This is a genomic window from Burkholderiaceae bacterium DAT-1, from assembly GCA_019084025.1.
Taxonomy (GTDB): Bacteria; Pseudomonadota; Gammaproteobacteria; order Burkholderiales; family Chitinimonadaceae; genus DAT-1.
Window position 1 is genome coordinate 115,344 of record JAHRBI010000005.1, and the last position, 57,671, is coordinate 173,014.

Sequence of the window (57,671 nt, forward strand, 5' to 3'; positions counted from 1 at the left end):
TCACCGCCACCGCCGATACCATCACCCGAGAGGAAATCATTTCCCGACTGGGGCTGAGCGAAGCAGCGCAATTCATCTCCAGCTTCGACCGCCCCAATATTCGCTACGCCATCGTCGAAAAGAACAATGCCCGCCAGCAATTGCTGGACTTTATCGAACGCGAGCACGAAGACGAAGCCGGCGTCATTTATTGCCTATCACGCAAACGTGTCGAAGAAACAGCCGCCTGGCTGAACGATCAAGGCATCCGCGCACTGCCATACCACGCGGGGCTAGACGCAGGCGTCCGCGCACGCAATCAAACCCGTTTCCTTCGAGAAGACGGGATTGTGATGGTCGCCACCATTGCGTTCGGGATGGGTATCGACAAGCCCGACGTGCGTTTTGTGGCGCATTTGGATCTACCCAAGAGCCTGGAGGGCTACTATCAGGAGACCGGGCGTGCAGGTCGTGACGGTCTCCCAGCCAATGCATGGCTGGCCTATGGGCTGAATGATGTCATGCAGATCAAGGAGATGATCGAAAGTTCGTCAGCACCAGAATCGCAAAAGCATATCGAACGTAGCAAACTGTCGGCGATGCTGGGGCTGGCTGAAAGCACCGCTTGCCGACGCCAGATTATTCTTGGTTACTTTGGTGAGCAGAGTGACCCCTGCGGCAACTGCGACAACTGCCTGACGCCGCCACAGACGTGGGATGCGACCGATGCTGCGCGCAAGGCGCTTTCCTGTGTGTACCGTACAGGGCAGCGATTTGGTGCCGGTCATGTCATTGACGTATTGCTGGGGAAGGACAACGAACGCATTCGCCAGCTCTTCCACAATCGACTGAGTACATGGGGTATCGGCAAGGAACTGTCCGACACCGCTTGGCGCGCATTATTCAGGCAACTGCTAGCAGGCGGCTTCCTGCAGATCATTCCTGACGGACATGGTGCGCTGGGTCTGACAGACCATGCGCGGCCGCTCCTGAAAGGCGAAATGTCGCTCACCCTGCGCCAGCACGCAGGTCGAATCAAGCCCGCAGCGTCCGGCGCAGCCAGTCGTCACGCCTCTCTGGATATTGCACCCGATCAGATGCCGATCTGGAACCGTCTGCGCACGCTTCGCAAACGACTGGCCGACGAGCAGAATGTGCCTGCTTACATTATTTTTACCGATGCCACACTCAAAGCTATGCTGGATAAGCATCCGTCAAATATGAAAGAAATGGCAGGCGTCCCCGGCGTGGGTCAGCAAAAGCTGGATCGATATGGCGCTGCATTTCTGGACGCGCTGCGGGGTGAAGGGGCTGCGCATTCATTCGAATAAGGCATTTTCAGCCTTCTGCAAGGGAAATTTACAACCTTGACAGAATATTGGAAGTCATTCGGGAATATTCCCGCATATACTCTGTCCCAGCCACATGTATGCGTTATATCATGCGTTTGAATGCCCGCAGCATGTCAACCAATGCAGGACGTAGCCCGTTAATTCGCCTATCCCGCCCATGGAACTGTGTTCATGAATACCGCTGTCACGCCGAAAAAGATTGTCCTGATTGATGATGACCCCCGCCTGCGCGAACTCGTGCAGCGCTATCTGACTGAGCAGGGTTTCAGCGTGGATGCCTACGACGAACCCTCTCGCCTCGATGCGCGCCTGCAACGCAATCGTCCGAATCTGGTGCTGCTAGACCTGATGCTGCCGGGTGAAGATGGGCTGTCGGTGTGCCGACGTCTGCGGGCGCAGGGGGACAATATCCCCATCATCATGCTGACTGCGCGCGGAGAAGACATCGACCGTATTATCGGTCTGGAGATGGGCGCGGATGATTACCTCCCCAAACCCTTTAATCCCCGCGAGTTGCTTGCACGTATCAATGCCGTACTACGCCGCCATAAAGAGTCCAATGCACTCGAAGCCCCACTGACAGAAGGCGAAAGTTATACCTTTGGCGATTATCACCTCGACATCGGCAATCGCCGCCTCAGCAAAGCGGGCGAGCCGGTCACGCTGACCAATGCCGAATTTGCCCTGCTTCGCGTATTCGTCAATCATCCACGCCATCCGCTCTCGCGCGAGCGCCTGATGGAGCTGGCTCGCGGACGCGAACACGAGGCGTTTGACCGCAGTATCGACGTTCAGGTATCCCGTCTGCGCAAACTGATCGAAGAAGACTCGGCCGAACCACGCTACATCCAAACCGTCTGGGGGTTTGGCTACGTGTTTGTGCCGGATGGCGGTCAGCGCTAGGCAGGTCTGGGCGCACATCCCCATGACGAAGTGGCTCCGGCGCATATTGCCCTCCGACACCATTCTGTGGCGTTTAGCGGGCTTGATGGCCGTCACGCTGGCGATTAGCTTCACCAGCGTGGTACTTCTTTTCGGCCATACCCGGCAGCAACTGGTTGCCTCACAACTTGCGGATAATGCTGCTGATCAGCTCTCCGATATGGAGGACATGCTTGATGGGCTGCCCGTGGGCAAGCAGCGTCAATGGATCACCCTGCAAGGACGACCTTATGTCCCGCATCTTGCCCTGCAAAACGACCCGACCCTACCATTAGCAGGCACGCCTTTATCACCCATTTCACGCGCCATCATCAAGCAACTCAAAGCCCGATTGGTCGGCGTTGGCGAGGCGCGCGAGGCTGCAAATAATAAGCAGCAGCTGTGGGTTCATGTAGAAATGCTTGGCGAGCCGTATTGGCTGGTCATTCCGCTTGGCAAGTCGCGCGAATTTCCAACGTGGGAATTTGCCGTCAGTATTGCCATCTTTCTACTCTCCACGCTGGCCGGTGCCGCATTATTTGCACTCTGGATAAACAAGCCGCTACGCCGCCTGGGAGAAGCCGCCGGACGACTGGGGCGCGGCGAGCATCTTCCTCCGCTCGAAGAAAGCGGCCCGCTGGAAGTGCGCCAGCTGTCAGCCAGCTTCAATCATATGCGTGAAGACTTACGCAGCAGCGAATCCGAGCGTGATGTGATGCTGGCCGGTATTTCCCACGACTTGCGCACCCCGCTGGCTCGGATGAAGCTGGGCGTCGAACTGATGCATGACGATTCTCTGCGTGACGGGATGCGCGAAGATGTCGAAGACATCGAACACATTCTGACTCAGTTCATCAATTTTGCTCGCGGCGATACCGGGGAAGAAGCACATCTCTGTGATATCAAGGAATTGCTGCTAGGCCTGATCAAGCGTTACGAACGTAGCGGCCAGTTCATCAGCCTGCACTGCGCACCCGATATCCCGCTGATCTACCTGAAACCCCTTGCCATCCAGCGTGCCCTCAGCAATTTGATGGATAACGCATTCAAGTATGGTGGAAATCGTGTAGAAGTCATCGCAGCCCTGGATGACGGGCAGTTGACACTCACTATCCGCGACCATGGTCCCGGCATTCCTCACGATCAGATTGGGGATGCCAGCAAGCCATTTCACCGGCTGGATGTCAGTCGCAGAGCAGATGGGGGCTCAGGATTGGGATTGGCCATTGTTGAGCGGATTGCACGCATTCATGGCGGCACACTGACGTTGTCCAACCATGCCGAAGGCGGCCTGATTGTGCGTATCCAGATGCCTGCCAGGGAAAATGCAGACTGACCACTCACCCATTTGTGCTTGCTTTATAGGGGATGCATTCAGATAACTGAACATCGCAACGCCCACCCTTCACCCAGGAACAGATATGCCCCACCACCGACTCCTTCGACCGGTCCTGGCCGTATCCGCAGTTGCCATCACCTCACTCTTTCTAATTTCACTGACGCTATCCGATCACTATACCGTCACTCGCTCGATTACCATTCAGACCTCGCCCGAGCGCATTTTTGACTTACTGGAGACCCCTCGTGAATGGCGAAAATGGGGAGCGTGGAACCAGCGTGATCCGCAAATGACCGTGCAATACGCAGGACCGGAACGCGGGAGAGATGCGGCCTGGTCCTGGCAAGGCGGCCGCTCAGGGAATGGCAATGCCATCATTACGCGCACAGCGAAGCCAAATGAGCTGCATTACATCATCCGCTTGCAGTCTACCGGCACCGATGCAGAAGGCACGTTCAGACTTGAGCGCGGCAACCAATCTACCCGCGTGACATGGAGCATGGAAGGTCACTTGGGTGACAATCCGTTGTACCGCTATTTTGGCTTGTTTGCAGATCGATTGATGGGACCAGATCTAGAATTGAGCCTCACTAATCTCAAGACATTTACTGAAAAGGGCAAATAAGGTTGCCGATTGATTCAGTTTTCATTAAGGTGCGCCCTTTTATGATGAAGGCATGCAATATATCCGATATATCCGGACTGTATGCGCAGATTCAGAACACAACGAGGACACCATATTATGAACAAGATCATCGCTACCCTGCTCTTCTCCGCTGCCCTGATCACCCCCGCAGCAGCAAGCAGCCTGTACGTTGGTGGCGACGGCGGTCAAAGTAGCATGGATGCCGATGCAGGCGACGGCTACACCCTGACCAAAAAAGATACCAGCTGGTCGGCATTTACCGGCTATCGCTTTGATTCAAATGTCGCAGTCGAATTCGGATATCGCGACTACGGCAAGATCAGCGGCAATGGCGTGTCTGTTAGCGCGGACGCGTGGCAAGCCAGCGTAGTGGGTCTGGTTCCCCTGAATCGTCAAGTTTCGCTGACTGGCCGCATTGGTGGTACAAGCGTCACAGCCAAATCAAATGGCCGTGGTTTTCATGACTCCGAAACTCGCAACCGTGGTTTTGTAGGGTTTGGCGTGCAATATGCGGTCAATCCGAAGGTTGACCTGCGTGCCGAATACACCCGTACAGGTGATATCGAGGGCGTTACCCTGTCGACCCTGACCGTAGGCGCGGCTTACCACTTCTAATCACCCGTTTTTTCGGGCAAGGTGTTTGAGATACCTGTTCGAGATACAATGAGAGCCTGATTTCATCAGGCTCTTTTCACGTACACGCTTTTGGTGCGCATGGTTTCCATTCAAGCTGAAGGCGGCAACGTGGTCATGGAGCCGCACCTGGTTCTCGGCGGCGCATGCATCTTCACTGCATTCGATCCGCACGGCGCACCGTTTGCGCTGATGGGCGAAAATAAATGTGATACGGTCACTGCATTCTGTCCGACTGTGTCACTGATTCAGGCATCTACCCAATAAAAACACGTTAAACTGCCGGGTTGAAACACATTTTGGCGATGTGCGTGCGCCATCGGTCAACTTTTCGGCCGCTGATGTACAGCTTTCCGCCCCCTTCTGGAGTCTCCCCACATGGAAATCAAGGTCAACTTTCTCGATAAGCTGCGGCTGGAGGCCAAGTTTGACGACTTCACCGTGATCGCCGATCAGCCCATCCGCTATAAGGGCGATGGCTCGGCACCGGGACCGTTTGACTACTTTCTGGCGTCGTCCGCCCTGTGCGCGGCCTACTTTGTGAAGCTGTACTGCAATACCCGCAATATCCCGACCGAAAACATTCGCCTCTCGCAGAACAATATTGTCGATCCGGAAAATCGCTATCAGCAGATTTTCAAGATTCAGGTCGAACTGCCGCCGGACATATCTGAAAAAGACCGCGAAGGCATTCTTCGCTCCATCGACCGCTGCACCGTGAAAAAAGTGGTGCAAACGGGGCCTGAATTCATCATCGAAGAGGTGGAAAACCTCGATGCCGATGCGCAAGCCCTGCTGACCGTGAATGCCGATGCCGGTGCGGCGACCTACATTCCCGGCAAGGATCTACCGCTGGAGCAGACCATCGCCAATATGTCGGGTCTGCTGGCTGACCTCGGCATCAAGATCGAAATCGCATCGTGGCGCAATATCGTGCCCAATGTGTGGTCGCTGCATATTCGCGATGCCCATTCGCCGATGTGCTTTACCAATGGCAAGGGTGCCACCAAGGAAAGCGCGCTGGCGTCGGCCTTAGGGGAATACATCGAGCGGATCAGCAACAATCACTTTTACGCCGGATCGTACTGGGGTGAAGAGATCGCCAACGCGCCGTTTGTGCATTACCCGACCGAACGCTGGTTCAAACCGGGCAAGGATGATGCGGTGCCCGCAGGCGTGCTGGATGAGCATTGTCTCGACATCTACAGCCTCGATGGCGAGCTGCGCGCGACACATCTGTTTGATACTAACTCCGGCAATATCGCCCGTGGTATCTGTTCGCTGCCGTTTACACGCCGTTCGGATGGCGAAACCATCTACTTCCCGGTCAGTCTGGTCGAAAACCTGTACGGTAGTAACGGCATGAGCGCGGGCAATACGCTGGTTGAAGCACAGGTGCAGTGTCTCTCCGAGATTTTTGAGCGTGCGGTCAAGCGCGAAATTCTCGAAGGCGAACTGGCCCTGCCGGATGTACCGGACGAGGTGCTGGCCAAGTATCCCGGCATTGTGGCTGGCATCAAGGGGCTGGAAGAGCAAGGCTTTCCGGTGCTGGTGAAGGATGCCTCGCTGGGTGGTCTGTATCCGGTAATGTGTGTGACACTGATGAATCCGCGCACCGGTGGCGTGTTTGCCTCCTTTGGCGCACATCCGAGCTTTGAAGTGGCGCTGGAGCGCAGCCTCACCGAACTGCTGCAGGGTCGCAGCTTTGAAGGTCTGAATGATCTGCCCCGCCCCACCTTTGCCAGCGAAGCCGTGACAGAGCCGAACAACTTCGTGGAACACTTTATCGACTCTAGCGGCGTGGTGTCGTGGCGCTTTTTCAGTGCCCGCTCGGATTATGAGTTTGTGGAGTGGGACTTCACCAACGGCGGCCAGCACAGCAATGCCGAAGAAGCCGAGATGCTGTTCGGCATCCTCGACGAACTGGGCCACGAGACCTACACCGCCGTATACGATCAGTTGGGCGCCACCGCCTGCCGCATTCTGGTGCCGGGCTATTCCGAAGTCTTCCCGCTGGAAGATCTGGTCTGGGACAACACCAATAAAGCATTGCTGTTCCGCGAAGACATCTTGAACCTGCATCGCCTGGATGACGAGGCGCTGGAAAACTTGCTGGATCGCCTGGAAAACAACGAGCTGGACGAATACGGAGATATCGCCACCCTGATCGGCATCGAGTTTGATGAGAATACCGAATGGGGCCAGCTGACTGTACTGGAGTTGAAGCTGCTGATTCATCTCGCCTTAGGCAACTTCGAAGAAGCGCAGGATCTGGTCGGTGCCTTCCTGCAGTACAACGACAATACCGTCGAACGCGGCCTGTTCTATCAGACGCTGGATGTGGTGCTGGAAGTCACGCTGGATGACGAGCTGGAGATGGCCGATTTCGAGCCTAACTTCCGTCGCATGTTCGGCAATGCCCGCATGGACGCTGCGCTGGGTTCAGTCGATGGCAGTGTGCGCTTCCATGGCCTCACCCCCACCAGCATGAAACTGGAAGGGCTGGATCGCCATCAGCGTCTGCTGGATAGTTTAAAGAAGCTGCATGTGGCGCGAGGAAAAGCTGCACAGTAAGTATCGACGTGACAGGGTGGCCTCGGCCACCCTTTTTCATGCTGATGCTACACCTCGCATACTGGCAAATGTCGGGCTTGCCTCCTATAGTCTGGTCATCCCTTCAATGCTTGGCGAACATCGCGCCCAAGTCCGCAGGCACCAGACAGACCATGCGTCCTTTACGCCTTTTACTCCTCCCGCTTCTAAGCCTTGCATGCTACGGAGATGGGCTGACCTTCTACCTACCCCGGTTCCCCGGTGTGGTTGAAATAAAGGATGGCCAGAAGCCGGAAGGAACAGGCGTCGATGTTATCGACAAAATTTCGCAGCAATCCGGCATTCCGATCCAGATAGAAGTCGTTCCACTAGCACGTGCGTTCGCCAATATTGAAAGCCAGCCACGCGGTTGCGGTATTGGCACCACACGTACCCCCACAAACGAGCCTCAGTTCAAATGGGCAGGCCCGATCGTCCGGCAAACCGCCCGTTTGTATGCCCGCCCGGATAGCAGCATTCAGCTGACCTCGCTTGATCAGGCAAAGCCCTATACGATCGGGGTGCTCCGCGGGTCAGTGTTGTCCCGCCAGCTGGCCGAGCGTGGCTTGAAAATCGAGGAAGGGAATGATTCTGCAAGCAGCATGAAAAAGCTGCTGGCGGGAAGAATCGACCTCTGGGCGGAAAACAGTCTGGCCGCACAGTTCAATCTCGAAGCTGCGGGCAACCCCGCCTTGAAAACCGCCCTGATCATTGCACCCATCGATGGATTCATTGCCTGCAATCGTGCCGTCGGCGACAAGGACATCTCCCGGCTGGATGCCACTGTGCGCAATCTGCGGAACAATGGGGCACTGCATGGCTTCGGCTTTTAGGAACGCCTAGCTGCGCCGCCTCGCCAGCACCCGATCCAGCTGATTGGCAAACGCCTGCCGGTCCGCCGCGGAATGCGCGCTGGGGCCACCCGTTTCCACGCCGCTATTACGCAGCTCCTGCATGAAATTACGCACGCTCAGGCGTTCGTCGATATTGCGTTTGTCGATGATTTCGCCACGCGGGTCGATGACGATGGCGCCATTGGCAATCACCAGCGCTGCCAGCGGAATATCCGCCGTGATCACCACATCACCCGCTACCGCTTCCTGTGCAATGCGCTGATCCGCCACATCGAAGCCGGATGGCACCTGTACTGCCTTGATCCAGGGCGACGGCGGCACCCGCAGCAACTGGTTGGCGATCAGCGTCACCGGGACTTTGGCGCGGTCTGCCGCACGAAACAAGATTTCCTTGATGGCTACGGGACAGGCGTCCGCGTCTACCCAGATATTCATGCACATACTTTCAATCGATTCTGCCGCCCACCCATCCGGACAGCCACTGCACACATGATATCGGAGTTCACGTTAGGCGGGCGAGCCTGCACTGTGCTTGCCCTCCATCTATAAATATTGAACACATATCGCCAAAACAGGTGTCGAAACGGGGCCAGCGTGGGCATTCTGCATTTCATGACATCCGGCAAAACCGTGACCGAACTGCGCGACAAGCAGGAAATCCGCTTGCGCAGGGCCGCGCTCGGCTTGCTGGCGTACATGATTCCGCTCGGGTGCACGCTGATCAGTGCACTGCTGGGCATGACGCCCTGGCTATCCGTCATCATCATGTCCACGGGCATGCTGCTGGCGTGCGGCTCTGTCATTTACATGGTGAAGCACGGCTGGAACCTGAAGTTCTCCGACCCTAGCCTGACCAAATTCCAGCTGATTATTTCAGGCTTCGTGATCATGCCCTCCGTGCATTTCATGGGTAGCGAGCGCGAGATCATTATGCTATCGATGGCCGTGGCACTGAGTTTCGGTGCATTCCGGCTAAGCGGATACGAGCTGGGTAGCCTGTGTGCGGCGCTGATTGGCTGGTATACGCTAGATGTCTGGTGGGTGCTGACCTATCTGCCCGGTGTACTGGATCTAAAGCGCCAGATTCTGATGATCGCCACCATGATCGTGGTGGGGGGATGGCTCTCCTTTTTCTCGGGCATGATGTACCGCTTCCGCAAGCAGATGCGCCAGATTAATGGCGCTTTGCAAGAGGCCAACGAGCATGTCCATCTCAGTAAAGCCCATCTTAAAAGCTTATTAGATCATTCTGGTGAGGGATTTCTGTCTGTCGCACCGGATAAAACCATTGGAACGGAATTCAGTCAGGCTTGCCTTTCAATGCTCGGGACCGACCCTGCGGGTAAAGGCGCGGGACAGCTGATTTTTGCGGAAGATATGGCTGCACAGGAGCTATTTGATGAGTGCATGGCACGCGTGTTCAATAGTACGGATGCAGCCAAGCAGGGACTCATGCTTTCGCTGCTCCCACCTGAAACCAGCCTGAATGACCGCACACTAGCCATTCGCTATCGTCTTATTGAAAACGGTCATTTGATGGTGGTTTTAGATGATGTGACTGAGGCTCGTACGTTAGAGCGCGAAGTTAAACTGCAGCATGCCAGGATGGAGATGATGCTGGCGGCGGCCAGCGATCCGGCGACATTCCAGCAAACGGTGCATACCCTGTCTGCCTTTTTCGATCATGTTCTCAATAATGTGCATCTTTCTGCGCCACTTGCTGCCAGTGAATTGCGCGAGCTCTATCGCGTTGTGCACACCTTTAAAGGCAATGCGGCGCAGTTTTCCATGCATCACACCGTAGAAGCCCTGCACCGGCTGGAAAGTGATCTAAGCGACTTGAGCGACGGGATGGGGAAGCTGCAGCCGCGCCACATCCAGACCGTTGTTGCGCGTGCCAGTTGCAAGGACGCACTGCAGATGGATCTGCAATGCATCCGGGATGTACTGGGCGATGGCTTCATCGACGGTTTCCGGGACGAGGCGAGCGAACTCAAACAACTGGCTGGACGCGCACGTGAGTGGTTGCGGCGCAATGGCAGCCCGGATCTTTCACCAGTGTTAGAGACGTTGTTGCGCGATTTGGTCACAGCCGTCCAGCCCCCCCTGTCTGACACACTGGCAAGCTATGCACGGACAGTGCTGCAAACCGCAGCCGGAACCGGTAAGCATGTGGCACCACTGCAATTGGAGGGCGACATTCAGGTGCGGCTGGATCCCGATGACTATCCCGATGTGTTTCCCTCGCTGGTTCACATTTTCCGCAATGGCGTGGTGCATGGAATCGAAGCGCCAGCTGATCGCTTGGCACTGGGCAAGCCGTCCATTGGTACAATCCGCTGCCGGGTCAACCTGCTGGCCGGATCGATTGAACTCTGCATCGAAGACGATGGCAGCGGCATCCCGGAACACACGCTGCTCGCCAAATATAGCCAGCGTACAGGTGGCGTGGTGCAAGCGGATATACCTTCCTTGCTCGATCTGATCTGTATGGATGGGTTATCCAGTCGTGAAACGGCTGACCATTATTCGGGTAGAGGCATTGGAATGGGTGCCGTGCGTCTTGCTATCGAACGCTGTGGAGGGCAGTTGCACGTCAGCACCGCAGCCGGTGCCGGGACGCAGTTCCGGATTCAACTGCCCTACCCCGCCCATCCTGCCGCCACCCATCCATCGCGCCCTGCATGATGTGTGCGGCTGACTATACTGAATCCAGAATGATCTACTCACCTTCCACAACATGAGTCGCGCGATCAGATTAGTCTCCGGCAGCATGGATGCCACACTCAAACGGACACGAGATCTCCTGTCCGACGAGTTTGGCATGGATGTCATGCGCGTCGTGCGGACATCCAAGCATGTTGATTTGCTGGTACTCCGCGATGTCACCGCAATTGTTGGCGTAGGTGGAGCAATTAATCTGCTGATGGCGTTCAGCTTTGAATACAGCATGCTGGATGAACTCACCCGGCGGATGGTGCCGGACGAGGCGCGGGCTCGCTTGAAATGGGATACCTACCGTCGGGAGGCCGCGCTGGAGATCGTCAATATTGTCGCAGGACATTGCACGGAAGACTGGCAGAGCGATGCCGACATCATTCCCCTGTCGCCGCCCGTCGTCATCGAGCAGGCACGCAGTATCCATCGCCCGCATGCAGCCCGCTTTGCCTGCATTGCACTAGAGACAGCCCACGGACACTTTGACATCAACTTTATCGGCCCCGCCGATCTGTTTGATGACGATCTGAATTACATCGAACAAACAGATTGAGCGAGCTTGGGAGAACAGCATGACAACCCTGCGTATCCTTGTGGTTGATGATTCCAGCCTCACCACCGAACGAATCAGTACCATTATCGAAACAATGGGGCACGAAGTTGTCCGGGTCTGCCATACAGGGCGGGAAGCCATTGATGCTTACCGCGAGCTGCAACCTGATATGGTGACCATGGATATCACCATGCCGGATATGGATGGGGTGCAGGCGACTCGTTTGATTATCGAGTCATTTCCCGACGCCAAAATCATCATGGTGACGTCACATGGCCAGCAAAAAATGGTGCTTGCCGCCATTGATGCCGGTGCCAAGGGCTATATTCTCAAACCTGTTAAGCCTGACAAACTCATGTCTACAATTGCGGGCTTAGGCGGATAGGCAGGCGCACAACAAAGCGTGTGCCCTTACCCGCCTGGGTATCCACAGACAGGTGTCCCCCCGATTGTTCGATGGCCTGCCGTGTTGCAGCGAGACCGACGCCTCTCCCGGAAAATGTGTCCGCTGCTTCGGTGGTTGATACGCCGTCGGTACACAACATCTCCAGCACATCTATCTCACTGGAAGGTGCTGATCCGGCTTCCGTGCCCAATAACCGGGTATGCTCCAGATAACGTAAACGCAAGCGATCCACATCAATCCCGGCACCATCATCCTCTAATTCGAGCGTAAGCCAGTCTTGATCATGACTCACCTTACAGCTGACACGACCGACAACAGGTTTACCTGCTGCTGCACGTACCGCAGGCGACTCAATCCCATGCACCACTGCATTCCGCAATACATGCACCAATGAGGCAAAGACACCCGGATACTGGTCAGGATCAAGTTTAAGCTCCGTCTCACCGATCATCTCCAGTGGATGAACCAGCTTCCCGATTGCCGCTGCAGTTTGACTCACGCTACGGGCAGATTGCTGCAGTAGACTGGCTATGTCCGGCAGCATGGCCTCACGCATTTCCGCTGTCAGTGCAGCCAGCCCCGCCCTCACTCTGTCCGGATCGGTTTCCGTGGACAGTGCCGCCGCCTGCGCCGCCAGTTTCACCACATCATACGAGGGAGCGGGTGAATCGGACGCCTCGAAATAGTCTTCACCCAACAGCGATCTCACACTATCCAAGTCCGCATTCAGCGCCTTGCTACACCCGGCCCGATCCACCACCACCCGGATATGTCTGGCAGACAGCCTCCCACTGCCTTCTGACAGATCACTTAGCGCAGTCTCGAGTGCATGCAGCGCATTCACCGTGTGACGCATCGAGAATTGGCCAGCATTTCCCTTGAATGTATGCACCATGCGGTACACATCGCGCAGCATGTCGGCCGGGGGGGCATCGTGGGAAATTGCAGCATCCAGCCCCTGATCACAGAATGCCCGCAGCGCGCCTGCTATCTGCCGGAAATGAGCCGGTTCGCTGACTGCCGCCACAATCATTTCCATGCGCGCCTGCTGTTCAGCTACTGCCTCTGCAAGTTCCCGCGCCTCGGTCACATCGTCCAGCACAATCATCACATGCCCGATTTCAATCCAGCGATAGCGTATCGACAGGATGCGTGATCGCAGGCAAACCTCCTCCGGCAACAGTGACAGCATCAAATCGCGTTTGAATGCATCCGCAGTGGCAAATACCTTGGTGAGGCAGTCATTGAACAAATCCATGGCCACCAGATCTTCGGCAAACAGCAGTGGTGCGGCCAGTTTGCCTGCCGGATTGCACCCCAGCATGGTCTCACAGGCCAGACTGCATTCCGGATCAACCACCCCGCGCGCATCAATCGACAGAAAGCCCTCGCCCGAGTTATCGAGCAGACTCGTGACATGGACTTTGCTCGCTGCCAGATGCGCAAAGGCTTCATTATTTGCCAGCGCAATGGCGACATAGCCACATATCGCCCGCATGATGGCCTGTTCGCGTTCGCCATAGGCGAAGCGGCGCAGCGATTGAACCGACATAACACCAATCAGGCGCTCTCCAAACAGCAGCGGGGCAAACATCGCTGAGAGCTGATTCTGTGTGCCGGGAACATGGGTGGGATCGTCTTCTGCCGGATCGAAATCCACCACCAGTTCTCTGCGTTCTCGCGCAGCGCGCGGCGAGTTTCTGAGCGGATCATCCAATGCATGATGACGAACCGGAAGCCGGCGGCCATCCTCCGCACTGTATACCCCCCGCAGATAGGCGTGTTCGTCGTCGACAACGTAGACTTCAAGCACATTACTGGCTAGCAGCTGATTGACATGCCGGTAAATGGCATCAAAGATTGCCTCTGCATCCAGCGAAGACATGATGTCACGACCAATTTCGCCAAGCAGATGCAGCGTCTGGGCTGACTGCGCCAGCTCTTCATTGGAATGCTGCAATTCTTCATTGGATTGCCTGAGCGCATCCGTTCGCTCGGCCACGGTGCGTTCAATGCTTTGATACATGGTTGCATTGGCAATCGCAATAGCGGCATATGCACATAGCGCGCGGAAAATGGATTGTTCACGCTCGCCATAGGCGTGGCGCTTTGCAGTCTGGATAGACATCACCCCAATCAGCCGGTCACCCAGTTTGATCGGGGTAAACAGCGCAGTAGCAATCGCGATCGTGCCGGGAATGCGGGAGGGGCTATCTTCGCCGGGTTCAAAATCGACCAGAATTTCACGTCCCTCGCGGACGGCACGTGCCGAGTTCGCGGCCGGGTGGTCAATGGCAAACTCGTCATCCGGCAGACGTTCGCCATTTTCCACGCCGAAACAACTGCGCAAAACCGTGCCGGATTCGTCCAGTAACACCACGCGCAGCGTATTGACATCGAGCATGGCAATCACGTGTTTGTAGATGGCCGAAAAAACAGCTTCCAGATCCAGCGTGGCCGTAATGTCCTTCCCCACCTCACCCAGGCTGCGCAGCAAGTCCGCCGACACAGCCAATGCGTCTTTCGAGTCCTGCAGTTCACGGGTACGATCTGCCACCTGTCGCTCGATGTCGCCGTACACATTCGCATTGGCAATCGCGATAGCGATATAGCTGCTCAACGCCTGACAGATTGACTGCTCCCGTTCACCGTAAGCGTGTTCTGACGTGGTCTGGATGGTCATCACACCGATCAGCCGCTGTCCGATCATCAGCGGTGAAAACAGCGCGGTCAGCGTATGAATGGTGCCCGGTTCATGACGCTCGAAATCATTGCGCGGATATTCCACCAGCAATAGCCGCTGCTCCCGCGCTGCGCGCGATACATTCAGCGCAGGATCATGGATATCGTAGCGAATCTCCGGCAACGCCTTCCCCGACTCCATGCCAAAGGCGCGATACAGCGTCTCACTACCCGACTCGACCAGGTAGATGCTGAGCGTAGTGGTGTCAAGCATGGCAGGAATCCGCGCTGCCATCATGGTGTAGACGCTTCTCTCATCCAGCGAAGCCGTAATGGCCTGACCGATTTCACCGATCTGTCTGAGGGTATCGGCTGCGCCAACCATGGTTTGGTGAGAGCCCAGAAGCGCCTCGTAGGCCTCGCGCAACTCCTCGGTTTTAGCATCGATCTGAGCTTGCAGTTCTACCTGTTGCCGCCTGAGCCTGCGCGTGCGGACTCTGATCAATGCCACGACACCCAGCACCAGCACCAGTGTCATCGCCAGTTTGAACAGGGGGGTCTGATACCAGGCGGGCAAGACCTCGACATGCAATTCGGCGCCAGCCTGACTCCACGCGCCCGCGCGATTCGTTCCCCTTACCTTCAGTATGTAATGCCCAGGGGAAAGATTTGTATAGCTAGCCGAGCGATGCAGCCAGTCTGTCTCAATCCATTCGGCGTCAAAACCAACCAGCTGGTAGGCATAACGATTGAGTTCGGGTTCGGAATAATCCAGCGAAGCAAACTCAACAGTCAGGCTGTTGGCATCCGGCGCGACGCGCAGATTGGCAGGCCGCCCTCCCATGGCGTCAGGGACTGCCACGTCATGTCCGCCCAGAGTCACGCGCGTAAATACAACAGGGGGGCGAAAAACCCAGGGTCTGATCTGCTCTGGGTTAACTATCGTCAAGCCTCCCTGTCCACCAAAGATGAGCTTTCCAGCAGGCGTGACTACCCCCGCATTGGCCCAGTAACTATGAATGGCTACACCATCTGCCTCTCCCAGCGCCTCAACCGTGCCACGCTCGGGGTCAATGCGCGCCAGACCATTGTCCGTACTGACCCAAACCAGCCCCGCAGCATCAATGAGAATGGCATTGACGTTTTCGTTGGGCAACCCCTGCTGCACACCAAACGTGCGGAAGCGATAACGTCCCCCCGAGCCCTTTGGTAGCCGGACCTGTACGCCACTCCCGAACGTACCGACCCACAGATTGCCCTGATGATCTGTCCTCAGCGAGGACACAAACCCGCTTCCCAGCCCTTCCGGATCGGAGGGATTTGCCTGAATCGGCTCTACAAGGTGCTTTGCCGGATCGACAAGCAACAGTCCATTGCGCGTTCCGAGCCAGAGCTGACCATCTACCCCCGATTCAATCGCCCGAATCTGGCTCCGATCCAGACGCTCGCTGTCGACATGTTCCAGCTTGCCAGTTCGATCCAGCGCCAATCGCCATAGGCCGTGATTCAGGGTACCAATCCACAGTACATTGTCCTTCACGTGCAAGGAGGCAATACGCACATCCTCTGCATGTTCGGGAAAACGGATCTGATCGCCGGAACCGGGTCGTCTACCGGGCTTTTTCAGTCGAAACAAACCCTGTGTTGTGCCGAGGAAAACGTCGCCACCGGGCATTTCTGCTATTGCCAGGGTCATGGCCGACTGGGGGAACCACCCGCCTTCGGACGGCCAAATTTCGGACACACGGTTTCCCCCCAGATCGAGTATTTCGACACCGTTGTCCGGGCTGCCCGCCCACAGGTACTGATCCGAAGTGAACAATAAGGAGGACACATCTCGACTGGTCAGCACCTGAGACCGGGAGGTTTCGCCAAACAGGGTGTAAATGCCATGCTGACCCGAATGAAACAAGGCCAGTCCGCGATTCGTCCCCACCCATACAAGTCCGGAGCGATCACGGTACAGCGCGGTCACACTGTTATCAGGCAGACTACTCGCACGGGCAGCCTCATGACGCAACATGCGCAGCTTGTTGCCATCGATATCCAACCTTGCGATACCGCGACTGCTTGTGGCCAACCAGATTTCGCCCGGCGCTGGCTCTGCGACATCCTGAATGCCCTCGTTCACAAGATGCCACCGACCTTGAAGTGGCTCCGCTTTCGCAATATCCGCGCCGGAACAGACAAACACGCCACGGCCACGCGTACCCATCCAAATCTGCCCGGTACTATCCTGAAACAGGCGCACAACATCTTTTAAATCGCGTTTTCCCTTTGTCTCCAGACGGCTAAATTGCTGCTGCCCCGGTAAACGCCGCCACACGCCGTCACGCATGGCCGTTAGAAGCGTCCCATTGTCCAGCATCCATACATCCGCCACCGCCATCCGGGCAGCAGACGCATCATGCTCACCGCTGATCTGCACATGCGTAATCTGGCCAGTAGACATTGCAAGGTGATCTAAACCACCATCTGTTGCAATCCAGAGTCCGTCCCGGCCGTCAGCCGCCAGGGCATATACAGAGGGGCTACTTAAGCCATCTTTGCCCGAACCAAAGGTTTTAAAGCGATCAGACTGGTGATCGTACAGTGCCAACCCCCCATTATTGGTTCCGATCCACAAACGACCGCTCGCATCGGTATGCAGCACAGAAATAAAGGAGGCAGGCAGGCTGCCCTGCTGCATGGGATCCGGGCGATACACTTTGAAGCGATATCCATCCCAACGTGCCAAGCCATCCTGTGTACCCACCCACATATAGCCGCGGCCATCCTGCGCAAGCGTCTGCACAACCGGACTCGGCAGCCCCCGTTCGGGGCCCATATTGTGAAATAACGCATCACCGGCGAGTTCCCATTGTTCATGGGCAGGCACAGCATGAGCTCTGCATTGAAGCAGCAGCATGAGACACATCAGACGGAAAATCAGGGTCAGTAGACAGCGCATTGTCGACCGCTAAGAGAAAAATTACAGCCATACGCTCTATCGAACGTACTGGCGTCACTCTAGATTCATAGCTGATGAACAGATGAGATGCCCCGGAAATGGGCAGGATACAGCCGTCTAACTGACATACGTCAGTTTATCCGGCCGCTTATCTTGTCGATCGGTATGCACTTGCATCCTGAGCTATGCCAATCATATGCAGGCTTGCTGCGCACCTGCTTGCGGTGAAAGGATGTCAGGCATGAAGCGGATACAAAGCTGTTTGATCTTACTGATGGTCTGGCTATTGCACAGCGTACTGAGTGCCGCATCCATCCCGATTATTATGGGGCAGGAGACAGGGGCAAACGGCGAAGCCCTGCCAATTTCACCCCTGCGTATCGAAATGGTTAAGCTACTAGCCAAGGAGACCGGACTGGATCTCGTCATCACGCCCTATCCGTGGCGGCGCGCGCAATTGATGAGCAGCGAAGGACGCGGGATTATCTGGGGTCAGCTGCGAACACCAGAAACCGATGCTCAATACGTCTTTTCTCCCCCGATCTACACGCTGTATTTCTGGCTAGTGACGCGGGCAGATCAGACCTTTCATTACGCAAAGCTCGAAGACCTCAAGGGCAAAACCCTGTCGATCCCCTCGGATTCGCATTACGAAGAAGCGTTTGAAGCCGTCCGTGGTGACTGGTTTCAGATCGAAGACGGTGCGAAATCACTTGAAAAGCGCTTACTGATGCTCGATATCGGACGGGCGAATGTATTGGTGCTGACAACCGCCCAAACTGACCGGACCAAGCTTGAGCAAAGGCTGAATTGTGACTTCGGCCACATTAATCAGTGGCGAGTACTCGCAAAACCGATGAGTAAGCAAGATACCTTGCTGGCCGCGGCAAAGCACTCTCGTTTTCTTGTTCCGCTGGCAACCCTGAGCAAAGCGATTGAGCGCTTGCATGCCAGTGGTGCAATTGAGCAACTATTAAACGAACGGAATGCACAGTCAGTAAAGCAATGCGGAACTTTTCCGCCTGCCGCAACGCGTTAATGCAGGTATGTTGCTTTCAGGACGCAGCCTCCTCACTGAGGGTGGCGCCAATCACGATTGAGACAATCAATCAGTTAAAAACCTGACTACATCGTTTACTATCCTCTCCCGTTCCATCCCGGAGAGATAGTATGTTAGGCAGTCATGTGATCGAGTGGGTAATGGGCATGGTCGCCTGCTTTGCATCGGTCAGTCTATTCACCAGTTCTATCTACGAAGCGCTGGCATCTATGCTGGGTTTACGATCGCGGCAATTATTGTACGGCATTCGCGCACTCTTAAACTGTGACGCTCGCTCCGTCTCGCCTGCCCATCCAACCGCGCTGACATCCGAAGCGCTATTGCTCTGGCTATACAATCACCCGCTGGTGCACCCGCGAGGTGATGGTCAGGCAAGCCACTGCGATCAGATCAGGCACGCGCCCTCATACATTGCCGCGCCCCAGTTTGCGCAAGCATTGCTGGAGCGCCTACATGCGCTTCCGGGTGATTCCCTTCCTATCAAAATCGAGCAAGGCATTGCCGATCCGCAATTGCGCCGGCTACTGACCGGCATCGTCCAGCGATCGGCTGACGATGTAGCACACATGGAATCCGCCCTTGCCACCTGGTTTGATCAGGGAATGGCTCGCGTGTCTGGCGCCTACAAGCGCCAGGTGCAAGCCTGGTCTTTCCTGATCGCACTGATGCTGGCGGTCGGGTGCAATATCGACTGTATCCATTTATTCAAAACACTTTGGATTCAGCAACTTACCCCCGATCAACTAGCCATCTTCAGTGCAACCCCAGAAGAGGGTCAAGCATTGAGAATGCTCAATAGTCTACCCATCGGTTGGCAGAGATCGCCCTGGCAAGATGACGGTCTAACTTGGCTGGTACATGCCGTGGGCTGGCTTTTCACCGCATCCTCGGCTCTCTTTGGTGCGCCATTCTGGTTTGATTTGCTCAGCAAAGTGACGCGTCTGCGAGGGAGTGGCAACGCGGTGAGCCCACGCAGTGCGACTTGATCTGCTCCTTGCGCGCAGCTACCGGCAATAGGCTGTTGCGCGCATCCCTCAAATATCGGCCTTGTGTGTCTTTTTCCCCAAAGATCATGCAATTCGATGGAATAACTTTCCCCCCTCATTTCCAATAGCACGTCATTACAGTTTCCGATGCCATTCACGCAGCTCGGACGCCAATACCCAAGCCCTTCCCCCTGCAATTTCCAGCAAGCAATTGCTCGATCAAAAGCCGGTACGATGTCGACCGCAACGCCGTAAACACCTGATCTGGTAAATATTTTTGCAATTTTTTCCTGCTTACAATAGGCACTGCCATTGCGGAGGGGGCACTGGCTAGTTGGGGTTGCCCCGCTGGTATATGCAAGGCAGTGCACAGGGTTCGCACCCTGCGCCATTTACATAACGATAGAGGACGACAATGAAAACAATCATCAAATTCGCCGCTGCCGCTGTACTGAGCTGCGCCATGCTGCCCGCACACGCCTTCAAGCAGGAAACCCATCGCCGCATCGCTATTGATGCCGTGAACTACATGAAGGCCAACCCGGACAAGACCAACTACGCCAAGCTGGCTGCAGGTCTTGCCCGCGCTGGCTACACGGTGGATCAGTTCGCGACTGCCATGGGCCAGGGTGCCTATGACGTGGACGACTTTGCCGATACCTACATCTGTGGCGCCATTACCGGCGATTGCCAGATGGCTCCGATCTGGGGTCTGGCCGAGAGCATTGTGAAGTACACGAGCTACTGGCACTTCCAGAATCACACATCCGGAGCTGACGCACACGGCAATGCCTTTGGCGGCTACAACTACGCCAAGCTGACTGTTGCCGGGGATGTCGACAAGCTGGCCGCATCCTGGCTGAAAGGCGACTATCTGGACGATGGCGCGGGCGGCATGAAGGGCTGGTTTGGTGATAGCAGCAAGTACAATTCTTACGGCGTGACCGAAGCACACTATCGCCTGGGCGGCTACTCCACTCCGTCGCAATATGCGGATTTCGAAGCCATTCCGTTCCAGCCCATCGACAATCTGGCGCAATACTGGTTCCAGCAATATCTCAACAGCCCAAGCCTGCAAAGCCTCGGCTTCGTAATGCACTCGACTGATCTGTTACAGCCGCATCACACCTGGACCACCTCGGCCAATAATCACTCGGGCTGGGAACAATGGGTCGATGATTACTACTTCAGCGCCAAACTGAACGATCCGGCACTGGTCACGGCTGCGCTCAAGGATTTCACCCCGATTCCAGCCACCTCGAACGATATCCGTCCGCTGCTGACACAAGGCGGTACTTACTCCTACAAAAATGGCGGCATTGTGTTGTCCTCAACCGATCAGAATGATCGCTTGAATGTCGGCAAGAAAGTCGTGCCGCACGCCATCGCCATGATTGTGCATGTGCTGAACCGCGCAGCTGAACGTCTGTAATTCCGGCCTGCGAGGATAAGTACTATGAAGCGGACAGCACCAGCTTTCCTGTCACTCCATTGCATGAGTCAATGGCTCATGCACACCGTGCTGGCCGCTTCTTTTGCAGCCATGGCGGCAGCCGCCACCCCGCCGGCACAGCAGTCCGACGCGCCACCCGTGATCGCCACCATCAATAGCGAACCGATCTACCGTCTGACGCTCAATGTGCATAGCGCCATGGCGCGACTGAATGGTGATTCATCCAGCCGCCAGAGCATCCTCGACACGCTGATTACCCAGCGTCTGCTTGCATCGGTTGCCGAGTCCCGCTTTGGTCAACTCGGCCTGCATCCGGAAAACCGAGTAGCATTCGATCCGGATGTTGCACTCGACGACCGCATGGCAGGCCAGTTACGCACCGTCTACGCGAACGAGCTTGCTACCAGCATCAATCAATTGCCCAATGGCGTGCTGGACAGCCTGATCACCGAACTGCGCCAGCCCGATGCCACAGAACTGGATCGGGTCTTTGGCAAACGCAGCCGCCTCATCCTCGACTACACCCTGAATGATGCGCAGCTCAAAGAGGCCGGCAAAGTGCTTGTCCTTCGGACCACCCTTGCCGCTGCTCCCGCTATCACCCTACAGGACATCTATCGCCGCCAGAATGTTCAGGGACGCGTTTCGCTCTTTAACCGCGATCAGCGTTTTATCCGCCAGCAAGCGCAACTCTATCTGGCCAACCTATACGTACATCAATGGGCGCGTCAGCAATTCGGAGAAGCACAGGTTGCTGATCTGCGCCGCTCGCTGGCCGAACAGGACACCCTGCAGCAGGTTCGCAGCCTGCACGGCCTATCGATGGATACGGACAGCGTCAGCGCACTGCTCAATCAGCTAGCCGAAACGGTCAGCCAGAAAGAGATTCTGGCTTACTACCAGGCGCATCGTAGTGATTTCCACCGGATCGAATCTGTCACAGCCCGCCATATCCGGGTAGACAGCGAAGCGCTGGCCCAACGACTCTTCAAGGCTGCCAGTTCGGGAGAGGATTTCTCGGCGCTTGCCCGCCTGCACTCTACCGCCCCGGATGCCAGCACCGGTGGTCACCTAGGCGTGATTCCCCATCGTGCCACACTCACCTGGCTGGAAGAGCTGGCCTTTATGCAGACACCTGGCAAGGTTTCAACGCCGATCCGCTCACCCGCCGGACCACAGGAAAAGGCCTATTGGGAAATCGTTCTCGTCGATGCACGCCGTGATGGCTATCAGAACCCTGCTTCGGAGTCCGTCCGTTATCAAGCCAGCCGCGCCATCGCCCAGCAAAAAGCTGCACGCCAGCTCGCCGAGTTGCAGGCAAAATTGCGACGCGATGCCAGCATTCGTATCCTGAGTACAGCTGATATTCAGGCCGATGCCCGCCCGGTCACGCATGCGGGGCCGCGCTCATGAAAAAATGGATTGCATTATCCGTGATCGCTGTAACCGGTCTGACAGTCTGGCAGCTGTGGCCTACGCCAGATGCTGCCCTCGCGGATGCCCCCCAGACGAATGTGTCCCGGCAAGCTGCTGCACCCAAGTCGGCTCAGTGGCCTCTGCCCGCAACGAGCGAGCACACCATGCCCGCCAAACCTGCCCGCCCCATCTCTGCCACCGAAAGCCTGATCGCCACCCGCGAAGGTGATCCGCGCAGCCCCCCGATCGTACACACCCCGGTCGACCATATTGCCCCCACTGCAGCCGAACTGGCCGATCCTGCTGCCTACCAGCGTTACGAGGCGAGCCAGAACCAGCGTCTCTATCAGGCCTATGTGCAGGCTGCCAACGATGCCATCCCGCAAATCCGGTCGGACATTGTGAAGGCACGCAATATGGGGATACCTGAAGCGCGTATTGCAGTAGGCGAAGAGAAGTTGCGCCGGATCGAGGCCATGCGCGCCGAATTACTGAAAGATCATCCGCAATTGCATCCCTGAGGCCATGAGGACGGAGAAGCACGCAAGATACAGATCCCCTATGCGCGCTAAATCCAACACTTCCATGCACAATCATGCAAAGTGCGTCGGTGCGCACGCACGACTTCGGTAATATCAGCCCTCTGTGATATGCACTTACCGGAGTCCCCATGCTCAGTCGCGCCCTGTCTCTCAGCCTGATTGCATCCCTGATCGCCCCCTGTTTTGCCGACACCGTGGTCGTCACCGCCGACCGCATGGTAGATGTACTCAGCGGCAAGCTGGTCGATCAGCCGCAAATCACCATCGTGGACGGACGCATCAGCAAGGTGGGTAAACAAGGGGATGCAGTTGCCAGCGGCGCAAAAGTGGTGAACCTGCCCGGCCTGACCCTGCTACCCGGCCTGATCGACATGCATGTGCATCTCTCCTACGATCCACACTACAGCGGCTACAAGGGGCTAGAGTTCACGGATAGTTTCTGGACCGTCATTGGCGTGGACAGCGCCAGAAAGACGCTCGAAGCCGGATTTACCACCGTGCGCAATGTCGGTTCGGGTGGCTACGATGATGTCGGCCTCAAACAGGCCATCCAGCGCAACATCGTACCCGGCCCGCGCATTGTGCCCGCCACCTATGCCATTGGTGCAACTGGCGGCCACTGCGATGCCACCGAATTTCCGCCCTCCATCAACGTGGAATCCCCCGGCGTCGCCGATGGCCCGGATGCGATTCGTGCCACCGTGCGCAAACTGCGCAAATACGGTGCCGAAGTGATCAAGTTCTGCGGCACAGGCGGCGTACTGTCGAAGACAGACTCAGTAGGCGCCCAGCAATACCGTCTGGATGAAATGAAAGCGCTCGTAGAGGAAGCACATATGCTCGGCCTCAAAGTCGCCGTCCACGCACATGGCACCTCCGGCATCAAAGACGCGATCCGTGCCGGCGCAGATACCATCGAGCATGCCAGTCTGGCCGATGACGAGGCCTTCGCGCTGGCCAAGCAGCACGGTACGTGGTTCTCCATGGATGTCTACAACGACGACTACATCCTCGCCGAAGGCGAAAAGAACGGCATCTTCAAGGAATCGCTGGAAAAGGAGCGCGCCATCGGCCTGAAGCAGCGCCAGACCTTTCAGGCAGCCTTCAAATCCGGCGTGAAAATGGTGTACGGCACCGACGCTGGCGTCTATCCGCATGGCGACAACGCCAAGCAACTCTCGACCATGGTGCAGTGGGGCATGAAACCGATCGATGCCATCCAGTCTGCCACCGCCAATGCAGCGAATGCGCTCGGCAAAAGCGCAGATGTCGGCGCAATCGAAGCGGGCCGCTACGGCGACCTGATCGCCGTGCGCGGCAATCCGCTGGACAACGTGGCACTGCTTCAGCAGATTGTGTTTGTAATGAAGGGTGGCGAAGTGGTGGTGGCGCCCAAATAAACGTGACGGAAGGCTGGCTCACAGTAAGTCGTGCTGGCAGCCTTCCCCTCACTTTCTCAAGATACTGTCGAGTGCTTTTCCCTTGGCCAGCTCGTCTATCAATTTGTCCAGATAACGCACGTGCCGAGTAAGCGGGTCCGCTATTTCTTCTACTCGCACCCCGCACACAACTCCCTTGATCAATATGCAATTCGGATGCATAGCCGGTGCTTGCGCGAAAAACGACTCAAAATCGATCTCGTGAGAGATATGATGAGCGAGCTGTTCGGATGAAAATCCCGTGAGCCAGCAAATGACCGTATCGACTTCCGCTTGTGTGCGCTGCTTGCGAACCACCTTTTGAACGTAGAGCGGATAGACCTTGGTAAACGATATCTTGCCAATTTCACGCGAAGCCAACGCCTTTACCTCCCCGCCCGATACTTCCCCAGCACCGCCCGTAGCCACGGCCCGCTCTCCACTTCTGCCGCTCCAGCACACTTCACATGATAAGGCTTCCCGCTCATGCTGCTTTCGGAGGCTGCTTTCGTGATGAAATCTTCCGTTGTCGCCAGCATGCCTTTTTTCAGCAGGTAATCGTATTTCTGATTCAGATGATCCACGGCTTCTGCAGCGGCATACCAGGTGCCATTACGATTGAACTGGCAACCTGATTGCTTCAGGTAGTTCAATAGATAGGGTATTTCTGATTTGGTTTGCGGAGAGATATCCTGTGCTACCGTGAACAAAGGCAGCATGCATAACAGGATCGGCAATCGTTTCATGTTTTTGATTTCGCCTGACTATTAACCCGCCAGATTCTGCTGCGTGTCACGCCTAAGCGCAACAACGCCAAAAGCGAATCCAACCCCGGCAGCAAACCATACCACCGCTGCGATCACTTCGAAGCGATTCAGTAGCTCCGGATGCGATACGGCCATCACCGGCAGCAGGATTCCACGGACAATACATACACATGCCATGGCGGCCAGTCCCAGGCGATGCAACGGCGGACGACGAACCCATCCTAGCACTGCAGCCGCGTACCATGCGCACATCCCCATCAGCACCGCAATGATCAAACTGCCAACAGGGGCAATCCAGGTCCCTTGCTCGGCCGAGTGCACCACAAAGGGCGGTGCGCCAAAGAACTTGAACCATGCGGCCCCACCCGGGATAGCCAGGACATGAATACATACCCCCACCATTGCAATCAGGGCGGCGCATTGAACCATTGCACGACTCAAACGGAACATCAATGCAGACTCTCCATACGGCTGATGCTTTACACTGAACAGCGACTGGCTACATCCTATTTACAAGCCTGATGAGAGGGGGACACCCCCTCTGCAGCGGCCCGAGCACGGCTGAGCTGCGCTTTTGCCTGCTCGTTATCAGGCTCGAGCTCATTCCAGAAGCGAAGAATTTCAAGTGCATCACAATGCCGGCCTGCATCAATCAAGCGTTCCCACCAAGTCGACCAGACCATTCCGTTCAGCGTGAACTTTGGATCCTGCTTTTGCATGCTGCGATATACCTCGCCCGCCCGTGCGAATCCGTGCAGGGCAAGTTGCGCGGCATAGGTTTCCCGCGACACCGGCTGGGTATCTGACAAATTGCGCTCAAGACGGGCGGCATGCGCAGGTGCGCCATTTTCATGTGGCATCCGCTTCAGAAACGCTTGCCCCTCAGCATCACGACGCAAATAGGCATCCAGGAAATGGCGGACATAGCGCGCCATCAAGGCATAGGCATCAACAATCTCGCTTCGAGCATACTCGCTATAGCTGGCCGCACTCGACTCATGCAGGCGTCGCGAAACAAAATCGACATGCTGCATCGGGTATTGAATCAGCTGGTATACATGCGCGAATTTCGCTTCATTGAGCAAGCTAAAGGTCGTATCAATTTCCGCACGATTAATCTGCGGAATGGTATCGGGTGAGCGCGAGATGTACAGCCAGGGCGCGGTGAGGTGTGTCACATCAATCTGGCGAGTCAGTGCTGGCTCCCGCGTGCCATCCAGACTAACCAGCGCCCCGATCCGCCGATCTTGTGCCGCAGCAAACACATTCACCATCCCGCCCCAACTCCACCCCATCACTGCAATCTGCTTGGGATCGGCCTGCGGCAGGCTTTGCGCATATCCAATCAGAAATCCGACATCTCTCAGCTGAGGCAACACGCCCGCCATCGACTCGTCAATTTCCTTATCTGCGTTACCCAGGCTGGTACTGGACAGAACGATATAGCCATAGCTGGCAAGATATTCAAAGAGGTCTGCATTCTCATCTGCCACACCCCCTACACCCGGCACATAAATGACGACCGGAAACTGCCCTTTGATCGCAGGTGCATCTCGTCTGGCGAGCCGTTCTGCCTGCACCAGGCGATCAGCGCCCTCGCCTAGACGCCGCCTGAGTCTGTCCATTTGTGCGCTAGATGCTCCAGACAATTGATCTTTTCCCAAATCAAATTCGATCTCGGTCAATCGAGTTGCCAGATAATCGCCGTAGCGAACACGTTTGCCTTGCTCGGTTGCGGGATACCACATCAGCGTTTGCAGAGGACGAGCAGACGGCTTTTCATTGCGAGCGCCGGTAACCGGGTCGTACTGAAAACCAAAAGCACGTGAATGGTCATATTGCTGAATAACTCGAAACCCCACGTCGTACCGACCAGAGTGACGACTCAGCAAAGTCTCCGCAACCGGGTGGACATGCAGGCAAGCAAGTACGAAAAAAACAAAGCACAACCGAAACATGAACATTCCATCATTCGACGACATTTTTATAAGAACGCAATCAGGTAGCAGATCAATTCGCTGCATGCCGTGAGCAAGGCTGCGTCGCCAGCCATATGATCACCCTTCAGGTTTTACTTTCCTGTACCCAGCGTTTGTTCTGTCTGACTGCAATCAGCCCAGTATTCTGACATGAGCTCGGTCGCCCAGTCCGGTTGGTGGGTGGACCCTCTTGGCAAAAATTCATGCATCACCGGCTTGATATCGATGACGGGCGTGCCATCAATTGCATCCAGTTCGGCCACACGCAAGACCCGTCCTTCTACGGATAAGATGCGGCAGATGGTCGAGCCAATCCGGTTGGGACGATTCTTGCCGCGTTGGGCGAAGATGCCTACCTCGGGCCATGCCTCATTATTCCGTGGGTGACGCGCCCCAGTGACAATTTTGTCCTCTGGCACACCATGAAACACAAACAGGATTTCAGCATGGGAAAACGCGTCCAGTCCGGCCAGTGCCGAACTGTCGATCGAGTCTGCCAATACGATCTCCGCAATTTCACCGCCCCAGTAATCATCACGTGCAACTTGCCGTGTGGCCGATACCCGAGCAACAGGTTCAATCAAAAATGTCATACAGACTCCCTGTGGATGAACCAAAGCATTGCAATCAGATTCTCAATCGCTGTATCCATCCAGAATCGGGTGCCTGTACATCGCCCATCCCACCAGTGCAACCCAGAAAAAGTAACAGGCAAACGAAATACGCTGCCCCAGCCCGGGAGTCGGACCAGGCGTCACCAAAAATGTATTCAGCACCATCGCTATCGCGATTCCGAGCAAGGGCCAATATATGCCCTTCCACGAATCAACCTGCCTGAAACGACCGGGTAACCAGAAGGCAGCCACCATAAAACAGAGCCCCGACCCAAATGATCCAACGGAGTGCAGAATCATCGACGGGGAAGTCCGGTTTTCAAAATCGCCGGGAAACACGCCCGATATCGCCATGAAAGCGCCAGATAACACCAATGCAGTAAATGGGATTGCAGTCCGACCGCGCACCTGAAACTGGCGACGAAGCGCCAGCCCCAGACTCAGGATCAGCAAGCCTGGCAACAGATACCCCAGCGCGTTCCAAACCCACATATTGGGCGCGCCCCACGCCCCCAGCTCGCTGACAGCCTGATTAAAATGGCGAAAATCCGGGCGTTGCATCGCTACCCATGCATACACACCCACAAACCAGACGGGCACAGCCATATTCGCCAGCCCGATTGCGCGTACTCGATTCACCATTCCTCCACAAACGATTCATGTTCTTTTCCCGACATTATCACGCGAACACAGGAATCCACCCTGAAACATCTGACATTCATGGCGTTGATTCAGCAAGAATGAAACACCGCCTCACGCCCGACTTTGATGCAAAAGCCGTCATCCCTAAACTATTGAACATTCGAAAAAAACATCCGAGGAGACAGATTCAAATGGCATGCCTTACGAGACGCATCCTCCCGCTGGCCACGATTACAATAGCAACGGTTTTCTCCATGGCTGCTTACGCTTTCGGCTTTTCGTCCTACACCGACGACCGCGACTGGAAGCAGCAGCTCAAGCATGATGGCAAGGAACTCTACGATGCCATCGTACGTATCCATCCGGGCATCTACGACGAGCGCAATCCCGATTTCCGCCCCCACATGGATGCAGCCTTTGCCCACCTGAACGAACGTGCCGAAGGTGCCACCAGTTTCTGGCACTACAACTGGGCAATGAACGAGTTTGTCGCCTCCTTCGACGATGGCCACCTCAGCTATACCTACGACGACAAGCTTCCCAAAGCCACCACCCGTCGCTGGCCGGGATTTTTGACCGAAGAACGTTTAGGCAAACAAGTGGTGCTGAACCGGCTGGATGATCCAGCCCTGCCTGAAATAGGTGATGTACTGCAATCCTGTGATGAAGTTGATGCAGACCGCCTGCTGGCGGATCAGGTCGGTCGCTTCGTGGGACGCTGGTCGCTGCGCTCACAGCATTACCGCTATAGCTATCGTCTGTTTTACTACGCCACCAACCCCTATTTCACCCCTATGCAATCTTGTGTTTTCCAGGGGAAATCCGGCCTCAAAACGATCCCGCTGAACTGGCGTGAAATCGCAGAAGAAGATGCCACCACGCGTCTGGCAGCCTTGTCGCCGACCTACAAGGCGCAATTTGATTACGCCCTCACCGACAAAACCCTCACCCTCTCCTTGAAGAATTTTGATCCCACGCCGGGCAAGGAAACAGCCAAAACAATCGATGCATATATCGGCAAGATCGAAGCCGATCAGCAGCGCATTCAGTCGCTCGATTACATCGTGCTCGACCTGCGCGGCAACGGCGGCGGCTCATCGCATTACAGCCGGATGATCGCGCGAGCCATCTGGGGAGAGGCTGCACTGAATGCCGTTCCGCGAAAGCCGTTTTATGTGGAATGGCGTCCGTCAGACGAAAAGATCAACATAATGGACAAATACATGTGGCTGGCGGGCCTGATGGGTCACGATAAAGAGACAGTTGAGTACTGGAAAGCGATCCTGAAAGGCCTGAAAGAAGCGCGTGCAGCGGGCCTGCCGCTCTGGCGCGAAACCGTGACAACCACGTCCGATTCATCCGGCCCATCCAGCTACGCCACGCCCAATCCATTCAAAGGCAGCGTGTATATCCTGACCGATCATACCTGCGCATCAGCCTGCCTGGATGCTGTCGATCTCTGGAAAAACCTCGGCGGTATTCAGGTTGGCCGCGAAACCTCGGGCGATACGGTGTATATGGATCTGGCTGAAGTCAAAATGTCCGACTTCGCCGCCAAAGCTTATCTGCCCAGCAAGGTATTCCGCGACCGGCCACGCGGCAATAACGAGTCCCACTCGCCCAAGTATGTATTCGAAGGTGATTTAACAAACACCCCGGCAGTGATGGAATGGATTAAGGGCTTGCCGCGTTAACGAACGCAGCTGCATCCGAGACCCTCGGCTGTTTGGTCGTGTGTCGGTTATGGCTGCGGGGACTAGGAGGTTCTTGCAGCGGGGTTAGGCATATTCAGCACTCTGACCTACGAATAGGAATGTGGTTTTTGATTGCTTCTTCAACGACTAATTGATGGAGGATGTTATCTTCAATAACCAACAAGGCGCCGCCTAGCTCATTTACAAAGGTAAAGCGAGTAATGTGATAAGGGTCTTCCTCTGGGACTAGGCCGTGATTTACAAGAGCGAAAGCTACCTTTTTTGACGCTCTAGATTCGAAATCGCCAAGCTCAAGCGAATTTATGCCTTTTAAGCTTGCGAATAGTTTTACAGCTGGTTGTTCCTTGAACGAACTAATTACTGAGCGAAGTGCCTTGATGTTTTCTAGCGTCGGGCCGCCTGCAGAAAAGGTAAGGGTTAGCTTTACTCGATCTTCGTCGTGTCGCCATAGAACCCAGCCTTGCTCAGTTCCATCCCACAAGCGCTGATAGTTGGCTAAGTGTGTCATATGCCTAAAAAATAAAAAAATCTTCCCCGTTCCGAGGTTCGGCGGACGCCACGTCGGCATCTATGTGCCAACCTAAGGTTTGATCCCTGCTCCCTATGGAAAAAGATCACCCAAGGCGATTATCCCAATCGGTGTTGATCTCGCCAAGGGTAGCCATTCTATTCAATGTTTGCTGACACAGCGGGCGCTATCATGGCGCTGATTGGGTGCAGATATCATGCTGATTAGAGAAATCCCGACGTCCATACATCACCTGTCAAACCCTAGGCTCTTGCTGTGTGGTGCAGTGAATGCCTCCCCCGCCCGCAGCAATGCCGTCGATGTTGATCTGGACAACTTCACGATCGGGAAAGGCTCGTTGCAGCGCACGTTTGGCGGCGGTGTCGGCACGCGGATCGCCAAATTCCGGGGCAATCACCGCCCCATTGCAGATATAGAAATTGATGTAGCCCGCTGCGAAGTCATCATTCGCATAAGCCTCTCGCACTTTTGAAGGCGCCTCCAGTACAACCACTTCCAGCTTTCGGCCCTCGGCATCTGTCGCCGAACGCAGAATTTCCAAGTGCCGCTTTGTCACTGCATGGTCAAAGGACTTGGGATCAGGGTCATATCCGGCGACAACCACGCCGGGGCGTACGAATCGCGCGTAAAAATCGGTATGTCCATCAGTGATGTCTTTTCCCTTGATGCCGGGCAACCAGATGATCTGTGTCAGTCCAAGTAGTTGTTTAAGCTCGCGTTCACATTGCGCTTTGCTTACGCCAGGATTTCGGTTGTCGTTGAGTACGCAACTTTCGGTAATGATCGCCGTGCCGTGGCCGTCAACCTCGATCCCGCCGCCTTCCAGTACCAGATCGGATTGCATATGGCGTACACCGGCGCCTTGAGCAACAAACGAGGCGACTTTGGCATCGTATTCATAGCGCTGCTTCTCACCCCAGCCGTTGAAATTGAAGTCAACACTCGCTTTGTCACCTTGCTCGGTCACGACAAAAACCGGTCCGGTGTCACGCATCCATATATCGTCGAGCGGGCAGACAATTAGCTCAACCTTGTCTCCCATCATTCTCTGGGCTAACGGCAAATCAGCTTGACGCACCAGCATCGAAACGGGCTCATACCTGGAGATCGTAAGGGCGATTGTCGCCAAATTGCGCTGCACTTCTGGCAAGTACTTCTTGCCCCATACAGCCAGACTTGCGCCAAAAGCCATCCAAGTTCGCTGGTGTCGATCACCCTCATCCGGCATGAACCATGTATTAGGTCCATTGGCCATCGCAAAGCCTCCCCTCACGCCGCCCAGCAAAGTTGCTGCAGCGAGAAGACCAGATGTTCGAATAAAAGTGCGTCGAGTGGTCATAAAGTGCCGCTCTAAGCATGGCTGCTGGTCGATTATGGTTGGGGGACTGAGGCATACCCGTAACGGCAATCACGATGGGTGTCACGCTGGCATGGCAAACTACGCCACTCCTGAATGCTGAAGCACAGAAACCGTTACGCTGAAGCGCTCATTTCCGGGCATGACGCCGTGTTCCTGACCTACCACCTCGAATCCAGCCTTTCGGTAGAGCGCGATCGCGGCGTCATTGCCCGCAAGCACTTCCGCGCTCATAGGGCCGCTTACTTCCGATAACGCAGCAAGAACAAGCGACAAGCCTACCCCTTTACCATAGCAGTCGGGGTCGACATAAAGCCAAGCCAGCTCATCCGGTGTAAATGCTACAAAACCCAGGACTTGCCCATCCACTTCAGCCACCCGGATTTCATACTCGTGAAACCCCTCGCTTTCAGCCGTCTGTTCGAGGGTTAGATATGCCGCTTCCAAACCGGCAGCCCGCAGCTCATCATGGCGTGCGGCATCATGGATTGCGCAAATGCGCTTCCAGTCTTCGGAAATGTAGTGTCGAATATTCATATGGTACCTATCAAATTGTATTAGCCCGCGGTCATTTTCATATTTTCAGTCTCAACCCTGATGCGAGGCGGAAAAACCGAGTTGGACTCAAGCACCAGCATGACCGGCAATATTCGGAGATTGTAAATGAGGCCTGCTGGCTCGAGTGCAGTCTGAATCCCCCGCTTCATCACGCCCGCACCGAAATCGCCATTTCATCTGCTCTGGGTGTGATTGGACGCACAAACCATGTGCTACTGAATTTTTTGGGGTCGGGTCGGCAAAATTATGCCCTCAGCAATCGATTTCTTTTTAATTCCCGCTTTATTAAAAGGGGGCTGAAGCCTCTCAATTAGATATGCCTCAATTGCCAATATTTCGAACCAGCATTCTCTCGGCACAGGCAAAAAAGCAACCGCCCCAGCATTTATCTTAGTGAGACCACCTTGAGAAAAGTGTGCGCCAAATCTTTTTCCAAGAATTTTCGATTGCCCAATATAGAGAAGCTGCCCTTTATGATCGAAGAATACATACACACATAGCGCTTCAGCGTATTGCCGAAGCAAACCACCATCACACTAGTAAGATTCCCACTTTCCCTCTTCGAACGTCAACGTCTGAAGTATCGTAGTCAAACGAGCCATAGAAGGACGCTGATATTTATTGTCAAACTCGTTCAATACATGGCGAAGTGATTCGATCCCACCACTCATAAATACTCCACAAATAATCAGAAAATAATTCGCACATTCAAACTAATTAATCATTTTAATTGATTTCCCCCATACAACCCAAACTCTCTTACAATAAATTAACTCAACTCTCTTCCTCGCGAGTCATTCATTGCTATGCAAATAATCGGATTGTATTAATCTCGGCACTTTCACTTTTGCGTCATATCTACTTGCACGCGACCGCGCTACTCGGAGGCACAGCCCGGAGCTTCGGTGTTCAGTGTGAGATGAGACCGCACTGACTCCATTTTTCACCTGCGCACTGCTCAGTACGGTCCTGGGAGCAGCCGCTGAGACTGCCACCAGATGTTTCCATGCTTGTCCTTCACGCCACCCTGGCGGTCCCCGTAGGGCATGTCTGTGACAGACATAATCAGGGATGCCCCAGCAGATATTGCTCTATTCATTGCCTCATCGGTGTTCTCTACATATAAGTAGTACGAAGCTGGCATTGCCGGAAACGTTGGAGATGCCTCGCTCACCATGACTGTTGAGGTCCCGAGTCGCACCTGAGCGTTTGCGATTCGATCGCCGTTCATATGCCGTCCAATCTCTATGCCCCCAGCCCGACAACCAAGAATTCAAGGAAGTCCGCTGCTTCGGCCATAAAGAAGTACGGCGTTACCGAATTGAAACCTGGTGGGATTAGCATACAGGGGTCACCTTTGCGGACTAACTATAAAAGGTACTTCCCCGTCCCGAGGTTTCAACTGAGCCGCGTCGGCATCTATGTGCCACGATGGATTTCAACCCCACCAGCCTTCTTACAAGGGAAATCCATGGCCTTGGTTTCGATTGACATCGATTTCGCCAAGCCTTTTTTGGCACCGGAGCGCAGGGCACCAAACTGAGCAGCAGGTTGGTGTCCGGTTGACTGCCTAATCAGGTACAACGGATATCCGCACTATTGAAGCGATGATGCCTGCTTCAGGGCAGACAGCATCTCTGCTCGCATCCAGGCTTCGTTGCTGGCTTCACGCGTATAGGTTTCGCACAATGATCTAGCCTCCCCATCCTTTAACTTCGCAAAGGAGCTCGACGCCGAATTCGCGCCCCATGTCTTTGCAGTGGTGATTATCATCAAGGTGCTCAAAGCAGCCTCTTTATCTTGTCGGCTTTGGGCATTGCCCAGCTTTTGATAGGCCATGCGCTCAACATTGTCAGCGGCTTGCTGGATATCGCGTAGTTGCTTTTGATTTGCCGCCCGCCATTTGGTCATTGCCTCGCTGTACTGTTTAGCTTTAGACGGTGCTCTTGCGATACAAATTTGTTCCAGAACAGTCAGCATTTCATCCGTGTAGAGCGAAGCCAAATTCACCATTTCGGCGGGCGGATGCGCAAAACATACCGTTGGATAAAGCAGGCAAAGTAATATCAGTTTCTTCATTTTAATGATCGACCCTAGAAATTTCGCACCTACGAAAAAAGGTCACCCCGCCCCGTGGTTGCAACGGAAGCCGTATCGGCATCAATGTGCCAAGATGGATTTCCCTCCAGCCTTTTGCAAGGGATGTTCTTGATCATTATCCCTATTGGTAACGATCTCGCCAAGGGCATCTTCGCCGTGCATGATCTCCTTGAGGAACGAATGAGGCCCACATACGCGGTTGAGCATCGAGGCGCATGCACGATACGACGCAGGACGCCGGTGATAGTGTCACGCCGTTTCCTGTTTCAACAGGCATGAGCGGCATGATCTGCGGATGAGATGCAAAGGGAAATCGGAAAAACAAAGGCCATGACATGCATGGCCGTGGGTCGGTTATGGTTGCGGGGAGCGGGAAGTCCTTATAGAGGGGTTAGGGCTCTCTGGGCAAAATTGAAGCAGCAGGTATCTCACGATAAATGCCTAGCAGTTTCGGGCAACGCAAAGACTCTAGAAATGCCGTTCTGATTTTCGGAATGAGGCGTTTCATGCATCCTGCGTCAGACAAAACCGAGCCTTATTCTTCGCCATTCGACGGTTCGAGAATGGCAAACTCCAGTTCTCTGAATTGACACGAACAGTACCCGCAGCGCCAAAGGGTTGAGACTGGAAAATAAGACAATGGAGGCGGATAAACGCTTTTCGTTAAGCGACTTTAAAGAATCAACGCCGCACTTAATTCAACCCAATGAAAACATTGAAATAATAACTAATTTTCTTCACCCTCAACATTAAGACCAAATAATTTTTTATCTGTAACAATAACAATTAAACTGGCCAATGTGACGGAAGCTATCCAAATATAGCCTCCAAAGGCCAAATGGTCGGAAATATTTGGCGCACCAACTAAGGATTCACAACCCATTGAAGGAATGGGAATGGATGCAAATGCTAAAGTTAAACTAAGAAATGGTACCCACCAGTACATTCCCACCTCAGGCATTCTGATTATTCGTAGCACCATCCAAAAATAAAGAATATTTGTAATCCATCGAGGATCAAGAGTAATGAGCCCGAACCACCCATAGGCTAATACTTCGTACCCTAAAAATCCTTTTGTTGAGCAAGAAAATGCCTCTTGACTCAAGCTATATATGTAAAGCACAAAGGAAATTATAAGAAAAATTACTGAGAGGAATTTTTTTGTTCTCATATATTAACTTAATATTAAAAATAACAACCCATCAGTCAGTCATAACATTATGATGATAGCGCAGAATTATACCCTTCAAACCCGCGCCATGCCTTGATCTTGCCAGAGCTGCGTCCGTATAACAACAAGATCAGTCAATCATTGAATCTGGTACACGCGTCTACGCGAAAATGACTCACATGACGAATCCTCTCTCAATCACCGACCTCAAAAGCCTCGGCCCAGCCTCGAAGCTGATGCTGGCTGAGGCCGGTATTGTGACGGTGGCGCAGATCGTCGAACTGGGGTCGGTTCGGGCTTACTATCGTGTGAAGCAGGTCTGCCCGCGCGCCAGCCTGAATCTACTGTGGGCGCTGGAATCGGCGATCACGGGTGAGCCGTGGCAGCAGGTGGCGCGGGCGCATCGGACCAGCTTACTGCTGGCTCTGGATGCGCTGTCCACCGGGGCAGACAGCGCGGGTATAGCGGGAACAGATTAAGGCAGAACAGGCGGCACCCCTGCGGCCATGGCGGCGCGCTCGGCGGTGGCCTTGCCCATCAGCGCAAAGCCCAGTGTCAGATCACCGTGCATAAATCGCGCTTTCAGGCCTTCGGCATCGGATTCGACTACCCACTCCCCTGCACTGCCCGGCGCAGCAGGAGAAACCACGGTCGGGCATGCCGGGGTTTTGACCACCACGGGCATGGCGGGATAGCTGACGCGGGTGTCGTTGCCAGCCAGCGTCGCCGCCAGTGCGCGCATGGCCTGCATGATGGGCATCACAAAAGGCAGCACCTGTCCGTCCACTTCGGCGCAATCGCCCAGCGCAAAAATCGCCGGATCGCTGGTGCGCAGGTGACGGTCGACCTTGATGCCACGGTTGGTTGCCAGTCCTGCATCTTGCGCCAGCGCAATACGCGGACGCAAACCAATGGCCGACAGCACCAAGGCTACGGTGACCGTCTCGCCATTGGCCAGTGTCACCACCACACGGTCATCCACCAGCGCCACAGATTGCGCGGTGGTGCCCAAATGAAAGGTGACACCCAGCCCTTCCAGTGCGGCTTTCAGGCGCTCACCGCCCGCTTGCGGCAGCAGACGCGACAGCGGCCAGACAGAAGGATCGACTACCTGTACGCGCTTGCCGATGGCAGAAAGATCATTGGCGAATTCGCAACCGATCAGGCCTGCGCCAATCACCAGTATATCCTCTTTGCCCTCCAGCATCTCGCGCAGACGGGCATAGTCGGCCAGATCATTCACGCTGATCACCCGGCTGCGATCACCCTGCAATCCTGAATCAATTGGGTCGGCACCCAGCGCCAGCACCAGTTGGCTATAGGCATGCTCGCCCCCCGCCACACGGACGATGCGGGCGTCACGGTCAATGGATTCGACGCGGGTATGGGTGAGCACGGTAGCCTTGAGTTCTTCGGCCATTTTCTCTGCCGATTTCATCGCCAGCTGCGCAGCGGATTTATTACCCGCCAGCGCATTGGAAATCATCGGCTTAGAGTAGAAGTCACCCGCATCCGCCGTGATGATGAGCAGGGGCGCATCGGGCGCATGCTTGCGGTATTCGCGGGCCAGGTTGTATCCGGCCAGTCCGGTGCCGATGATCACGAGCGGTGCGTTCATGGTGTGCTCCCTTCAATGTCTGCGATATCGCAGTCAGACCTGTCGATGCAGCATAGCCGGTAGTGGGCAAATACAGCATCGTATGAAAGTCGCACACGATACATTGAAACGCATGTATGCAGAACGCTTGAGGACGAAATACCTCTCCATGCAAAAACAAAGGAGCATGTTTCCATGCTCCTTTCTGCTTTACACACATCCAGCCTGCATTACAGCAGATTATGCTTCCGCGCCCAGGCGTCAAAGGCGTTTTCCAGCTGGTCGAAGCTCTCGATCACAAACACATCGCCCTGCATCTTCCAGATGTCGTAGGGACGCGCGCTGATCACGTCGAGGTCAAAGGTGTGCTTCACGGTTTCGTCGGAGAGGCTGAACAGTACTTCGCCGGGGCTGGACATGATGCCGGCGCCATAGATGCGCAGGCCTTCCGGATTGCGGATCAGGCCGAATTCAACGGTGAACCAGTAAATGCGCGGTAGCCATTCGCGGGCTTCCGGATCGACGCCTTCGCGCTCGAATGCATTGACGCCAGCGATACCGAACTTCTCGAAGAAGGCACAGAAACGCGGATTGGTCAGCAGGGGCACGTGGCCGAGCAGGTCGTGGAACATGTCCGGTGCCGGCGTGTATTCGATCTCTTCCGGACGACGGATAAAGTCGGTCGACGGAAAAATACGTGCTTTCAGCAGTTTGAAGAACTCGTAGTTCGGCACCAGGCCATCGACGCGGGTCAGCTTCCAGCCGGTCTGGCGTTCGATGTTGTCGCTGATGTCAGCCAGACGCGGAATGTGGGTGGCCGGAAAGCCGGTCAGCTCCAGCCCTTCCAGGAACTCCGCACAGGCACGGCCCGGCAGTACCTTTTGCTGATTGGCATAGAGTTTGGCCCAGGTATCGTGTTCGACGTCGGTGTAGTCAGGCGTTGGGACGTCGTGAATGTCACGATAGTCGGGAATGCATTCCTCCATGCCCTGCAATACGACCTTGTCCGTTGTGCTATTCATGATGTTATCTCCGCGAGCCGCAGGCGGGGGGGGCCGCGCTGCAGCGTGTCTCTCTGGTAAGACGCAGAATACGTGAGAAAGCGCGCAATTTGATTGCAAACTTGCGCTCAAAGCGGCGCAGCATTAGCATGAATCACCCTAAAATATGAAAAATGCGCAATATGATCGAACTGGATAAGCTGGATATCAAAATTCTTGCTACTTTGCAGAAAAATGGCAGGCTGACCAATCTCGAACTAGCCGATGAAATTGCGCTGTCTGCATCGCCTACTTTGCGACGGCTGAAGCGACTGGAGAGCGAGGGCGTGATCGCCACCTATGTGGCGTTGCTCGATCCGGCCAAGATCGGCCTCGGGCTCGAAGCCTTTGTGCGCATCATGCTGGACAAACGCGAGCGGCAATGCGAATCGTTTTCGCGCGCGGTGCAAGCCTGGCCTGAAGTCGTGAGTTGCCACGCCATGGCGGGCGAGATGGACTACCTGCTGCGCGTCGTGTTTCAGGATCTGGCGCATTTTTCGCGATTCGTGATGGATACCCTGCTTCAGCATCCCGGCGTCACCGATATCAAATCCAGTTTTGTACTGGAAACCATCAAGCAGACCACGGCCTTGCCGCTGGATCACCTGACTGGCTGATTGGCCTCTGCGGCGGCTTTCTGCAGGATTTTTTCCGCCACACGCTGTAAGGCCGGTGAAGGTAATCCGGCCTGCAAAGCAGTGTCGGCCACCCGAGCGGCTTGCCTTGCCTGCCCTGACTCCATCAAGGATACAGCCTGCCCCAGCATCCACGCAGGTACATTCGGACGAAGGGACAATGCACGCGCAAAACTCGTGACCGCTAAATCATGATCACCAGTTTGCTGCGCCAGCGAGGCCATCCAAGCAATGGTATCCGCGTCCAGCACATGACCTTGTGACAACTCGTTCAGCTGCATCAGGGCTTCGTGCAATTGACCCGTTGCGGCAAGTTGACGGATGGCCTGCACCTTATTGGCTAGATCCGGTTCCTGATCCGCACCGGCAGCATGGTGGACAAGCTGCATGCCGGATGAGGTGGGCTGCGGAAGTTTGGTTGTAGCGGGTGAAGCGGGCTGATCGTTGAGCGATGGGTGTTCAAGGTCGGCAGGAGGCGCTTCGGCCTTTGACATCACACCTGTACGCTTGCGCGCCAAGGAGGGCGCGATGGGGCCGGCTTGCGTGTTGTCGCCTGCCAGTGGGGATGCGGGCACAGAGGGCAGACGCAGTGTGCGCGTAAGCGGCGGAGGAACGGACTGCAGGTGTTTCCCCGCGTCGATCGTTCGATCAGTCGATCGCTGCGTCCAGATAAGGCCGCCTGCAATCAGCAGACCGGACAGCAGTACCCAGCGCCAGCTTACCTTAGCCTGGTTCGATTTAACCTGAATGCCGCCATAAACCTGAATCGGTTTCGCAGATAGCTGTTGTCGCGCATCCAGATCCGCCAGCATGCGGGTCAGCACGCTCACGATTGCCTCCAGTGAAGATGCGGCCATGTTCCGCGCAGCACATCCCACCATGATTGATGTGCGGCAGGCGTATCCTGCACGGCATCGGCCACTTCCTGAACATCAACCAGATACTCGCCTTTGCCATAGGCCAGCAACATGCTTTTATGCGCCAGCAAATTGATCAGACGAGGCACACCGCCACTGGCCTGATACAGACGATTCAGCGCGCTGTGCGTAAAGAGTTCACCGCCGCCATATCCCGCCTTTTCCAGCCGTGAATGCAGATATAGCGGCATTTCGTCGCGGCTCATGGGCTGTAATTGTTCCTGAAAGACGATGCGTTGCCGTAATTGGCGTATGCCGGGTAAGGCGAGTTTCTGGTCCAGCTCCGGCTGACCAAACAGCACCACCTGCAAGAGCTTGCGCTTCTCGGTTTCCAGATTACTCATCAGGCGGATGGCTTCCAGACTCTCCAGCGACATCGACTGCGCCTCATCCAGGCACACCACAATCCGTTTTCCCGCTGCTGCAAGTGCAATCAAACGATGCGACAGGGCGGATAACAAGCCATGCTGATCCAGTGAGACGGGATGCCCCGCGCCCAGCTCTTCCAGTAAGGCCTGCAAGATCGCACGCGGCTCCATACAGGGATTCGGCAAATAGGCCGTAACATAGTCATCGCCCAACGAAGCCAGAAATTTTCGGCATAGCAGCGATTTGCCGGTACCCACTTCGCCTGTTACTTTGATAAAGCCATCGCCTTCACTCACTGACATCAACAGGGTATTGAGTACGGTCTGATAGCGCGCAAAGGGAAAGTAGAATGCCGTGTCCGGGGTGATGCTGAATGGCAATTCCTGCAGACCAAAATGATCAAGATACATGCTTGCCTCCGTCCTAGCGCAAGGCGTTGAGGTGATCGCGGTCGAGTAGAGACTCCAGCCGCTTCTCGTACTGGCCGACCGTATCTGACCACACCAGACCCGAATCCACCACCGTGGGTTTAATCAGAATAACCAGCTCGCGCCGCTGAACCTGCTTGTTATTGCTGCGGAATAAGTGCCCCACAACCGGCAAGCCGCCTAATACAGGCAACTGATCGGCATTGTCGACCAGTGATTCGCGGATCAGTCCACCCAGCGCAATGATCTGACCATCACGGCCACGCACCACGCTATCGGTTTCACTGACGTTACTAGACGCAAGTGGCAGCGAAATGGTTCCCTGCGAGCCTAGATTGATCTGCTGATTCACCGTGCTCACCTGCGAGATGGACGGATGCACGTGCAAGGTCACCTGCTTGTCGGTATCAATCACCGGGGTCACATCCAGCGAAATGCCGGAAAAGAAAGGCTGCAGCGTGACGGAAGGCGTTGAGGTCGTGGCGGTACCCGTCGTTGTCGTGGTGCTGACATTGGTGACGAAGAAATCGTCCGTGCCAACCTTCAGCACGGCAGGCTGATTATTGAGCGCCGCAATGCGAGGGCTAGACAGCACATTCACCTTGCCCTGCTGCTCCAGCATAGCCAGTACGGCCGAAAAATTATTGCTCTGGAACACCACCCCAAACAGGCTGCCTGTCGTTGCGTTGGTGAGTGTTTTGCCTGCCATTCCAGTCAAGGCTGAGCCAGTGGTGGCACCTGTATTGCTGGTGGAAACACCCGCTTGCAGCATCCCGCCCGAAAAGCCGGTACCGGGATTGCTGCTATGCCCAAACGCGGCCCAGTTAATTCCAGCCTGAAACTGGTTATTGAGCTGAACTTCCATGATCTTTGCTTCGAGAATCACCTGCCGTTCCAGCGCCAGCCGCGATGCCCGGATAAACGCCTCGACCGATGCCAACTCGCTGGGCAGTGCCCGCACCACAATGACTCCGGTTTGCGGATTCACCACCACCTTGCGCCCCTCACCCTCCCCCACAATGGCATGAATCGCACTGGAGAAGTCGCCCCAGAAATCCATCCTAGCTTGAGTCACCACCCTACTGGAAACAAAGTTGCTGGCCGAATTTCCCGAATTATTGCCATTGTTTGCCGGCACATTGCCGGGCGTAGCGGATTGATTCTGCTGAATGCCATTACCGGCATTGTTATCACTCATGGATCCGGACAGTACCCGTACCTCGCTACTGGCGCGCCGTTGTACATCCAGATAGCTGATCTGCATCACCCGCGTTTGCAGCGATTGCGGTAGCACGGCAATCCGATTGCCTTCAATCCGGTACTCAATGCCATAGACCTGGCGAATCGCGCTGAGGGCTTCCGGCACCGTTACATCGTGAAGATTCATGCTGATCTTGCCACCGATATCTGGCGGAAGAATCATCGAGTAGCGTGTGCCTTCCACCATGCCCAGCAAAACTTGTGCGGCAGGCACCTCGTTGACCACCACATCGAAACGGGCTTCATTCACGGCCGTGGACTGGGCAGGCGGTGGCGGCGCGGGCGGTGTCAGAGCCTCGCGCAGCGCAGCCTGCTCTTGCTCGGACAACCACGCAGCAGATTGTCGAGCCTCTCGCATTTCACTGCGGACAGCATCGGATGGTGTCCGAAAAGAGGCGGGTTGCGATGCACACCCAGACAGTATCTGAAGCACGCAAAAGCCGGTCAGCATGCAGCACAGTCGGGTAATCATTGCGCCCCCTTGCGATGGATAAGTTCAGCTTGATGCCGATTGCTCGCACGTTTGATATCTGAAAAAACAGTCAGGGTGAGCTTGCTTTTACCATCTGACAATTCAGCCTGGCCTGAGCGGATGGCGATCACCACATACCCGTTCACCTGATCACCCTGCTTGAGGTGCTGTCCATTGATGACGGCAATGCGTTTCGCACCATTCAATAGAACAGACTGCAGCACCAGCACGTCCGCTGGATTCGCCACGTTTGCATCAGCATGCTTGCTGACGGCCGCAGGTGGTTGCATGGGATCAGGCAGGGTACCCGCCTGTGTACCGACCATGCAGATCAAGGCAAGGCACCATCGAGTCAAAGCGTGAGCCATACGTCATCCGCACTCAAACTCGCAACGGTGATCGTTGCTTCACACAGTGGGTAGTCAGTCGTGTGTACATTTAACTTGTCCCAGTAAATTCGCAAGGGTGTGCGCTCAACCTGATCAAGCCACGCCACCAAATCCGCAAACGTACCGCGTATGCGAACCTCGACGAGATGACGATAGACCTGCCCTGCCGCCTTGATGTTTGGAGCACGCGCATCGGGTACAGGCGCATTGCCCGCATCAAGGAGCGGGCGTACCGAGAGGGTTCGGACGCCTAATATTTCAATGCCCTTAGGTGTACCGACCAGGGTCGCCAATTGCTTAGACACACTTTCCCGTTCGCTGATAGCCGACTGCACTGTCTGGATGTGATTCACCAGGGCAGCGTTACTGGCGTGCATGTCCGTGATCTGTCTTAGCAAGGCCTCCATCGGGCCGGTATGCGCCGACTGTTCGAGCATGTGTCTTTCCTCTTCCAGACGTATGCCCTCTTGCTCGATTAACCGAATCTGAACCTGCAGAAGCTCATGCTTTTTCCAGCCCGGTTCCAGTACGCTTCCCCACCAAAGTGCACTTCCGACAAGTACGGCAGTCAGTGTCAATATGATGCGTTCTCGACGCTTGAGGTTATCGAAGCGATCAGCAAAGCGACGCAAGTAGCGCATGCGAGCGCGCAGGGCGGAGTACAGGGCATGGCTGGAAAGCATCATTTTCCTCCCTGCACAGGAGAACTCAGCTCGAACTCGAATAGCGACTCGCCAGAGAGCGGCTCCTTAATCCGCTTCATATCGATACCCCCCAACTCAACGCCGCGAAGACTCTCTAAGGACTGCAGAGACTGTACAAAGACAGGAATGCGATTTTGATCCAGTGCGCGCCCGCGAAACGCTGCCCGGTTGGATTCGAGCTGTATCTCTGTCAGCCAGACGCCGTCTACCTTAGCGACAGCCAATTGTTTGAGCGATGCGGAAAAGCCGCCCTTGGAGCCAGCGCCAAACCCGGATAGGGCACCATCAAGTGCGAGTAAACGGCGATGATCTGCCTCAAGTAGTGCCAGTTTGTTTTGCAGTTCGTGATCGCTTGGCACCTGTTTAGCACTGAGATTCATTTTGGCGACGGATTGCCGCAATGGATGCAGCGCCTGATCGGCTGCGCGGGCAGTCTGTCTGTCGGTTTCATTCTGGTAGAGCAAGGGTATGGTCAATACCAGCCAGAATGACATCACCCAAACCAATAAGCGGCCCAGTACGGAAAACGTAAAATCCGGATCGGGCGGAATCAGTGCCGGATCAGCCAGATTGATGTCGATCTTCATGCTGACTCCATTGATCGCATCGCCAGGCCGAGTGGCAGGAAAAAGGAGCCTTGCACATCAGGATCATCCGGAAACCGCAGCCCGCCGAGATCAAACAGACTCATCAGGTCAATCGATTTAACCGGGATATACACCACATCACTCAGCAGTTGCTGCAGGATGTCACGATCACCGAACGGCGCTAGCCAGAGCGCGCTCAGGGTCACATGCCCCCATTGCCGATCAAGGACGTCGATCGACCGCTGCACCTCTAGCACCAGTCGTCCAAATGCACTGGCGCGATCTTCATCCCCATCTCTGACATCATCAAACCCAATGTCGATTTGCCGGGCAAATACCAGCGCATGATTCATGCTGACGGTAAACAGCGTATGTCGCGGATGCACAGAGAGCACGGCGACAGGCTTGCCCTCGCCTAGCATGCGCGCAATATTGCGTTGCGCCATTTCGGGTACGTCAATGACCACCACACGCGCATTAAGATTGGCGTATTGCGTCATATATCGCCGCAACACCATACTGTCTGCGGCGATGACAAACCCTAATTTTCCTTTCTCTCCCAACGCCTCCGAAGGCAGAGGCATAATGTCCAGAAAGGTATTCACTAGATCGGTGCGCAGCATATCCCGAACCTGCCAGCCGACTGCAGCATTCATTTCTTCCGCTTCTACATTGGGCAGATCAACCTGCAGAATCTGGTATTCGCCTGGCGACAGAATCGTGCGTACATCTGCGCCCTTCATGCCCAAATCCTGTGTCCATGGCAGCAGATTGCCCGATTGAATCTCCAGCCGCTTGGCCAGTGTCACCTTGGGTGTATGGCGATTGCGTAATGAACTGCGCGCAATACGCGTAGCAAATATCTGCCCCCCCTGCGTGACCAGATTGATCATCTCACCAGGTTTGCGTCTAAACAGCCGGTCGGTCAGGGACTGATGTCCGGGCGATTGCATACGCGTACGCTGCTCCAATAGAACCAACTTGAATCATAGACGCTGGTATTAAGGATGCAGTTTTAGCTAAGGGAACAGTGGGTTAGGTGCGCAACGAAATGCAAGGAGACGGGACATGCTGCCCGCGGAGAAAAGTCAAGCAATAGGAATAAAAAGCGTACCGGAGACCAATCAGCCTTTCGTGGCAGGCGGCCTTCGGCCGCCCGCTCACATCAGGCTTACCGCAGGCGTACCAACGTAGATTTTAGCTCGGTGTATTTTTCCAGCGCGTGCAGCGATTTATCGCGGCCATTGCCAGACTGCTTGTAGCCACCAAATGGGAAGTTCATATCCCCCCCTTCCTCGTAGCAATTCACCCACACCGTGCCCGCACGTAAACGACGTGCCGCATCGTGAGCGGTGGCCAGATCAGACGTCCACACCGCTGCACCCAAGCCGTATTCACTATCGTTGGCGATGGCAATGGCTTCATCCAGCGTATCGAAAGTAATGACAGACAGCACTGGCCCGAAGATTTCCTCGGTGGCAATGCGCGCTTTTGGCGTATTCACCTCGAATATGGTCGGCTGCAGATAGTAGCCGCCGGTTTCAGTCAATGTGCGTTCGCCACCGCACAGCAGACGTGCCTCGCCCTTGCCGGTTTCGACATAGGACAGCACGCGATCCAGCTGAATCTTGTCGACAATGGCGCCCATCGACGTATTCGGATCAAGTGGATGCCCTGGCTTCCAGCCTGCTGCGGTCGCCACCAGCTTCTCGATAAATGCATCTTTGATGGAACGATGCAGCAACAGACGCGAACCCGCAGTACACATCTCGCCCATATTGTAGAAAATTGCACCGGCGGCGGCGGCGACTGCACGATCCATGTCCGGACAATCCGGCAGCACGATATTGGCCGACTTTCCGCCCAATTCCAGCCACACGCGTTTCAGATTGGACTGACCGGCATACTGCATCAGCTGCTTACCCACAGCGGTCGAACCGGTGAACGCCAGACAATCGACATCCATATGTAACGCCAGCGCCTTGCCGGTATCACCAAACCCCGGCAGCACATTGAATACGCCCGCAGGCACGCCCGCCTGCAGCGCCAGTTGCGCCACTCGGATGGCGGTCAGCGGCGACTTTTCCGAAGGTTTCAGGATCACACTATTGCCCGCAGCCAGTGCCGGCGCAAACTTCCACGAAGCCATCAGCAGCGGGAAGTTCCACGGCACCACCGCTGCGACCACGCCGATTGGCTCGCGTGTTACCAGACCCAGCATATGGTGATCGGCAGGCGCCACTTCGCCCCCCACCTTGTCGATGGCCTCGGCGAACCACTGCACACAGTAGGCCGCAGCCGGAATATCCACGGCCATGGTGTCGCCAATCGGTTTGCCCGCATCAAGTGTTTCCAGCAGCGCCAGTTCTTCGGTATGTTCACGGATCAGCGCCGCCCAGCGCAGCAACACCTCCTTGCGCTTGCGCGGGTTCATGCCCGACCATTCGCCGCGATTGAAACTGGCGCGCGCTACAGCAACGGCACGATCAACGTCAGACTCACTGCATCGAGCCACTTTAGCCAGAACCTGACCATCAATCGGACTGATGCAGTCGAATGTCTCACTGCTCAGGGCGTCCGTCATTTCTCCATTGACCAGCGCCCGGCCATCAATGGTCAGCTTGCTGGCAGCGGCTTGCCAGTCGGACAGGGTACGTTGCTGCTTGCTCATCTTGTCGTCTCCACAGGGTGCAGATCCGCCGATTATGGCGGACATGCGTCGGGTCATTCTAATAACGATACCACGCCACATACCCGAATGTGTCGATTATATTGAACAATTGGTTGATTTAATATTCACCCACAGCAAGCCATCTATTTCGCCATCTTGCTTACGTGGCACACTAAGCGTATTGCCTGACTTTCCTGAAGCCGCTGATCATGGATGCCAAAACCTACGCCCATATGCCCGATTTGGATGCCTTATGGATGCCCTTTACAGCCAATCGCCAGTTCAAGGCCGCCCCCCGCATGCTGGTGTCAGCCGAGGGTATGTATTTTAAAGACGACCGGGGACGGCAGATTCTCGATGGCACGGCGGGTCTGTGGTGCGTGAATGCCGGGCACAATCGCAAGCCGATTGTGGAGGCCATTCAGCGGCAAGCCGCGACGCTGGATTACGCCCCGCCCTTCCAGATGGGACATCCGGAAATGTTCATGGCGGCAAATGCACTGGCTGACATCGCACCAACAGGCCTGGATCGGGTGTTCTTCACCAACTCCGGCTCGGAATCAGTCGATACCGCACTCAAGATTGCACTGGCATGGCATCGCGTTCGCGGCGATGTCCATCGTACCAAACTGATAGGCCGCGAGCGGGGCTATCATGGCGTCAACTTTGGCGGCATTTCCGTCGGTGGCATTGCTGGTAACCGCAAACTATTCGGAACCGGACTGCCCGGCACCGATCATATTGGTCATACCCATACACCCGCACAGAATGCATTCTCGCGCGGCGAACCAGAGCACAATGGCGTTGCCATGGCCAATGCCATTGAATCGCGATTACTGGCACTTCACGACCCAGCCACTATCGCTGCGATTATCGTCGAGCCAGTGGCTGGCTCGACAGGTGTCCTGATTCCACCCAAGGGTTATCTACAGCGATTGCGGGAAATCTGTACGAAATACGGCATCCTGCTGATCTTTGACGAAGTCATCACCGGATTCGGCCGAACGGGTAGCGCATGGGGCGCGACACGTTTTGATGTCACACCGGACATCCTGACATGCGCCAAAGGTCTGACCAACGGTGCGGCGCCAATGGGGGCGGTGCTGGTGCGACGCGACATCCACGATGCCTTTATGTCTGCCGCCGCAGAAGGAGTAATCGAACTGCCGCATGGCTATACCTACTCCGGCCATCCACTTGCCGCGGCGGCAGCAACTGCAACCATTTCGCTGTATCGGGATGAGCAGCTATTTAAACGCGCGGCCGAGATGGCGCCTTATTGGGAAAGTGCAGCACACGGGTTAGCAGATTCACGCCACGTGAAGGACATCCGCAATATCGGACTAGTGGCAGGAATCGAACTGGAACCCATGCCCGGTGCACCTGGAAAGCGCGCATTCGCCACGTTCCTCAAGGCATGGGACGCCGGGATCCTTATTCGAGTCACTGGCGATACGATTGCACTCTCTCCCCCGCTCATCATTGATCAGGGGCAGATCAACCGGATTTTCGACACCTTGCGCAGTATCTTGCAGTCGCTGGATTAATTCGATTTATTAAACGATCCGTTCAATATCATCAACACCTCATCCTTCGGCACACGAGCCACCGCAAAATCGAATGATGATGCGTGGCTCTTATCCGCCACCCGCCCGCCTTGCGCGGCATCCGTACAACATTACCTTGTTTAGTATATTGAACAGAAGTAGACTGAACTTGGGGCGCTACGCTGCTCAGTGATGCGCGCGTCCCACATTTGTACGAGTAAGGGAGTCTTCAAAAGCCGTCACAGCTCGCGGTTTCCTTGTGACAGGTTTCTGAAGACACCTCATTTCGGTCAGTACCAACCGGTATTAAATGAGGCATGTCATGACGTATATATTGAACTGGTTACAAGAGCATCGCATTACCGAAGTTGAATGTGTCACTGCTGATTTCACCGGCATTGCGCGCGGCAAAATTGTCCCGAAGGAAAAATTCAGCGCCGAAGAAGGGATGCGCCTGCCCGAAGTGGTGCTGCTACAAACCGTCACCGGTGAATACGCCGAAGGTATTGTGCCCGCAACCGACCCGGACATGGTGCTGATTCCCGACCCCGATACCATCCGCCTTGTCCCGTGGGCCAAAGATCCGGTCGCGCAGGTTATCCACGATTGTTTCCGTTTTGATGGCAGCCCGGTTGAATTCTCGCCGCGCTATGTGCTGCGTCGCGTACTGAAATTATTCGAAGAGATGGGATTCGATCCGGTGGTAGCCCCGGAAATGGAATTCTACATCGTCGATATCAATCGTGATCCCAATGTCCCGTTGCATCCGCCCATTGGTCGTACCGGTCGAGCCGAAACCGGCCGGAAGGCTTACTCGATCGATGCGGTCAACGAATACGACGACATGTTCGAGGACATCTACGACTATTGCGACGCGCAGGGTCTGGCCATTGATACCCTGATCCATGAAGTGGGTGCCTGCCAGATGGAAATCAATTTCCTGCATGGCAATGCGCTTGATCTGGCCGATCAGGTGTTTCTATTCAAGCGCACCGTGCGCGAGGCCGCCATCCGCCACAATATGTATGCCACCTTTATGGCCAAGCCGATGGAGAACGAACCCGGCTCTGCCATGCATATTCATATGAGCCTGCTGTCGCGCGAAACCGGTAAAAACGTCTTTTCGAATGAGGATGGCTCACCATCCGACATGTTCCTGCATGCCATTGGCGGCATGCAGAAATATTTCCCGCAAGCCATCTCGCTCTTTGCGCCATTTGTGAATAGCTACCGGCGTCTCACTAAATACTGGGCGGCTCCGATCAATGTGCAATGGGGCTACGACAATCGTACCTGCGGCATTCGCGTGCCGCATTCGTCCCCGTCGGCGCGCCGTATTGAAAATCGTCTGCCCGGCGTCGATTCGAATCCCTACCTGACGCTGGCCACGACACTCGCTTGCGCCTATCTCGGCATCCGCGACAAGATCAAGCCGACCGAACCGCTAACTGGCGACGCGTACAACCTGCCGTTTGCTTTCCCGCGCAGCCTCGATGACGCAGTGGAAACACTCGCAGCCTCAAAGGAGCTAGCCGAGGTGCTGGGTGAAACCTTTGTGCGCGCCTATTGTCTGGTGAAGGAAGCGGAATACATCGAATACTCCCGCCTGGTCACGCCGTGGGAACGGAAGCATTTGCTGCTGCACGTCTGATGAACGCTCACTCCCGAGCACGTGACAACGCCCGGCAAGCCGGGCGTTTTTCATGGTGATTTGCAGCTTCGCTTATTCCGAGAAGACCACTTTCACCGAACTATCAACCGCCGATTTTTCGATGTAGCTGATCGTATTCGGATTGGACGAAAGCAGCTTTTTGATTTCGCCCGAGCCAGCAATTTCCTTAGGTGGCTGTCCACGACCCGTAAAAATCACCTTGGACCAGTAGGCCTTGATCTGAATCGAGGATTTGCCGAGCACCTTGGCGCTAAAATCCTCGCGGATAGGCGATCCATCTTGCTGATCTATCGGAATGGCAGGCGTCCCATTGGGGAAGTTACCTGTTTTTCCCAGGAAAATCTGCGATACCTGCTCGCCTGTCAGTTTGTCGATAGCGGCCTTGGAGCCTACCACTACCACAAAATCACCTGCCAGGCAGACCGGCGCCAATACTGCAATTAGAAGTGTCATCAGGGACTTTTTCATGTTGGTCTCCTTAGAACACTACGTTCCACGACATGGATAACATATTCGCATTACCGGTGAATCCATATTGCGAACGATCGTCGAGATGATCATATTGCAGCTTCAACGCTTGACCCTTGCGGAAATCCCACCGTGCTGTTGCCGATGTGGTGACATGAATTTCCGATACGTCATTGGCAAAGCGCTCCTTGAAACGGGACCAGCTCACATACCCGCTCCACTCGGGAGTAAAGTGATAGCCTGCAGAAAACAGATAGGACATGTAATTGTCCTTAACACTCGGGCGGGTAAAGTAATTCGCTTCACTTCGCCAGATGAATGAATCTGTATCTACATTAAAGGCCAGGCCATAAAAGCTCTGAGCCACGTTATTCACTTTTAACTCGGTCACCCCGCCAAATGTCGCATAGCGTTCAACGGTGTTGTGCATGGTGATGGCTCGGAAATCGTAAACGTCGTTACTGATATCCAGATAGCCGCCGACAATGTTCTTCCACTTTTCGTCGATGGTTTTACCGTAATAAATCAGGCCCAGCTCACGGTTATCCGTGTCGTGCTGTTCACCCGCCCAGACATTACCGGTAATGGCCCAGTCACCCATCACATCCTTGTACATGGCATTCACGCCATTGTAGGAATACACCTGCCAGCCATACAGGTCGGCGGAAGGACGCACCCACGGGTAGGCGTAGCCCACATACATGTAGTCGGAATAGTTATAGATGGGAAGACGCTTGTGACCGGCCTGAACAGTCCAGTGACCGTTCAATTCATAGCCCAGATACGCCCAGTCGATATCACCCTTGTAACCATTTGCTCCACGCGCCACCATCTGCACGGTCGCGGTCAATTGCGGGTCGACTTTGAACTGAGCTTGTAGGCCAAATGAACTTTCCGGGGAGAATGTCCATTCATGGTACTGATACATCCCCGCATATTCAAAGTTACCGACAAAACACGGGCACTGATATTTCACAGCGCCATTGTCCGAATTGGGCTGGTATGTAAAGGGCGCTTCCGTCCCTGCAGGATACTGATCGGTGGCACTGCCACCCATCACCCGACCAGCAGTGACATTGGCAAAGCCGCTGATCGTGGTTTCCAGCGCCCATGCGGGTGCTAGGCCGGCAAGCGCCAGCAGACACAGAACAACACGTGGTTTCATGCTCACCTCACACCGGAAGTATCACAAAATCGTGACTGATGGTGTGGGTATAGCCTACATGTCTGAAAAGAAAAGAAGTGGTATCAGATTTTCGATCAATATCGCAACACTTCCAGAACTTCCTGATGCAATTCCGGATGAACGGTCGCCACGACCTGTCCTGTCGACTCTTTGTCGAGTGCATGACCTTGCCAGTCGGTCATAACCCCCCCGGCTCCGATCACCACTGGCGCCAGGGCGGCAAAATCATGCAGCTTCAAGCCACTTTCCACTACCACTTCGAGCCCACCCGTCGCGACCTGCGCGTACAGATAGGCATCGCCCCCCCATAGCGTAAAGCGCCCCTTCGTCGCCACGCGATTGAAGCGTTCCAGCGTATCGCCGGCCAGATACTGTGGCCCGGTCGAGCCGACACGGGCGCGACTGAGTTGCTGCTCGTTGGAAACGTGGACAGGCTCGCCATTCAGCCATGTCCCCTCGCCCACGATGCCGACCCAGCGCTCACCCAGCACCGCCTGATCAATCACGCCCAGCACCGGCTTGCCGAAGTGCAGCAAGCCGATCAGGGTACAGAAAGTCGGGCGGCCACATACAAAGCTCTTCGTGCCATCCACTGGATCGAACACCCACACCCACTCGGCCGCTTCCCGTTCGCGACCAAACTCTTCGCCGATGATGCCGTGCTCGGGCAAACGGGCGTTGATCATGGCGCGCATCACCTCTTCCGCGCCGCGATCTGCCAGTGTCACCGGACTGGCATCGGACTTGTCGTCGATGGCCACACCGGTCCGGTAGTGCGACAGAATCACCTTGCGGGCGGCGTCGGCCAGTTCGTTGGCAATGGCGAGAAAAGCGCGTGCGTCGGTCATGATGTGCTCACTTCAGGAGAAAATCAGGCGCAACCTGCTGGCTGCGCCCAGTATCGGTCAGGGCGGGTTCTATTTCGCGATTACGTCACAACTGTCGGCTCGGTACGCCCCGTCAGCCCGACAATATCGGCCAGATAGTGCGCGACAGCAATCACCGATGCCAGCGCGATCTGGGTATCCAGGCTATGCCTGGCCGGATCAGCCTCGAAGCGTTCCAGATAGACACGCAGGGTCGCGCCTTCGGTTCCTGTACCGGATAGGCGGAACACCACACGGGAGCCGTCCGCAAACTCGATGCGGATACCCTGACTGCGACTGACAGACGCATCGACAGGGTCGGTATAGCTGAAATCATCCGCCAGACTCACCGTCAGACCATTCAGCCTCTTGCCCGGCAAATCAGCCAGCGCAGCGCGCAGACGCGCCATGATGGCATTGGCCCCCTCAACTGGCAGCGCCTCGTAATCATGACGCGAATAGTAGTGGCGACCATATTGCGCCCAGTGATCCGCCACAATCTCGGCCACCGACTGTTTGCGCACAGCCAGCAGATTCAACCAGCACAGCGCTGCCCATACGCCATCTTTCTCGCGTACATGGCTGGCACCGGTGCCGTAGCTTTCCTCGCCGCACAGGCTGATTCGGTCTGCATCCAGCAGATTGCCGAAAAACTTCCAGCCAGTTGGCGTCTCGTATACCGGAAACCCCTTGGCTTGACCGACCACATCCAGTGCTCGCGACGTCGGCATGGAACGCGCCGCACCATGGAAAGTACCGGCAAATTGCGGGATCAGTGCAGCATTGGCCGCCAGAATGGCGAGACTATCCGATGGCGTGAGTACACAATTGCGACCCAGAATCATATTGCGATCGGCATCGCCATCAAATGCGGCTGCAAAATCCGGCGCGTCCGGGCCATTCATGCATGCCACCAGATCAGCTGCATACACCGGATTCGGGTCAGGGTGTCCGTCACCGAAATTTTCCAGCGGCACACCATTGACCACGCTATCAGCAGGCGCACCCAGCAGATCGCAGAATACATGGCGGGCGTAGGGTCCGCCTACCGCATGCAGGGCATCCAGACGGATACGGTGCCCATCCGCCAGCCAGGCGCGAATCGCATCCATATCGACGAGGCTTGTCATCAGTTCGCCATAGGCATGCACAGGATCGACAACCTCGACCGCCATCTGGCCACGCGTAAAACTGCCAGCAGCACCCAGTGGAATATCGTCGCCATCGGCGATCAAATAGCGCGTCAGGGTTTGGGTGAGTGCGTACATCTGTTCGGTCAGTGATTCAGGTGCCGGACCGCCATTGGCTGCATTGAACTTGATCCCGAAATCCCCATTGGAACCACCCGGATTATGGGAGGCCGACAGAATGATGGCGCCCGCTGCACCCGATTTGCGCACCAGATGCGACGCCGCAGGCGTAGACAACAATCCATCACGTCCCACCAGTACACGCGCCACACCATTCGCTTGCGCCATCGCCAGAATGATCTGGACAGCTTGACGATTGTAGAAGCGACCATCCCCTCCGACGACCAGCGTCGCGCCCTTCAAGGCGGGCACCGCGTCGAATATCGCCTGTACAAAATTGTGTAGATAGGGGGCAGCCTGAAAGACGCCTACCTTTTTCCGCAATCCGGATGTACCGGGCTTCTGACCTGCGATCGGCTGGGTCGCTACTTCACGAATCACACCTGTCATTCCCTGCTCGCTATTTAAATGTTTAAATTTGAATCTGCAATAAAAAACGGGGCGCCTGAGCGCCCCGTGCATGGTATCGGAAGCCTTATCGCGGCGCCAGACGGATCGCACCATCGAGGCGGATGGTTTCACCATTCAGCATGGGATTGGCAATGATTGCCGCTACCAGTTGCGCAAACTCGGCTGGCTCGCCGAGGCGCGACGGGAACGGCACCGCTGCGCCCAGTGCATCCTGTACTTCCTGCGGCAGACTGGCCATCATCGGCGTTTTGAAGATGCCCGGTGCGACAGTCATGACGCGAATGCCGTTACGCGACAGATCACGTGCCATCGGCAGCGTCATGCCGGCAATACCAGCTTTGGACGCGGTATAAGCGGCCTGTCCCATCTGCCCGTCAAACGCTGCTACAGATGCTGTATTGATGATCACGCCACGCTCGCCTGTTTCCTTGGCGGCCTGTTTGCTCATTTGCGTGGCTGCGAGACGCGACATGTTGAAGGTGCCAATCAGGTTCACTTCAATCACGCGGCGGAAGGTATCCAGCGCGTGCGGGCCTTCCTTACCCACCACCTTCTCGCCATGAACAATCCCGGCGCAGTTCACCAGTACATCAATACCACCAAATGTGGACACAGCAGCCTGCACAGCAGCCTCGGCACTCGCAGCATCGGACACATCGGTGTGTGCAAACACAGCATTGGCACCCAGTTCCGCTGCCAGGGCTTCGCCACCTTCGCGATTGCGATCTGCAATCACCACGCGTGCGCCTGCTGCATGCGCCATGCGCACCACCGCAGCACCCAGTCCGGATGCGCCACCTGTTACGAGAATACTGCCTTTGCTGATATCCATGCTGTTGTCTCCAGTCGTTGTGGATGAAGTTTGCTCGCAGCCTTACATGCCCGCGACAAACATAGCACCGGCGAGGATCGCTCGCCGGTGTCGTTTTTATTTTCTTAGGAAAAGATGGCGCTTATGCAGGCTTGCGCAGTACCAGCCCGAGCATTTTGTCTGCAAGTTCGGTCGGCGTCGCGCCGCCTTCGGGCTTGTACCACTGCATGGTCCAGTGCAGACCACCTAGCAGCAACTTGCGCAGCAGGCGGGTATCTTCGTGGATCAGACCGGCACGTGCGGCCTCGTCCAGTGTATTTTGCCAGTCGCGCTCGTAAGCATCGCGCATGCGGATCAGTTCGTCCTGCGCCTTGTTCGAGAGACTGGGCCATTCATACAGCAGCACGGACAGCGCGCCCTTGTCATCGCCCAGCAGCGTTTCCAGATGCACGCGGAACAGTGCGCGCAGCTTATCGATCGGTGCGCTTGCCTTGGCCAGTGCATCTTCGAGACGATCTGTCAGCTCGCCGATTCCAGCAGCCATGACGGCAACCAGCATTTCTTCCTTGGTACGGAAATGGTAGAACAGACTACCTGACTGCATCCCCACTGCCTGTGCGAGGTCGCGCACGGTGGTGCGTTCATATCCCTGCTCTTTGAACAAACGGCTTGCAGCAGCAATCAGTTCGCTACGACGTGTCTTTTCTTCTTGCGTGGTCATTGGCTTACCCGGGTAAAAACTTGGAATTCAATCGTTTTTTGCGTGCTGAAATCGGAAGCAAACTTCACAGCGCCCCCGAGGTGAACGAACCGATTTTTGTTATGAGCCCGCATGACAATTTCATGCAAGCGCTTGATCGTATCGCATTGAAGCTGGATTATTCTAACGCCAACCAGAAATTTTCGCGCCGTTATCAAACGAACTAACGACAGTCATCGACGTTATATGACACCTTCAACACCACAACAATTATCACAAAAGCGCTTACATAACAATGTGTTGAAGTTTGTTTTCAATCAATTCCCGTGCATTCGGACAGGCAATCCGGGGTACAACGCAACATGGATAAAAGCGTTGCAGCAATCGTACAGGGCTTATCCACCCTCCCCGATTCCACAAAAGAATCTTGTCCGTCTCCCTCAATTTATCGGTTTCGCTGCCGATGAACAGGATGGGCGTGTAGAGACCAGTGCGCGAGCAGTAGGCCACAGGTTGCGCTCAATGCGTGTCAGCGGTTTCGTGCAATCTGCCCTGTTCACGCTACTATTGAATTGAGCATCTTTACTCAACACTGACGACATCCATCGGAAAACTGAGTCCGCAATGAATGCCAGACTGTTATTCTTGACCCTCTGCCTGAGCCTGTGCGGGTGCGAGAAATTTACAGAAATCACCAATCAGGCCAAGTTCAATGGCCGAGCCATCGGTGCTGCCTGCCGCCAGAGCGGCCGCTCACTGGAGGACTGTTTCCAGCGCAATCCGCGGGTTGCGCGCGCGGATATTTTTTCTGGCTGGAAGGAAATGAATGAGTACATGATGGCCAAGAAGCTGGAGATCATCCCGCCTCCGCCAGATAAGCCCAAAAGCGAGCCCGAGCCCAATGTCGAAATCAATGCGGGCGAAGACGCATCGTCCGCCAAGGACGACAAGCACGCAAAGGATGACAAGGCAGAGTCAGGCGGTAAGCAGGACAAGGGTGATCACAAAAAGTAGGTTCCCTGCCCTACGTTGCCAGCATGAACGCACCTTGCCGATGGCACGTTCACCCTAGAACGTGCCATTAATGTTCAGATAGACCTGTGCCCGTCCATTATCACCCTGACCCACCCCGAAATATGCTGGCCCGAAGCGGGTATCTCCCCCGACAAATAGGGTTGCAGAGGTAAAATCTTTCGGCGATTGCTCCTCTCCCGACATCTTCCACAAGCGCGCGGCCTCAAAAGACATCCCCCAGAAAGCGCTCTCCCCAAGTAGCGGAGACAGATGGGCAAAGTCCCGGCTGAATACGACGCGACCAAACGCAGCACGCTGCGCCCGCAGTTGCCCCTGCCCATATCCGGATAAGCGGAACATGCCACCATACGACGCCCAGTTGTATATCGGCGCATCTTTGCTATCGAACACCTCTGCGGCACCTCGCACCACCCAGCGGCCTCGCGTCATGGCAGCATCGGCTTCCATCTTCAGGGTGTGCCAGGAGACCTCATTGCCCCACTGTACCGGATTGACCTGATAGTACAGACGCAGTGCATCGCCATTGCGGGGGATGCGTGCATTATCCAGCTGATCATAGGCCAGACTGATGAGCATGCCGGCATTGGTATCGGTACCACTCTCGATTTCGCTGGAACCAATCAGCTGGTGATACTGGACTTTCCCCTTCACAATACCCACACGC

55 protein-coding genes and 1 pseudogene (2 of these 56 cut by a window edge) are annotated in these 57,671 nt (G+C 55.4%); 24 read left to right on the forward strand and 32 right to left on the reverse strand.

Annotated elements, in window-relative coordinates; all coding sequences use genetic code 11:
* From recQ to KSF73_11515, 8 genes are all read left to right on the forward strand, one after another.
* Positions 1 to 1,310, forward strand: the 3' portion of a protein-coding gene (recQ, locus tag KSF73_11480) for a DNA helicase RecQ (protein ID MBV1776332.1). It extends 526 nt beyond the left edge of the window; only the last 1,310 of its 1,836 coding nucleotides appear in the window; its start codon lies off the left edge, out of view; the stop codon is at positions 1,308 to 1,310.
* Between the two features lie 192 nt (positions 1,311 to 1,502).
* The gene (gene ompR, locus KSF73_11485; protein MBV1776333.1) at positions 1,503 to 2,234 is read left to right on the forward strand and encodes a two-component system response regulator OmpR; all 732 of its coding nucleotides are present in this window, start codon (positions 1,503 to 1,505) and stop codon (positions 2,232 to 2,234) included.
* A gap of 22 nt (positions 2,235 to 2,256) precedes the next feature.
* Positions 2,257 to 3,588, forward strand: a complete 1,332-nt coding sequence (locus tag KSF73_11490) for a HAMP domain-containing protein (GenBank protein MBV1776334.1) — start codon at positions 2,257 to 2,259, stop codon at positions 3,586 to 3,588.
* Positions 3,589 to 3,673: 85 nt separating this feature from the next.
* A complete protein-coding gene (locus KSF73_11495; protein ID MBV1776335.1) occupies positions 3,674 to 4,216 on the forward strand; it encodes an SRPBCC family protein in 543 nt (180 codons plus the stop codon).
* A 117-nt stretch (positions 4,217 to 4,333) separates the two neighbouring features.
* Positions 4,334 to 4,852 (forward strand): outer membrane beta-barrel protein, encoded by a 519-nt coding sequence (locus tag KSF73_11500; protein MBV1776336.1) that lies wholly within the window; start codon positions 4,334 to 4,336, stop codon positions 4,850 to 4,852.
* 99 nt (positions 4,853 to 4,951) lie between these two features.
* Entirely contained in the window at positions 4,952 to 5,137 is a 186-nt protein-coding gene (locus tag KSF73_11505) for a hypothetical protein (GenBank protein MBV1776337.1), read from the forward strand.
* A gap of 111 nt (positions 5,138 to 5,248) precedes the next feature.
* A complete protein-coding gene (locus tag KSF73_11510) occupies positions 5,249 to 7,444 on the forward strand; it encodes an OsmC domain/YcaO domain-containing protein (GenBank protein ID MBV1776338.1) in 2,196 nt (731 codons plus the stop codon).
* Positions 7,445 to 7,686: 242 nt separating this feature from the next.
* Positions 7,687 to 8,295 carry a transporter substrate-binding domain-containing protein gene (locus tag KSF73_11515; protein MBV1776339.1) on the forward strand — a complete coding sequence of 203 codons (609 nt, stop codon included), beginning with the start codon at positions 7,687 to 7,689 and terminating at the stop codon, positions 8,293 to 8,295.
* Positions 8,296 to 8,301: 6 nt separating this feature from the next.
* On the opposite strand, the gene KSF73_11520 is transcribed toward KSF73_11515, so the two are convergent.
* Positions 8,302 to 8,751: a YaiI/YqxD family protein gene (locus tag KSF73_11520; protein ID MBV1776340.1), complete on the reverse strand. Its 450-nt coding sequence runs from the start codon at positions 8,749 to 8,751 to the stop codon at positions 8,302 to 8,304.
* Positions 8,752 to 8,910: 159 nt separating this feature from the next.
* Here KSF73_11520 and KSF73_11525 point away from each other — a divergent pair, with 159 nt between their 5' ends.
* The 3 genes from KSF73_11525 to KSF73_11535 are packed head-to-tail and all read left to right on the forward strand — an operon-like array spanning position 8,911 to position 11,972.
* Positions 8,911 to 11,004 (forward strand): Hpt domain-containing protein, encoded by a 2,094-nt coding sequence (locus KSF73_11525; GenBank protein ID MBV1776341.1) that lies wholly within the window; start codon positions 8,911 to 8,913, stop codon positions 11,002 to 11,004.
* A 52-nt stretch (positions 11,005 to 11,056) separates the two neighbouring features.
* Positions 11,057 to 11,587, forward strand: coding sequence for a chemotaxis protein CheX (locus KSF73_11530; GenBank protein MBV1776342.1), 531 nt, complete (start codon positions 11,057 to 11,059; stop codon positions 11,585 to 11,587).
* A gap of 19 nt (positions 11,588 to 11,606) precedes the next feature.
* Complete coding sequence (locus tag KSF73_11535; protein MBV1776343.1) at positions 11,607 to 11,972, forward strand: response regulator; 366 nt, start codon at positions 11,607 to 11,609, stop codon at positions 11,970 to 11,972.
* Here KSF73_11535 and KSF73_11540 read toward each other — a convergent pair.
* Positions 11,947 to 17,583, reverse strand: a complete 5,637-nt coding sequence (locus KSF73_11540) for a GAF domain-containing protein (protein MBV1776344.1) — start codon at positions 17,581 to 17,583, stop codon at positions 11,947 to 11,949. The genes KSF73_11535 and KSF73_11540 overlap by 26 nt on opposite strands.
* A 283-nt stretch (positions 17,584 to 17,866) precedes the next feature.
* Between KSF73_11540 and KSF73_11545 the strand changes: the two genes are divergently transcribed.
* The 6 genes from KSF73_11545 (at position 17,867) to KSF73_11570 (ending at position 24,482) form a co-directional block, all read left to right on the forward strand.
* Complete coding sequence (locus KSF73_11545; protein ID MBV1776345.1) at positions 17,867 to 18,664, forward strand: transporter substrate-binding domain-containing protein; 798 nt, start codon at positions 17,867 to 17,869, stop codon at positions 18,662 to 18,664.
* 131 nt (positions 18,665 to 18,795) lie between these two features.
* Positions 18,796 to 19,671: a hypothetical protein gene (locus KSF73_11550; GenBank protein ID MBV1776346.1), complete on the forward strand. Its 876-nt coding sequence runs from the start codon at positions 18,796 to 18,798 to the stop codon at positions 19,669 to 19,671.
* 415 nt (positions 19,672 to 20,086) lie between these two features.
* The gene (locus KSF73_11555; protein ID MBV1776347.1) at positions 20,087 to 21,103 is read left to right on the forward strand and encodes a phospholipase; all 1,017 of its coding nucleotides are present in this window, start codon (positions 20,087 to 20,089) and stop codon (positions 21,101 to 21,103) included.
* A 63-nt stretch (positions 21,104 to 21,166) separates the two neighbouring features.
* Positions 21,167 to 22,537: a peptidylprolyl isomerase gene (locus tag KSF73_11560; protein MBV1776348.1), complete on the forward strand. Its 1,371-nt coding sequence runs from the start codon at positions 21,167 to 21,169 to the stop codon at positions 22,535 to 22,537.
* Positions 22,534 to 23,061, forward strand: a complete 528-nt coding sequence (locus tag KSF73_11565; GenBank protein ID MBV1776349.1) for a hypothetical protein — start codon at positions 22,534 to 22,536, stop codon at positions 23,059 to 23,061. Before KSF73_11560 ends, KSF73_11565 begins: the two co-directional genes overlap by 4 nt.
* A 149-nt stretch (positions 23,062 to 23,210) precedes the next feature.
* Entirely contained in the window at positions 23,211 to 24,482 is a 1,272-nt protein-coding gene (locus KSF73_11570) for an amidohydrolase family protein (protein ID MBV1776350.1), read from the forward strand.
* Between the two features lie 48 nt (positions 24,483 to 24,530).
* Here KSF73_11570 and KSF73_11575 read toward each other — a convergent pair whose 3' ends face one another.
* From KSF73_11575 to KSF73_11600, 6 genes are all read right to left on the reverse strand, one after another.
* Positions 24,531 to 24,881: a DUF2200 domain-containing protein gene (locus KSF73_11575; protein ID MBV1776351.1), complete on the reverse strand. Its 351-nt coding sequence runs from the start codon at positions 24,879 to 24,881 to the stop codon at positions 24,531 to 24,533.
* A gap of 5 nt (positions 24,882 to 24,886) precedes the next feature.
* Positions 24,887 to 25,246 (reverse strand): DUF5329 domain-containing protein, encoded by a 360-nt coding sequence (locus KSF73_11580; GenBank protein MBV1776352.1) that lies wholly within the window; start codon positions 25,244 to 25,246, stop codon positions 24,887 to 24,889.
* Between the two features lie 21 nt (positions 25,247 to 25,267).
* The gene (locus tag KSF73_11585) at positions 25,268 to 25,717 is read right to left on the reverse strand and encodes a hypothetical protein (GenBank protein ID MBV1776353.1); all 450 of its coding nucleotides are present in this window, start codon (positions 25,715 to 25,717) and stop codon (positions 25,268 to 25,270) included.
* 56 nt (positions 25,718 to 25,773) lie between these two features.
* The gene (locus KSF73_11590; GenBank protein ID MBV1776354.1) at positions 25,774 to 27,129 is read right to left on the reverse strand and encodes a dienelactone hydrolase family protein; all 1,356 of its coding nucleotides are present in this window, start codon (positions 27,127 to 27,129) and stop codon (positions 25,774 to 25,776) included.
* A gap of 209 nt (positions 27,130 to 27,338) precedes the next feature.
* Positions 27,339 to 27,839, reverse strand: coding sequence for an SAM-dependent methyltransferase (locus KSF73_11595; protein MBV1776355.1), 501 nt, complete (start codon positions 27,837 to 27,839; stop codon positions 27,339 to 27,341).
* Positions 27,840 to 27,881: 42 nt separating this feature from the next.
* The gene (locus KSF73_11600; GenBank protein ID MBV1776356.1) at positions 27,882 to 28,499 is read right to left on the reverse strand and encodes a DUF998 domain-containing protein; all 618 of its coding nucleotides are present in this window, start codon (positions 28,497 to 28,499) and stop codon (positions 27,882 to 27,884) included.
* 257 nt (positions 28,500 to 28,756) lie between these two features.
* Here KSF73_11600 and KSF73_11605 point away from each other — a divergent pair, with 257 nt between their 5' ends.
* On the forward strand, positions 28,757 to 30,196 hold the full coding sequence (locus KSF73_11605) for a S41 family peptidase (protein MBV1776357.1): 1,440 nt from the start codon (positions 28,757 to 28,759) through the stop codon (positions 30,194 to 30,196).
* 94 nt (positions 30,197 to 30,290) lie between these two features.
* Here KSF73_11605 and KSF73_11610 read toward each other — a convergent pair whose 3' ends face one another.
* The 7 genes and pseudogenes from KSF73_11610 to KSF73_11640 all read right to left on the reverse strand — a co-directional run bounded on the left by KSF73_11610 (position 30,291) and on the right by KSF73_11640 (position 35,722).
* On the reverse strand, positions 30,291 to 30,785 hold the full coding sequence (locus KSF73_11610) for a hypothetical protein (protein MBV1776358.1): 495 nt from the start codon (positions 30,783 to 30,785) through the stop codon (positions 30,291 to 30,293).
* A gap of 196 nt (positions 30,786 to 30,981) precedes the next feature.
* Positions 30,982 to 32,085, reverse strand: coding sequence for an agmatine deiminase family protein (locus KSF73_11615; protein MBV1776359.1), 1,104 nt, complete (start codon positions 32,083 to 32,085; stop codon positions 30,982 to 30,984).
* 99 nt (positions 32,086 to 32,184) lie between these two features.
* Complete coding sequence (locus KSF73_11620) at positions 32,185 to 32,640, reverse strand: GNAT family N-acetyltransferase (protein ID MBV1776360.1); 456 nt, start codon at positions 32,638 to 32,640, stop codon at positions 32,185 to 32,187.
* A gap of 233 nt (positions 32,641 to 32,873) precedes the next feature.
* The gene (locus KSF73_11625) at positions 32,874 to 33,155 is read right to left on the reverse strand and encodes a GIY-YIG nuclease family protein (GenBank protein ID MBV1776361.1); all 282 of its coding nucleotides are present in this window, start codon (positions 33,153 to 33,155) and stop codon (positions 32,874 to 32,876) included.
* Between the two features lie 464 nt (positions 33,156 to 33,619).
* Positions 33,620 to 34,005, reverse strand: a pseudogene (locus KSF73_11630) (VOC family protein).
* A gap of 252 nt (positions 34,006 to 34,257) precedes the next feature.
* Positions 34,258 to 34,740: a hypothetical protein gene (locus tag KSF73_11635; GenBank protein MBV1776362.1), complete on the reverse strand. Its 483-nt coding sequence runs from the start codon at positions 34,738 to 34,740 to the stop codon at positions 34,258 to 34,260.
* A 748-nt stretch (positions 34,741 to 35,488) separates the two neighbouring features.
* Positions 35,489 to 35,722 (reverse strand): hypothetical protein, encoded by a 234-nt coding sequence (locus KSF73_11640; GenBank protein ID MBV1776363.1) that lies wholly within the window; start codon positions 35,720 to 35,722, stop codon positions 35,489 to 35,491.
* A 389-nt stretch (positions 35,723 to 36,111) separates the two neighbouring features.
* On the opposite strand from KSF73_11640, the gene KSF73_11645 reads away from it, so the two are divergent.
* The gene (locus tag KSF73_11645; protein MBV1776364.1) at positions 36,112 to 36,411 is read left to right on the forward strand and encodes a TfoX/Sxy family protein; all 300 of its coding nucleotides are present in this window, start codon (positions 36,112 to 36,114) and stop codon (positions 36,409 to 36,411) included.
* Here the strand turns inward: KSF73_11645 and KSF73_11650 are convergent.
* Together KSF73_11650 and KSF73_11655 are read right to left on the reverse strand one after the other, a co-directional pair.
* Entirely contained in the window at positions 36,408 to 37,550 is a 1,143-nt protein-coding gene (locus tag KSF73_11650) for an FAD-dependent oxidoreductase (GenBank protein ID MBV1776365.1), read from the reverse strand. The genes KSF73_11645 and KSF73_11650 overlap by 4 nt on opposite strands.
* Positions 37,551 to 37,759: 209 nt before the next feature.
* Complete coding sequence (locus KSF73_11655) at positions 37,760 to 38,551, reverse strand: phenylalanine 4-monooxygenase (GenBank protein MBV1776366.1); 792 nt, start codon at positions 38,549 to 38,551, stop codon at positions 37,760 to 37,762.
* A gap of 152 nt (positions 38,552 to 38,703) precedes the next feature.
* On the opposite strand from KSF73_11655, the gene KSF73_11660 reads away from it, so the two are divergent.
* Positions 38,704 to 39,186: an Lrp/AsnC family transcriptional regulator gene (locus KSF73_11660; GenBank protein MBV1776367.1), complete on the forward strand. Its 483-nt coding sequence runs from the start codon at positions 38,704 to 38,706 to the stop codon at positions 39,184 to 39,186.
* On the opposite strand, the gene KSF73_11665 is transcribed toward KSF73_11660, so the two are convergent.
* From KSF73_11665 to KSF73_11700, 8 genes are all read right to left on the reverse strand, one after another.
* Entirely contained in the window at positions 39,171 to 40,034 is an 864-nt protein-coding gene (locus KSF73_11665; GenBank protein MBV1776368.1) for a hypothetical protein, read from the reverse strand. The genes KSF73_11660 and KSF73_11665 overlap by 16 nt on opposite strands.
* Complete coding sequence (locus KSF73_11670; GenBank protein ID MBV1776369.1) at positions 40,031 to 40,900, reverse strand: AAA family ATPase; 870 nt, start codon at positions 40,898 to 40,900, stop codon at positions 40,031 to 40,033. Before KSF73_11670 ends, KSF73_11665 begins: the two co-directional genes overlap by 4 nt.
* A 13-nt stretch (positions 40,901 to 40,913) precedes the next feature.
* On the reverse strand, positions 40,914 to 42,536 hold the full coding sequence (gene mshL / locus KSF73_11675; protein ID MBV1776370.1) for a pilus (MSHA type) biogenesis protein MshL: 1,623 nt from the start codon (positions 42,534 to 42,536) through the stop codon (positions 40,914 to 40,916).
* Positions 42,537 to 42,646: 110 nt separating this feature from the next.
* Positions 42,647 to 43,018 (reverse strand): hypothetical protein, encoded by a 372-nt coding sequence (locus KSF73_11680; protein ID MBV1776371.1) that lies wholly within the window; start codon positions 43,016 to 43,018, stop codon positions 42,647 to 42,649.
* Positions 43,003 to 43,722: a type II secretion system protein M gene (locus KSF73_11685; GenBank protein MBV1776372.1), complete on the reverse strand. Its 720-nt coding sequence runs from the start codon at positions 43,720 to 43,722 to the stop codon at positions 43,003 to 43,005. Before KSF73_11685 ends, KSF73_11680 begins: the two co-directional genes overlap by 16 nt.
* Positions 43,722 to 44,330, reverse strand: a complete 609-nt coding sequence (locus KSF73_11690; protein MBV1776373.1) for a PilN domain-containing protein — start codon at positions 44,328 to 44,330, stop codon at positions 43,722 to 43,724. Before KSF73_11690 ends, KSF73_11685 begins: the two co-directional genes overlap by 1 nt.
* Positions 44,327 to 45,283, reverse strand: a complete 957-nt coding sequence (locus KSF73_11695) for a hypothetical protein (GenBank protein ID MBV1776374.1) — start codon at positions 45,281 to 45,283, stop codon at positions 44,327 to 44,329. Before KSF73_11695 ends, KSF73_11690 begins: the two co-directional genes overlap by 4 nt.
* A 218-nt stretch (positions 45,284 to 45,501) precedes the next feature.
* The gene (locus KSF73_11700; protein ID MBV1776375.1) at positions 45,502 to 47,001 is read right to left on the reverse strand and encodes an aldehyde dehydrogenase; all 1,500 of its coding nucleotides are present in this window, start codon (positions 46,999 to 47,001) and stop codon (positions 45,502 to 45,504) included.
* A 209-nt stretch (positions 47,002 to 47,210) separates the two neighbouring features.
* Here KSF73_11700 and KSF73_11705 point away from each other — a divergent pair, with 209 nt between their 5' ends.
* Together KSF73_11705 and KSF73_11710 are read left to right on the forward strand one after the other, a co-directional pair.
* A complete protein-coding gene (locus tag KSF73_11705) occupies positions 47,211 to 48,548 on the forward strand; it encodes an aspartate aminotransferase family protein (protein ID MBV1776376.1) in 1,338 nt (445 codons plus the stop codon).
* 322 nt (positions 48,549 to 48,870) lie between these two features.
* Complete coding sequence (locus tag KSF73_11710; protein ID MBV1776377.1) at positions 48,871 to 50,199, forward strand: glutamine synthetase family protein; 1,329 nt, start codon at positions 48,871 to 48,873, stop codon at positions 50,197 to 50,199.
* Between the two features lie 72 nt (positions 50,200 to 50,271).
* On the opposite strand, the gene KSF73_11715 is transcribed toward KSF73_11710, so the two are convergent.
* From KSF73_11715 to KSF73_11740, 6 genes are all read right to left on the reverse strand, one after another.
* A complete protein-coding gene (locus tag KSF73_11715; GenBank protein MBV1776378.1) occupies positions 50,272 to 50,688 on the reverse strand; it encodes a phosphate ABC transporter substrate-binding protein in 417 nt (138 codons plus the stop codon).
* A 10-nt stretch (positions 50,689 to 50,698) separates the two neighbouring features.
* Positions 50,699 to 51,853 (reverse strand): hypothetical protein, encoded by a 1,155-nt coding sequence (locus KSF73_11720; protein ID MBV1776379.1) that lies wholly within the window; start codon positions 51,851 to 51,853, stop codon positions 50,699 to 50,701.
* Between the two features lie 95 nt (positions 51,854 to 51,948).
* Positions 51,949 to 52,722 (reverse strand): histidinol phosphate phosphatase, encoded by a 774-nt coding sequence (locus KSF73_11725; GenBank protein MBV1776380.1) that lies wholly within the window; start codon positions 52,720 to 52,722, stop codon positions 51,949 to 51,951.
* An 80-nt stretch (positions 52,723 to 52,802) separates the two neighbouring features.
* Positions 52,803 to 54,440, reverse strand: coding sequence for an alpha-D-glucose phosphate-specific phosphoglucomutase (locus tag KSF73_11730; protein MBV1776381.1), 1,638 nt, complete (start codon positions 54,438 to 54,440; stop codon positions 52,803 to 52,805).
* Positions 54,441 to 54,525: 85 nt separating this feature from the next.
* A complete protein-coding gene (locus tag KSF73_11735) occupies positions 54,526 to 55,293 on the reverse strand; it encodes a 3-hydroxyacyl-CoA dehydrogenase (protein MBV1776382.1) in 768 nt (255 codons plus the stop codon).
* Positions 55,294 to 55,414: 121 nt separating this feature from the next.
* Positions 55,415 to 55,993, reverse strand: a complete 579-nt coding sequence (locus KSF73_11740) for a TetR/AcrR family transcriptional regulator (protein MBV1776383.1) — start codon at positions 55,991 to 55,993, stop codon at positions 55,415 to 55,417.
* Between the two features lie 20 nt (positions 55,994 to 56,013).
* On the opposite strand from KSF73_11740, the gene KSF73_11745 reads away from it, so the two are divergent.
* Both KSF73_11745 and KSF73_11750 read left to right on the forward strand, forming a co-directional pair.
* Positions 56,014 to 56,199 carry a hypothetical protein gene (locus tag KSF73_11745; protein ID MBV1776384.1) on the forward strand — a complete coding sequence of 62 codons (186 nt, stop codon included), beginning with the start codon at positions 56,014 to 56,016 and terminating at the stop codon, positions 56,197 to 56,199.
* A 397-nt stretch (positions 56,200 to 56,596) separates the two neighbouring features.
* Positions 56,597 to 56,986, forward strand: a complete 390-nt coding sequence (locus tag KSF73_11750) for a hypothetical protein (GenBank protein ID MBV1776385.1) — start codon at positions 56,597 to 56,599, stop codon at positions 56,984 to 56,986.
* 54 nt (positions 56,987 to 57,040) lie between these two features.
* Here the strand turns inward: KSF73_11750 and KSF73_11755 are convergent, their stop codons facing one another.
* Positions 57,041 to 57,671, reverse strand: the end of a protein-coding gene (locus KSF73_11755; protein MBV1776386.1) for a patatin-like phospholipase family protein. 1,565 nt of this gene lie beyond the right edge of the window; 631 of the gene's 2,196 nt are visible here — the last part of the coding sequence; the start codon falls outside the window, past its right edge — the gene reads right to left on this strand; the stop codon is at positions 57,041 to 57,043.

What these genes read in the sequence shown, in the direction of transcription:
- ompR (MBV1776333.1), top strand. Translation starts at nt 1,503, where the DNA reads ATGAATACCGCTGTCACGCCGAAAAAGATTGTCCTGATTGATGATGAC.
- KSF73_11490 (MBV1776334.1), top strand. Translation starts at nt 2,257, where the DNA reads ATGACGAAGTGGCTCCGGCGCATATTGCCCTCCGACACCATTCTGTGG.
- KSF73_11495 (MBV1776335.1), top strand. Translation starts at nt 3,674, where the DNA reads ATGCCCCACCACCGACTCCTTCGACCGGTCCTGGCCGTATCCGCAGTT.
- KSF73_11500 (MBV1776336.1), top strand. Translation starts at nt 4,334, where the DNA reads ATGAACAAGATCATCGCTACCCTGCTCTTCTCCGCTGCCCTGATCACC.
- KSF73_11505 (MBV1776337.1), top strand. Translation starts at nt 4,952, where the DNA reads ATGGTTTCCATTCAAGCTGAAGGCGGCAACGTGGTCATGGAGCCGCAC.
- KSF73_11510 (MBV1776338.1), top strand. Translation starts at nt 5,249, where the DNA reads ATGGAAATCAAGGTCAACTTTCTCGATAAGCTGCGGCTGGAGGCCAAG.
- KSF73_11520 (MBV1776340.1), bottom strand. Translation starts at nt 8,751, where the DNA reads ATGAATATCTGGGTAGACGCGGACGCCTGTCCCGTAGCCATCAAGGAA.
- KSF73_11530 (MBV1776342.1), top strand. Translation starts at nt 11,057, where the DNA reads ATGAGTCGCGCGATCAGATTAGTCTCCGGCAGCATGGATGCCACACTC.
- KSF73_11535 (MBV1776343.1), top strand. Translation starts at nt 11,607, where the DNA reads ATGACAACCCTGCGTATCCTTGTGGTTGATGATTCCAGCCTCACCACC.
- KSF73_11540 (MBV1776344.1), bottom strand. Translation starts at nt 17,583, where the DNA reads ATGCTGCTGCTTCAATGCAGAGCTCATGCTGTGCCTGCCCATGAACAA.
- KSF73_11545 (MBV1776345.1), top strand. Translation starts at nt 17,867, where the DNA reads ATGAAGCGGATACAAAGCTGTTTGATCTTACTGATGGTCTGGCTATTG.
- KSF73_11550 (MBV1776346.1), top strand. Translation starts at nt 18,796, where the DNA reads ATGTTAGGCAGTCATGTGATCGAGTGGGTAATGGGCATGGTCGCCTGC.
- KSF73_11555 (MBV1776347.1), top strand. Translation starts at nt 20,087, where the DNA reads ATGAAAACAATCATCAAATTCGCCGCTGCCGCTGTACTGAGCTGCGCC.
- KSF73_11560 (MBV1776348.1), top strand. Translation starts at nt 21,167, where the DNA reads ATGAGTCAATGGCTCATGCACACCGTGCTGGCCGCTTCTTTTGCAGCC.
- KSF73_11565 (MBV1776349.1), top strand. Translation starts at nt 22,534, where the DNA reads ATGAAAAAATGGATTGCATTATCCGTGATCGCTGTAACCGGTCTGACA.
- KSF73_11570 (MBV1776350.1), top strand. Translation starts at nt 23,211, where the DNA reads ATGCTCAGTCGCGCCCTGTCTCTCAGCCTGATTGCATCCCTGATCGCC.
- KSF73_11580 (MBV1776352.1), bottom strand. Translation starts at nt 25,246, where the DNA reads ATGAAACGATTGCCGATCCTGTTATGCATGCTGCCTTTGTTCACGGTA.
- KSF73_11585 (MBV1776353.1), bottom strand. Translation starts at nt 25,717, where the DNA reads ATGTTCCGTTTGAGTCGTGCAATGGTTCAATGCGCCGCCCTGATTGCA.
- KSF73_11595 (MBV1776355.1), bottom strand. Translation starts at nt 27,839, where the DNA reads ATGACATTTTTGATTGAACCTGTTGCTCGGGTATCGGCCACACGGCAA.
- KSF73_11605 (MBV1776357.1), top strand. Translation starts at nt 28,757, where the DNA reads ATGGCTGCTTACGCTTTCGGCTTTTCGTCCTACACCGACGACCGCGAC.
- KSF73_11610 (MBV1776358.1), bottom strand. Translation starts at nt 30,785, where the DNA reads ATGCCGACGTGGCGTCCGCCGAACCTCGGAACGGGGAAGATTTTTTTA.
- KSF73_11615 (MBV1776359.1), bottom strand. Translation starts at nt 32,085, where the DNA reads ATGACCACTCGACGCACTTTTATTCGAACATCTGGTCTTCTCGCTGCA.
- KSF73_11620 (MBV1776360.1), bottom strand. Translation starts at nt 32,640, where the DNA reads ATGAATATTCGACACTACATTTCCGAAGACTGGAAGCGCATTTGCGCA.
- KSF73_11635 (MBV1776362.1), bottom strand. Translation starts at nt 34,740, where the DNA reads ATGAAGAAACTGATATTACTTTGCCTGCTTTATCCAACGGTATGTTTT.
- KSF73_11640 (MBV1776363.1), bottom strand. Translation starts at nt 35,722, where the DNA reads ATGCCTGAGGTGGGAATGTACTGGTGGGTACCATTTCTTAGTTTAACT.
- KSF73_11645 (MBV1776364.1), top strand. Translation starts at nt 36,112, where the DNA reads ATGACGAATCCTCTCTCAATCACCGACCTCAAAAGCCTCGGCCCAGCC.
- KSF73_11650 (MBV1776365.1), bottom strand. Translation starts at nt 37,550, where the DNA reads ATGAACGCACCGCTCGTGATCATCGGCACCGGACTGGCCGGATACAAC.
- KSF73_11655 (MBV1776366.1), bottom strand. Translation starts at nt 38,551, where the DNA reads ATGAATAGCACAACGGACAAGGTCGTATTGCAGGGCATGGAGGAATGC.
- KSF73_11660 (MBV1776367.1), top strand. Translation starts at nt 38,704, where the DNA reads ATGCGCAATATGATCGAACTGGATAAGCTGGATATCAAAATTCTTGCT.
- KSF73_11670 (MBV1776369.1), bottom strand. Translation starts at nt 40,900, where the DNA reads ATGTATCTTGATCATTTTGGTCTGCAGGAATTGCCATTCAGCATCACC.
- mshL (MBV1776370.1), bottom strand. Translation starts at nt 42,536, where the DNA reads ATGCGAGAGGCTCGACAATCTGCTGCGTGGTTGTCCGAGCAAGAGCAG.
- KSF73_11680 (MBV1776371.1), bottom strand. Translation starts at nt 43,018, where the DNA reads ATGGCTCACGCTTTGACTCGATGGTGCCTTGCCTTGATCTGCATGGTC.
- KSF73_11685 (MBV1776372.1), bottom strand. Translation starts at nt 43,722, where the DNA reads ATGCTTTCCAGCCATGCCCTGTACTCCGCCCTGCGCGCTCGCATGCGC.
- KSF73_11690 (MBV1776373.1), bottom strand. Translation starts at nt 44,330, where the DNA reads ATGAAGATCGACATCAATCTGGCTGATCCGGCACTGATTCCGCCCGAT.
- KSF73_11695 (MBV1776374.1), bottom strand. Translation starts at nt 45,283, where the DNA reads ATGCAATCGCCCGGACATCAGTCCCTGACCGACCGGCTGTTTAGACGC.
- KSF73_11700 (MBV1776375.1), bottom strand. Translation starts at nt 47,001, where the DNA reads ATGAGCAAGCAGCAACGTACCCTGTCCGACTGGCAAGCCGCTGCCAGC.
- KSF73_11705 (MBV1776376.1), top strand. Translation starts at nt 47,211, where the DNA reads ATGGATGCCAAAACCTACGCCCATATGCCCGATTTGGATGCCTTATGG.
- KSF73_11710 (MBV1776377.1), top strand. Translation starts at nt 48,871, where the DNA reads ATGACGTATATATTGAACTGGTTACAAGAGCATCGCATTACCGAAGTT.
- KSF73_11715 (MBV1776378.1), bottom strand. Translation starts at nt 50,688, where the DNA reads ATGAAAAAGTCCCTGATGACACTTCTAATTGCAGTATTGGCGCCGGTC.
- KSF73_11720 (MBV1776379.1), bottom strand. Translation starts at nt 51,853, where the DNA reads ATGAAACCACGTGTTGTTCTGTGTCTGCTGGCGCTTGCCGGCCTAGCA.
- KSF73_11725 (MBV1776380.1), bottom strand. Translation starts at nt 52,722, where the DNA reads ATGACCGACGCACGCGCTTTTCTCGCCATTGCCAACGAACTGGCCGAC.
- KSF73_11730 (MBV1776381.1), bottom strand. Translation starts at nt 54,440, where the DNA reads ATGACAGGTGTGATTCGTGAAGTAGCGACCCAGCCGATCGCAGGTCAG.
- KSF73_11735 (MBV1776382.1), bottom strand. Translation starts at nt 55,293, where the DNA reads ATGGATATCAGCAAAGGCAGTATTCTCGTAACAGGTGGCGCATCCGGA.
- KSF73_11740 (MBV1776383.1), bottom strand. Translation starts at nt 55,993, where the DNA reads ATGACCACGCAAGAAGAAAAGACACGTCGTAGCGAACTGATTGCTGCT.
- KSF73_11750 (MBV1776385.1), top strand. Translation starts at nt 56,597, where the DNA reads ATGAATGCCAGACTGTTATTCTTGACCCTCTGCCTGAGCCTGTGCGGG.